The organism is Hoeflea sp. (assembly GCF_039975035.1).
Taxonomy (GTDB): domain Bacteria; phylum Pseudomonadota; class Alphaproteobacteria; order Rhizobiales; family Rhizobiaceae; genus Hoeflea.
The window spans coordinates 1-41,352 of record NZ_JBDWHW010000195.1; the positions used below are offsets into that span (position 1 = coordinate 1).

37 protein-coding genes and 1 pseudogene are annotated in these 41,352 nt (G+C 61.6%); 14 read left to right on the forward strand and 24 right to left on the reverse strand.

Features of this window, described 5'->3' with window-relative positions; all coding sequences use genetic code 11:
• Positions 1-326: 326 nt before the first annotated feature.
• The 14 genes from lipA to eno form a co-directional block, all read right to left on the reverse strand.
• Entirely contained in the window at positions 327-1,310 is a 984-nt protein-coding gene (gene lipA / locus ABJN75_RS17425; protein ID WP_348440852.1) for a lipoyl synthase, read from the reverse strand.
• 28 nt (positions 1,311-1,338) lie between these two features.
• Positions 1,339-1,617, reverse strand: a complete 279-nt coding sequence (locus ABJN75_RS17430) for a GlsB/YeaQ/YmgE family stress response membrane protein (RefSeq protein ID WP_339749658.1) — start codon at positions 1,615-1,617, stop codon at positions 1,339-1,341.
• Positions 1,617-1,868 carry a hypothetical protein gene (locus ABJN75_RS17435; RefSeq protein WP_348440854.1) on the reverse strand — a complete coding sequence of 84 codons (252 nt, stop codon included), beginning with the start codon at positions 1,866-1,868 and terminating at the stop codon, positions 1,617-1,619. Before ABJN75_RS17435 ends, ABJN75_RS17430 begins: the two co-directional genes overlap by 1 nt.
• A complete protein-coding gene (gene lpdA / locus ABJN75_RS17440) occupies positions 1,865-3,328 on the reverse strand; it encodes a dihydrolipoyl dehydrogenase (protein WP_348440855.1) in 1,464 nt (487 codons plus the stop codon). Before lpdA ends, ABJN75_RS17435 begins: the two co-directional genes overlap by 4 nt.
• A gap of 12 nt (positions 3,329-3,340) precedes the next feature.
• Complete coding sequence (locus tag ABJN75_RS17445; RefSeq protein WP_348440856.1) at positions 3,341-3,925, reverse strand: GNAT family N-acetyltransferase; 585 nt, start codon at positions 3,923-3,925, stop codon at positions 3,341-3,343.
• A 60-nt stretch (positions 3,926-3,985) separates the two neighbouring features.
• Positions 3,986-4,222 carry a YdcH family protein gene (locus ABJN75_RS17450; RefSeq protein WP_348440857.1) on the reverse strand — a complete coding sequence of 79 codons (237 nt, stop codon included), beginning with the start codon at positions 4,220-4,222 and terminating at the stop codon, positions 3,986-3,988.
• Between the two features lie 178 nt (positions 4,223-4,400).
• Positions 4,401-5,039, reverse strand: coding sequence for an SGNH/GDSL hydrolase family protein (locus tag ABJN75_RS17455; RefSeq protein ID WP_348440858.1), 639 nt, complete (start codon positions 5,037-5,039; stop codon positions 4,401-4,403).
• 58 nt (positions 5,040-5,097) lie between these two features.
• Positions 5,098-5,349 carry a hypothetical protein gene (locus ABJN75_RS17460; protein ID WP_348440859.1) on the reverse strand — a complete coding sequence of 84 codons (252 nt, stop codon included), beginning with the start codon at positions 5,347-5,349 and terminating at the stop codon, positions 5,098-5,100.
• Positions 5,350-5,419: 70 nt separating this feature from the next.
• Positions 5,420-5,971, reverse strand: a complete 552-nt coding sequence (locus ABJN75_RS17465) for a DUF308 domain-containing protein (protein WP_348440860.1) — start codon at positions 5,969-5,971, stop codon at positions 5,420-5,422.
• A gap of 34 nt (positions 5,972-6,005) precedes the next feature.
• Complete coding sequence (locus ABJN75_RS17470) at positions 6,006-7,388, reverse strand: pyruvate dehydrogenase complex dihydrolipoamide acetyltransferase (RefSeq protein ID WP_348440861.1); 1,383 nt, start codon at positions 7,386-7,388, stop codon at positions 6,006-6,008.
• Positions 7,389-7,403: 15 nt separating this feature from the next.
• The gene (locus tag ABJN75_RS17475) at positions 7,404-8,792 is read right to left on the reverse strand and encodes a pyruvate dehydrogenase complex E1 component subunit beta (RefSeq protein WP_348440862.1); all 1,389 of its coding nucleotides are present in this window, start codon (positions 8,790-8,792) and stop codon (positions 7,404-7,406) included.
• A gap of 14 nt (positions 8,793-8,806) precedes the next feature.
• The gene (pdhA, locus tag ABJN75_RS17480) at positions 8,807-9,844 is read right to left on the reverse strand and encodes a pyruvate dehydrogenase (acetyl-transferring) E1 component subunit alpha (RefSeq protein WP_348440863.1); all 1,038 of its coding nucleotides are present in this window, start codon (positions 9,842-9,844) and stop codon (positions 8,807-8,809) included.
• A gap of 147 nt (positions 9,845-9,991) precedes the next feature.
• Positions 9,992-10,300 (reverse strand): septum formation initiator family protein, encoded by a 309-nt coding sequence (locus tag ABJN75_RS17485; protein WP_348440864.1) that lies wholly within the window; start codon positions 10,298-10,300, stop codon positions 9,992-9,994.
• A gap of 172 nt (positions 10,301-10,472) precedes the next feature.
• Positions 10,473-11,747 (reverse strand): phosphopyruvate hydratase, encoded by a 1,275-nt coding sequence (gene eno, locus ABJN75_RS17490; RefSeq protein ID WP_348440865.1) that lies wholly within the window; start codon positions 11,745-11,747, stop codon positions 10,473-10,475.
• Positions 11,748-12,204: 457 nt separating this feature from the next.
• On the opposite strand from eno, the gene ABJN75_RS17495 reads away from it, so the two are divergent.
• Positions 12,205-14,148, forward strand: a complete 1,944-nt coding sequence (locus tag ABJN75_RS17495; protein ID WP_348440866.1) for a methyl-accepting chemotaxis protein — start codon at positions 12,205-12,207, stop codon at positions 14,146-14,148.
• A gap of 93 nt (positions 14,149-14,241) precedes the next feature.
• Here the strand turns inward: ABJN75_RS17495 and kdsA are convergent, their stop codons facing one another.
• Positions 14,242-15,087 (reverse strand): 3-deoxy-8-phosphooctulonate synthase, encoded by an 846-nt coding sequence (gene kdsA, locus ABJN75_RS17500; RefSeq protein WP_348440867.1) that lies wholly within the window; start codon positions 15,085-15,087, stop codon positions 14,242-14,244.
• Positions 15,084-15,977 carry a VOC family protein gene (locus tag ABJN75_RS17505; RefSeq protein WP_348440868.1) on the reverse strand — a complete coding sequence of 298 codons (894 nt, stop codon included), beginning with the start codon at positions 15,975-15,977 and terminating at the stop codon, positions 15,084-15,086. The genes kdsA and ABJN75_RS17505 overlap by 4 nt, the downstream gene beginning before the upstream one ends.
• 181 nt (positions 15,978-16,158) lie before the next feature.
• On the opposite strand from ABJN75_RS17505, the gene ABJN75_RS17510 reads away from it, so the two are divergent.
• Positions 16,159-17,028 carry a D-alanyl-D-alanine carboxypeptidase family protein gene (locus ABJN75_RS17510; protein WP_348440869.1) on the forward strand — a complete coding sequence of 290 codons (870 nt, stop codon included), beginning with the start codon at positions 16,159-16,161 and terminating at the stop codon, positions 17,026-17,028.
• A gap of 69 nt (positions 17,029-17,097) precedes the next feature.
• Here ABJN75_RS17510 and ABJN75_RS17515 read toward each other — a convergent pair whose 3' ends face one another.
• Together ABJN75_RS17515 and ABJN75_RS17520 are read right to left on the reverse strand one after the other, a co-directional pair.
• The gene (locus ABJN75_RS17515) at positions 17,098-17,508 is read right to left on the reverse strand and encodes a hypothetical protein (RefSeq protein WP_348440870.1); all 411 of its coding nucleotides are present in this window, start codon (positions 17,506-17,508) and stop codon (positions 17,098-17,100) included.
• Positions 17,509-18,540: 1,032 nt separating this feature from the next.
• Complete coding sequence (locus ABJN75_RS17520) at positions 18,541-20,046, reverse strand: mechanosensitive ion channel family protein (RefSeq protein WP_348440871.1); 1,506 nt, start codon at positions 20,044-20,046, stop codon at positions 18,541-18,543.
• Positions 20,047-20,230: 184 nt separating this feature from the next.
• On the opposite strand from ABJN75_RS17520, the gene ABJN75_RS17525 reads away from it, so the two are divergent.
• From ABJN75_RS17525 to ABJN75_RS17535, 3 genes are all read left to right on the forward strand, one after another.
• Positions 20,231-20,905: a hypothetical protein gene (locus tag ABJN75_RS17525; RefSeq protein ID WP_348440872.1), complete on the forward strand. Its 675-nt coding sequence runs from the start codon at positions 20,231-20,233 to the stop codon at positions 20,903-20,905.
• Between the two features lie 177 nt (positions 20,906-21,082).
• The gene (locus tag ABJN75_RS17530) at positions 21,083-21,460 is read left to right on the forward strand and encodes a hypothetical protein (protein ID WP_348440873.1); all 378 of its coding nucleotides are present in this window, start codon (positions 21,083-21,085) and stop codon (positions 21,458-21,460) included.
• Positions 21,461-21,750: 290 nt separating this feature from the next.
• On the forward strand, positions 21,751-22,059 hold the full coding sequence (locus ABJN75_RS17535) for a YdeI/OmpD-associated family protein (RefSeq protein ID WP_348440874.1): 309 nt from the start codon (positions 21,751-21,753) through the stop codon (positions 22,057-22,059).
• 88 nt (positions 22,060-22,147) lie between these two features.
• On the opposite strand, the gene ABJN75_RS17540 is transcribed toward ABJN75_RS17535, so the two are convergent.
• The 4 genes from ABJN75_RS17540 to ABJN75_RS17555 form a co-directional block, all read right to left on the reverse strand.
• Entirely contained in the window at positions 22,148-23,785 is a 1,638-nt protein-coding gene (locus ABJN75_RS17540; RefSeq protein ID WP_348440875.1) for a CTP synthase, read from the reverse strand.
• Positions 23,786-23,940: 155 nt separating this feature from the next.
• A complete protein-coding gene (gene secG / locus ABJN75_RS17545; protein WP_348440876.1) occupies positions 23,941-24,348 on the reverse strand; it encodes a preprotein translocase subunit SecG in 408 nt (135 codons plus the stop codon).
• A 130-nt stretch (positions 24,349-24,478) separates the two neighbouring features.
• Positions 24,479-25,249 (reverse strand): triose-phosphate isomerase, encoded by a 771-nt coding sequence (gene tpiA, locus ABJN75_RS17550; RefSeq protein WP_348440877.1) that lies wholly within the window; start codon positions 25,247-25,249, stop codon positions 24,479-24,481.
• Between the two features lie 97 nt (positions 25,250-25,346).
• Positions 25,347-25,811, reverse strand: a complete 465-nt coding sequence (locus ABJN75_RS17555) for a PilZ domain-containing protein (RefSeq protein WP_348440878.1) — start codon at positions 25,809-25,811, stop codon at positions 25,347-25,349.
• Positions 25,812-26,184: 373 nt separating this feature from the next.
• On the opposite strand from ABJN75_RS17555, the gene ABJN75_RS17560 reads away from it, so the two are divergent.
• The 8 genes from ABJN75_RS17560 to lexA all read left to right on the forward strand — a co-directional run bounded on the left by ABJN75_RS17560 (position 26,185) and on the right by lexA (position 36,072).
• The gene (locus ABJN75_RS17560; protein ID WP_348440879.1) at positions 26,185-27,165 is read left to right on the forward strand and encodes a GAF domain-containing protein; all 981 of its coding nucleotides are present in this window, start codon (positions 26,185-26,187) and stop codon (positions 27,163-27,165) included.
• Positions 27,166-27,271: 106 nt separating this feature from the next.
• On the forward strand, positions 27,272-28,792 hold the full coding sequence (locus tag ABJN75_RS17565; protein ID WP_348440880.1) for an aldehyde dehydrogenase family protein: 1,521 nt from the start codon (positions 27,272-27,274) through the stop codon (positions 28,790-28,792).
• A 336-nt stretch (positions 28,793-29,128) separates the two neighbouring features.
• A complete protein-coding gene (locus ABJN75_RS17570) occupies positions 29,129-31,018 on the forward strand; it encodes a SurA N-terminal domain-containing protein (RefSeq protein WP_348440881.1) in 1,890 nt (629 codons plus the stop codon).
• A gap of 24 nt (positions 31,019-31,042) precedes the next feature.
• A complete protein-coding gene (gene trpD / locus ABJN75_RS17575; RefSeq protein ID WP_348440882.1) occupies positions 31,043-32,077 on the forward strand; it encodes an anthranilate phosphoribosyltransferase in 1,035 nt (344 codons plus the stop codon).
• A 4-nt stretch (positions 32,078-32,081) separates the two neighbouring features.
• The gene (trpC, locus tag ABJN75_RS17580) at positions 32,082-32,897 is read left to right on the forward strand and encodes an indole-3-glycerol phosphate synthase TrpC (RefSeq protein ID WP_348440883.1); all 816 of its coding nucleotides are present in this window, start codon (positions 32,082-32,084) and stop codon (positions 32,895-32,897) included.
• Positions 32,898-33,398 carry a cyclic pyranopterin monophosphate synthase MoaC gene (gene moaC / locus ABJN75_RS17585; protein WP_348440884.1) on the forward strand — a complete coding sequence of 167 codons (501 nt, stop codon included), beginning with the start codon at positions 32,898-32,900 and terminating at the stop codon, positions 33,396-33,398.
• A gap of 5 nt (positions 33,399-33,403) precedes the next feature.
• Positions 33,404-34,615, forward strand: a complete 1,212-nt coding sequence (glp, locus tag ABJN75_RS17590) for a gephyrin-like molybdotransferase Glp (RefSeq protein ID WP_348440885.1) — start codon at positions 33,404-33,406, stop codon at positions 34,613-34,615.
• 740 nt (positions 34,616-35,355) lie between these two features.
• Positions 35,356-36,072 (forward strand): transcriptional repressor LexA, encoded by a 717-nt coding sequence (gene lexA / locus ABJN75_RS17595; RefSeq protein WP_348440886.1) that lies wholly within the window; start codon positions 35,356-35,358, stop codon positions 36,070-36,072.
• A gap of 301 nt (positions 36,073-36,373) precedes the next feature.
• Here lexA and ABJN75_RS17600 read toward each other — a convergent pair whose 3' ends face one another.
• Entirely contained in the window at positions 36,374-38,836 is a 2,463-nt protein-coding gene (locus ABJN75_RS17600) for a ComEC/Rec2 family competence protein (protein ID WP_348440887.1), read from the reverse strand.
• Between the two features lie 316 nt (positions 38,837-39,152).
• Here ABJN75_RS17600 and gltA point away from each other — a divergent pair, with 316 nt between their 5' ends.
• Positions 39,153-40,442, forward strand: coding sequence for a citrate synthase (gltA, locus tag ABJN75_RS17605; protein WP_348440889.1), 1,290 nt, complete (start codon positions 39,153-39,155; stop codon positions 40,440-40,442).
• A gap of 211 nt (positions 40,443-40,653) precedes the next feature.
• On the opposite strand, the pseudogene ABJN75_RS17610 reads toward gltA, so the two are convergent.
• A pseudogene (locus tag ABJN75_RS17610) lies at positions 40,654-41,352 on the reverse strand (lipid-A-disaccharide synthase); the annotation flags it as partial.

The window sequence follows — 41,352 nt, forward strand, 5'->3', positions numbered from 1 at the left end:
CCCAGGCCACTGGTCGCTCAAGGGCGCGATGTCGCCCTTGGCCCACCGCGCCAAATCGTCTCGAGGCACGGCACGAAGAAGTTTTAACGATACCCCATTGGTTTCGACCTTGCCCTCGAACCTATGACGGGACTGAAGACCCAGCACCCCCGATCGTGTTGGCCTCAGTGTCGTGGCGTTGATTGTCATCCAGATTTGAGCCCTACAGTCTCTCTATGGAAACACAAGTATCACCGGCGGCATTCCCTATGTTGATGATGGGCAACTGAAGATCGGCAATCAGCCCAGAGCCGATTCGGTATATTGGACGCGGCCGGCCGCAAGCCTTACGCTGTGGCCAGTTGCTTCTTTTCGCGGTTGGCCTTGAGGCGGGCGAAATCATCGCCGGCGTGGTGCGATGAGCGGGTGAGCGGGCTCGACGCCACCATCAGGAACCCCTTGGTGTAGGCGATCTTCTCATAGCTCTTGAACTCGTCGGGCGTGACGAAACTGATCACCTCGTGGTGCTTGCGGGTCGGCTGCAGATACTGGCCGATGGTGATGAAATCGACGTCGGCGGTCCTCAGGTCATCCATCAGTTGCAGCACTTCGTTGCGCTCTTCGCCAAGGCCGACCATGATGCCGGACTTGGTGAACATGGTCGGATCAAGTTCCTTGACCCGCTGCAACAGCCTGAGCGAGTGGAAATAGCGCGCGCCCGGACGCACGGTGAGATAATTGCCCGGCACGGTCTCGAGATTGTGGTTGAAGACGTCGGGTTTGGCGGCCACGACGCGTTCGAGCGCGCCGGGCTTGCGCAGAAAGTCAGGCGTCAGGATCTCGATGGTGGTCTGCGGAGAAACCGCGCGGATGGCCCAGATCACCTTCTCGAAATGCTCGGCGCCGCCATCGGCGAGATCATCGCGGTCGACCGAGGTGATGACGACGTGGTTGAGCCCCATTTCGCGCACGGCGCGGGCGACGTTGTCGGGTTCGTTGGGATCAAGCGCGTTGGGCATTCCGGTTATGACGTTGCAGAAGGCGCAGGCACGGGTGCAGATTTCACCCATGATCATGAAGGTGGCGTGCTTCTTGTCCCAGCATTCACCGATATTCGGGCAGCCGGCCTCTTCACAGACCGTGACGAGGTTGTTGTCCTTCACGATGGCGCGGGTTTCCTGATAGCCCTTGGAAGTGGGCGCCTTGACCCGGATCCAGTCCGGCTTGCGCTTGACCTCGGTATCGGGACGCTTCTGTTTCTCGGGATGCCGGACGCGCCGGGTTTCAGGCTTTTCGGCATCGGGTTTGGTGACATCGAGGATCGTGACCATCAGGAGGTCCTTTTACAGGCGTTGTGGATCAGCGGCTTTTGGAGCGGCCGAAGAGCCAGAGGATCAGGATCGCGCCGATGATGGCGACGACCAGATTTCCGGCAAATCCGTAATAGTTGATGTTGAGCACGCCTGCCAGAGCGCTGCCGACGAAAGAGCCGGCGATGCCGACCAGCATGTTGGTCAACAGCCCGTGGTCGCGGTTCATGGCGCGCTCGGCGACATAGCCGGCGATCAGGCCGACCAGCAGAAGGCCGAAGAAGCCGAGACCGGGCATGGCCAGGAATCCCATCTGATATTCCAGCATTATCGTCTGTCTCCCTTTGCCGCTGCGTGAAGCGCGCGCATGATCAGCCACAATGTAAGTCCGAGCAGCAACCCCATCAATGCCAGGATGACCGAGACCGCCACTATACCCGTGATGCCTTCAATGCGAAGCGATCCCAGTTCGACCGCGCCGCGACCGTTGATCGCAGCAAGGCCGGCAAGAGCGCCCAGGCCCGCGCCGCCAACCACCGGCAGCACCACAGCCCTGGGCAGGCGGACACTGCCGCTCACGCGTTGAGTGCCCGTCCGTAGGCGTCGAGCACGCTTTCCTTCAGCGTTTCCGAGATGGTCGGATGCGGGAAGATGGTGTGGATCAGCTCTTCCTCGGTGGTCTCAAGGTTCATCGCCACGACAAAACCCTGGATCAGTTCGGTGACTTCGGCGCCAACCAGATGGGCGCCGAGAAGCTCACCGGTCGTCTTGTCGAAGATGGTCTTGACCATGCCCTGGTCCTCGCCCAGCGCAATGGCCTTGCCGTTGGCCACAAACGGGAAGCGGCCGACGCGGATGTCGCGGCCCAGTTCCTTGGCCTTGGCTTCAGTGAGGCCGACGGAGGCGACCTGCGGATTGCAATAGGTGCAGCCGGGGATCTTGAGCTTGTCCATCGGGTGAACATCGGGCAGGCCGGCGATCTTCTCGACGCAAATGACGGCTTCGTGCTCGGCCTTGTGGGCCAGCATCGGCGGTCCGGCGACATCGCCGATGGCATAGAGGCCCGCCACATTGGTCTTGCCATAGCCGTCGATGACGATGCAGCCGCGATCGGTTTTGACGCCGAGCGCCTCAAGGCCGATGTTCTCGATGTTGCCCTGCACGCCGACGGCCGAGATCATCCGGTCGGCAGTGATCTTTTCGACCTTGCCGTCTTTCAGTTCAACATGGGCGGTGATCGAATCGGCTGCCTTGTCGACCTTGGTGACCTTGGCTTCGAGCAGGATCTTCATGCCCTGCTTGTCGAACTGCTTCTTGGCGAAGGCGGAGATTTCCGCATCCTCGACCGGCATGACGGTTTTCATCACCTCGACCACGGTCACATCGACACCCATGGTGCGGTAGAACGAGGCGAATTCGATGCCGATGGCGCCGGAGCCCATGACCAGCAGCGATTTCGGCATTTTTTCGGGCTTCATCGCCTCGAAATAGGTCCAGATCAGCTTGCCGTCGGGCTCGATGCCGGGCAGCGCCCGGGGCCGCGCGCCGGTGGCGACGATGATGTGCTTGGCGGTGTAGGTGCCCTCGCCCAGCGTGTTCTTGGGGATCGGGCCCTGCGGCTCGACGATCTTCTTGGTGGTCTTGGAGACCTTGATCTCGCCCGGCTCACCCCCGGTAGCAGCCTTGGTCAGCTTGGCCTCGCCCCAGATCACATCGATCTTGTTCTTCTTCATCAGGAAGCCGACGCCGCCGTTCATCCGCTCGGCGATGCCGCGCGAGCGCTTGACGATGGCCTCGATATCCGGTGTTACGGAGCCTTCGAGCTTGAGCCCATAGTTCGTGGCGTGTTCGGACAGATGCAGCACTTCGGCCGAGCGCAGCAGCGCCTTGGTCGGGATGCAGCCCCAGTTGGAACAGATGCCGGCCAGATGTTCGCGTTCGACCACGGCTGTCTTGAGACCGAGCTGGGCTGCGCGGATGGCCGCGATGTAGCCGCCGGGGCCCGAACCGATGATGATCACGTCGTAATTATTGGCCATGGAACAATCTCCTCATTGGGCGGATGCCGGTGCGCCAGCGGGGCGTGTCAGAAGCACCCATTGCCTGGCGATATGGGTGTCGGAAAAGGCGATGAAGGGCGCGCGCGCCTGCTCTTCAAAACCAAGGCTTTGATAGAGCGAGAGAGCACGCGTGTTTGCATCATCGGTAATGATCGAGGACGGGCCGCTGGCGCGAGCCAGTTCGGCCTCGACCAGCGCGCGGCCAATGCCCTGGCCGCGAAAACGGGTGTAGACGGCGACACTGTCGATGAAGCGGCTGCCGATGACGCGGGATTTCAGCGCTTCGAGCGGTTCAAGCACCGCATCGTCCAATCCGGAGTCGCCGGGTCCGCCGGTCAACTCGAAGGACAGCGACATGCCGGCGACGCCGTCAGCCGTCTCGGCAATCAAAACGTTTTTCCAGGAAAACGGCCCGTCGATGAAGGCGTAGCCGTCGCGGCCGAATTCCAGCGGCCGGTCATACTTGCCGTCGCGGACACCGGCCTGGAGCACACGCGTTGCCAGTCCCGATGATGCAATGTCATCGAGAATGACGATATCGGCGCTGTCAGCACGTGTGGCTGGACGGATATGCAAGGCCTGCTCCTGTCATGTCCGGCGTCAGGGCCGGTGTGGCGGGAGCAGGCCGGAAGCGGATTATCCCGCCAGCATCCCGTAGATTTCGTCCTTGAGCTTCAGGCGCTCCTTGCGCATCGATTCCATATTGAAATCGTCCGTCGGCTCGACATCTGTTTCAGCGCGGTGAACGGACCGGTTGACCTCGTGATATGCATCAAACAGTTTGGCGAAATGGGCATCGCTCTGTTTCAATTCGTGCATTTTCTCGACGTGCTCGGGAAATTCCTCCGCCAGTTCGTGGGGCGTGTTCGACATCAATCATCTCCTCGTTGAATTGGTGATAATTGCATTCTAGCCGACCGCGATCCGTTCCCTCCTTGACCCTTGTCAATTCTTTGTCGCAAAGCCCTTAAATCGCATGCGATTCACACAAAGGCTCATGCGCAGTTTCATTCCATTGCACCCACCGGTGCGCGCTTGTGGCGCGCAGCCTTCAATGCCCCAGCAGCAGGCGCGCCACCGGCGCCAGCCCGCGCCCGATGGCGTGGGTGTTTGCGGCGTTCAGATGCACGCCGTCGATGGACGAGCAACCGGCGACCGAACCCGCATCGAAAAAACCGGCGCCGGTCTCGTCGGCAAGATCGGCATAGAACGAGGCGAGCATCGCCGATTGCTCCACACCACCCTCGAACATCGCGGCAAAATCCGGATCCGCAGTCTCCACCAGCGGCGGCGGCGAGACCACCAGGATTTGCGGCAGTTCCTGCTCCATCGGCCAGCCATGCAATCGGACCAGGTCCAGCAATCGCCGCATGCCTTTGGCCGCGGCGTGCGCCGAACCGGCGACAACCGGCTTCATGTCGTTCGACCCCAGCATGATGATCACCAGATCAAGCGGGGCATGGGCATGCAGCGCGGTCGGCAGCGTGCGCGCGCCATTGCGGTCGCAATCGGCGGTATGATCGTCAAAGGCGGTGGTGCGACCATTGAGCCCGTCGGCCACCACATGCACACCCTCCCCCAGCGCCTGCGTCAGCGCTGACGGCCAGCGGTTGGCGAGCGCGTGCCGCGCGCGGCTTTCCGGATCGTAGCCCCAGGTCAGGCTGTCGCCGTAGCACAGGACGGTTTTCATGGCTTCACGCAAGCACTTGCAGCGTGGACCTTTTTTGCGGCGGGATCGCCAAGCATCTTCAGTTACCCTTGATCAATTGGTCGACATTCTTCTCCAGTGCGCCAATCCGCTCTTCGAAGTCGCCGGTCACAAATTTTGCCATCATCGTGTCAGCCGTCAGAGTGCTGTCGAAACTTTTCTGCCGGCCTTCAATGGTTTCGAGGCGCTTATGTACCGCAGAGAAGTCATCCTTCATTTCAGTCCGGAATTCTCGTACTTCAGAACGGATTTCCTTGAGCATCGGAACAATCATGTCCTTCGGTTCTGTCATGACAGTCTCCCCAGGACAAAGGTTACAGTTCCAATATGGTGCGCGCCCTTGTCAAAGTCACCTGCCCGCTTCAACCATGACCCAGCTTGCGCAAGCCCAGCGCGACGAACAGGAACAGCACGCCGTTGGAAATCAGTTCGATGCCCAGCAGCAATCCCAGAATGGTGGTTGCGGTGGCAGGCAGGCCGGCCAGGATCATCACGCCGAGAGCGACGGACACAAGGCCGGACGCCAGCACCCAGACCCAGCCGGAAGCCGGCTTGAGCGACAGCGCGAACATGGTCTTGGCCACGCCGGTCATCAGGAACAGCACTGCCACCAGCAGCGTCAGCGAGACGCTGCCCGCCAGTGGATCGGCAACCAGCACGAAGCCGACAAGCAGCGAGAGTATTCCCAGACCCAGCGACCAGATGAAACCGGACCAGTCGCGCACCTGGAATGCGTGCACCACCTGGATCAACCCCTGAAGCAGAAACAGCCAGCCGGCCAGCGTCACCGCAAAGATGGTTGCACCGAACGGATTGATCAGCGCCATGAAGCCGCCGATGATGCAGATCACCGCCAGCGCCGCCATCCAGACCCAGGTTCTTGCGAAGTTCCCGTTCACACCAGTGTCAGCCATTTTGCGCGTCCTTCAGTGTTGAATGTCAAAGGGATCAGACAAGCATCCCCATCGGGCTTTCGATGTAGCCTTTGAAGGCCGCCAGAAGTTCGGCGCCGAGAGCGCCATCGACAGCGCGGTGGTCGGTCGACAGCGTCACGCTCATCACGGTGGCAATGGCCAATGCGCCATCCTTGACCACGGCGCGCTGTTCGCCCGCGCCGACGGCCAGAATGGTGGCATGCGGCGGGTTGATGACGGCGGCAAAATCCTTGACGCCCATCATGCCCATGTTGGAGACAGAGCTGGTGCCGCCCTGATATTCCTCGGGCTTGAGCTTGCGGTCCTTGGCGCGACGGCCCAGGTCCTTCATCTCGTTGGAGATCGCCGACAAGGTTTTCTGCTCGGCGGAACGGATGATCGGGGTGATCAGCCCGCCGGGGATCGAGACGGCGACGCCGACATCGGAATGCTTGTGCATCACCATGTTCTCGTCGGTCCAGGAGACGTTGGCGTCGGGCACATCGCGCAGTGCAAGTGCCAGGGCCTTGATCACCATGTCGTTGACCGAGAGCTTGTAGGCCGGCTTGTCATCCTTGAGCGGAGCCGCCTTGTTGAGCTGCGAGCGCAGGGCCAGCAGCGCATCGAGTTCGCAATCGACGGTAACGTAGAAATGCGGAATGGTCTGTTTGGATTCCTGCAGCCGACGGGCGATGGTCTTGCGCATGCCGTCATGCTTGACCAGTTCGTAGGAGCCTTCCTCAAACAGTTTGAGCACGGCATCCTGCGACATGGCCTTGGGCGCTGCGGCAGGTGCTGCGGCGGCGGCAGCCTGAGGTGCGGCGGCGGCCTGAGCCTTACCGGTGCCCGAAGCAATGGCTGCCTCGACATCCAACTTGATCACGCGGCCATGCGGGCCGGAGCCTGAAATCTGTGCCACATCGATGCCTGCATCCTTGGCGATGCGGCGGGCCAGCGGCGAGGAAAACACGCGGTCACCCGATTGCGTGGTCGGCGCCGGAGCCGGTGCTGCGGGATTCTGGTCGCGGATCGGCTTGTCGAGTTTGGCGGCCGGATCGGACGTCGTCTCAGGTTTTTCGGCTTCCTGCTTGGGGGCCTCGGCTTTAGGTGTTTCTGCGGCTGCGGGAGCCGGTGCGGCATCGCCGCCACCCTTGGCGGCGTCCTCGACGCTTTCGCCTTCGGCTGCGAGAATGGCGATCACCGCATTGACCTTGACGCCTTCGGTGCCGGCAGCAACCACGATTTTCGCGACCGTGCCTTCATCGACGGCTTCGACTTCCATCGTCGCCTTGTCGGTCTCGATTTCGCAGAGAACGTCACCCGAGGAGATCTTGTCGCCCTCCTTGACCAGCCATTTGGCGAGGTTGCCCTCCTCCATGGTTGGCGAAAGAGCAGGCATTGTGATGTTGATAGGCATCTTCCGTTCCTCCCCTTACGCCGTGTAGGTGACGGCTTTGACCGCGTCGACAATCTCGGCGACATTTGGCAGCGCGAGCTTTTCGAGATTTGCGGCGTAGGGCATGGGAACATCCTTGCCCGCGATGGTGATGATCGGCGCGTCGAGATAATCGAATGCCTGCTGCTGCACGCGCGTGGCGATCTCGGTGCCGACGGAGGACTGCGGATAGCCTTCCTCGACGGTGACCAGACGGCCGGTCTTCTTGACGCTCTCGATCACGGTCGGCAGATCCATCGGACGGATGGTGCGCAGATCGATCAGTTCGACATCGATGCCGAGCGAGGACAGCTCTTCCACTGCCTTGACCGCATAGCTCATGCCGATGCCGAAGGAGACGATGGTGACGTCCTTGCCCTGCTTGTGGATGCGGGCCTTGCCGATCGGCAGCACGAAATCATCCATCTTCGGCACATCGAAGGTGTGACCGTACATGATCTCGTTTTCAAGGAAGATCACCGGGTTGGGATCACGGATGGCGGCCTTGAGCAGACCCTTGGCGTCGGCTGCCGTGTAAGGCATGACCACCTTGAGGCCCGGAATATGGCTGTACCAGGCGGCGTAGCACTGCGAGTGCTGGGCGCCGACGCGGGCTGCCGCGCCATTGGCGCCGCGGAACACGATCGGCGCGCCCATCTGGCCGCCGGACATGTAGAGCGTCTTGGCGGCGGAGTTGATGATCTGGTCGATCGCCTGCATGGCGAAGTTGAAGGTCATGAACTCGACGATTGGCCGGAGACCGGCCATGGCCGCACCGACACCGATACCGGTGAAGCCGTGCTCTGTGATCGGAGTGTCGACCACCCGCCTGGCGCCGAATTCGGCCAGCAACCCTTGCGAGATCTTGTAGGCGCCCTGGTACTCGGCCACCTCTTCGCCCATCAGGAAGACATCTTCATTGGCGCGCATTTCCTCGGCCATGGCATCGCGCAGCGCTTCGCGCACAGTGGTCGACACCATTTCGGTGCCTTCGGGGATGTCCGGATCGGAGGCTGCGGCATTTTCAACCGGTGCGGCGGGAACAGAGGCCGCTTTTGCAGGCTCGGCGGCAGCAGGCGCTTCCGCAGCGGGCGCGGGCGCCGGTTCTTCAGCTTTCGCGGAGCCAATGTCGGAGGCGCTCTCGCCCTCTTCCAGGATTACCGCAATGACGGCATTGACCTTGACGTTCTCGGTGCCGGCGGGAACGACGATCTTACCGAGCACGCCCTCATCGATGGCTTCCACTTCCATGGTTGCCTTGTCGGTTTCAATTTCAGCCAGCACATCACCGGAAGCGACCTTGTCGCCCTCGTTTTTCAGCCACTTGGACAGCGTGCCTTCTTCCATGGTCGGGGAAAGCGCAGGCATCAGGATATCAATCGGCATGGTTTTCCCTCCCCTTACAACAAAATGTCGGTGTAGAGCTCGGATGCATCCGGCTCCGGATTGTTCTGGGCGAAATCGGCCGCGTCCGCCACAACATCGCGCACCTTCTTGTCGATGGCCTTGAGGTCATCCTCGCTTGCATGCTTGAGATCGAGCATGCGAGCCTTGACCTGCTCGATCGGGTCATGCTCGGAGCGCATTTTCTGCACTTCATCCTTGGTCCGGTACTTCGCCGGGTCGGACATGGAATGGCCGCGGTAGCGGTATGTCAGCATTTCCAGAATGATCGGACCCTTGCCCGAGCGGCAATGGGCGACCGCCTCGACCGCGGCGGCGTGGACCGCGCGCACATCCATGCCGTCGACCTGATGACCGGGGATGCCGAAGGAATTGCCGCGCAGCGAGAAATTCGATTGCGCCGACGACCGGGCCGTCGAAGTGCCCATGGCGTATCGGTTGTTTTCGACAATATAGATGATCGGCAGCTTCCACAGTGCCGCCATGTTGAAGCTTTCGTAGACCTGACCCTGGTTGGCCGCGCCATCACCGAAATAGGCGACGGCGACATTGTCGGTGCCGCGATACTTGTTGGAAAACGCCAGACCGGTGCCAAGCGAGACCTGGGCGCCGACGATGCCGTGGCCGCCGTAGAAGTTCTTTTCCTTGGAGAACATGTGCATCGAGCCGCCCTTGCCGTGGGAATATCCATCCCGCCGGCCGGTCAGCTCCGCCATCACGCCACGCGCTTCCATGCCGGTGGCCAGCATGTGGCCGTGGTCTCGGTAGCCGGTAATGACCTGATCGCCATCCTTGAGCGCCATCTGCATGCCGACGACAACAGCTTCCTGCCCGATATAAAGATGGCAGAAGCCGCCGATGAAGCCCATACCGTAGAGCTGACCGGCCTTTTCCTCGAAGCGGCGGATAAGCAGCATCTCGCGATAGGCTTCAAGTTCGGTGGTTTTGTCGAAGTCGGTAATTCCGCCATTCAGCCCGCTTTTTTCAGCAGGTTTCTTGCGGGATGCGGCTGTGGCAGATTTGCGTGGCGCCATGTCATCCTCCCAGTGGTCATGTTATGCAGACCATAGGGAAATTGCAGGATGTCAGCAAGCCTATTTACGCATAGCTGATATTCATCATATGTTACTGTTTACGTTGAATTTTTTCAATGTTAACCGAAAACAGGTTAACTCTGGAATTCACTGGAAATAGACGACCTCGTCCTCGCGGGCGACGTTGAGAAACAGCCGCGCCCGCTCATCGAGCATGTCCGCCTCAACCGCACCGTCGCTCATCAGCATGACCTTGCGTTCAAGATGTTGCCTGCGTTCGGTCAGGCTTGCAAGCCGTTCCGTCAATTCGACGCGACGCAACTCCAGCGCTTCGGCCGAATTGAGACCGTAAGCACCATGCCATGAATGAAACCCGAAATATGCAAAGCAGGCGACCGATAACGCCGGAACAACCCAACGGATCCAGGATCGCTGCTTTCTAAATTGTGTCCGCATTCGAAAAACGCCTTACCCCTGCGAGTGGGAGAGGATGGCAGGCCATGCTTAAAATAGCGTTAGCCGTTTACTCGAGATGCTGCATAGCGACAAAAAAACCCGCATCGACGATACGGGCTTTTTCAGACAACAGGTTCAGCCGGAACCGGCCGGCGTGTTCGGACCTGACCGATCAGCCCCGCAGCACGGAAGTGCCGGCGTATTGCGCTTCCACGCCCAGCTCTTCCTCGATGCGGATCAGCTGATTGTACTTGGCCAGCCGGTCGGAACGCGACAACGATCCGGTCTTGATCTGGCCGCAGTTGGTGGCGACCGCCAGATCGGCGATGGTTGAATCCTCGGTCTCGCCGGAGCGGTGGCTCATTACAGCGGTGTAACCGGCCTTGTGCGCGGTTTCTACCGCATCGAGGGTTTCCGACAGCGTGCCGATCTGGTTGACCTTGACCAGGATAGAGTTGGCGACGCCCATCTTGATGCCGTCGCGAAGCCGCGAGGAATTGGTGACGAACAGATCGTCGCCGACCAGCTGGCACTTGTCGCCGATCATGTCGGTCAGAGTTTTCCAGCCGTCCCAGTCATCTTCGGCCATGCCGTCTTCAATCGAGATGATCGGGTATTTGGCAGCGAGTTCCGCGTAATAGGCAGCCATTTCCGCGCTATCGAGCACACGCCCCTCGCCTGCCAGATCGTATTTGCCATCCTTGAAAAACTCGGTCGAGGCCGGATCGAGCGCGAGATGGATATCTTCGCCCGGACGATAACCGGCCTTTTCAATCGACTTCATGATGAAGTCGAGCGCTTCCGGGGCGCTCTTCAGGTTGGGCGCGAAACCGCCCTCGTCACCGACATTGGTGTTGTGACCGCCCGCGGCAAGTTCCTTTTTCAGGGTGTGGAAGACTTCCGACCCCATCCGCACGGCATCGCTGAAGGTTTCCGCGCCAACCGGCATGATCATGAATTCCTGAAAATCGATCGGATTGTCGGCATGCGCGCCACCATTGATGATGTTCATCATCGGCACCGGCAGCAGCCGCGCATTGGCGCCGCCGACATAGCGGTAAAGCGGCAGGCCGGACGATTGTGCCGCGGCGCGGGCGGCTGCGAGCGAGACGCCGAGAATGGCGTTGGCGCCGAGCTTGCTCTTGTTGGCGGTGCCGTCCAGCGCGATCATTGCCTTGTCGAGGGCAATCTGGCCTTCCGCATCCATGCCGCAGATATTGTCGCACAGCGCGCCGTTGACCGCTGCGACGGCGTTTCGCACGCCCTTGCCATGATAACGGCTGCCGCCATCGCGCAGCTCAACCGCTTCATGCGCACCGGTCGAGGCGCCCGAGGGAACCATTGCGCGGCCCATGGAGCCATCTTCAAGATGGACATCGACTTCAACCGTCGGATTTCCGCGGCTGTCGAGGACTTCCCGTCCGACAATATCGATAATGGCGGTCATGGTCTGGTTCCTTTTGATTTGTGGCAATGAGCCTGGTCAGTTGAGCGCCGTCTTAGCGTACCGCGCCGAAAAATCAATTGCCGAGCATGCCTGAGCCTACTCGACGCCTCGTTGCGGACAGGCGCAGGCAGATAACTGAAGAGATGTTGCCTCACTGCTCAACACAGGTGAAGCTCCGCCCGGCAGGATTGCTGCGTCTGCATGCCCGAGAGCCCACTTCGGCATTGCAAATTAACGACTCTTGCAACGCATTAAGACTCAAATAACCATCCTATTATACACCCTTAAGTAATCGGCCCCTGAAAGTATGCGGTGCCCGCAGAAATCGAACCAGGTGCGCTGGCATGAGCCGGTTTCCGATAGCGGAATGAGTTCGCAAACCCAGTCAACGGATGACTTTTTCGGTGGTGGATAAGTCCATCTCAATTTGCGCCTTCTCACTCTTTATGGTGGACCAATGAACATCAATATCTCCCGAAGCCTGTTGCTTTTGGCAATCACAGTGACCCTTGGACTGATCGGCGCTTTTGGGTTGCAGAAATACGTCTATGAAAAGCAGAAGGTTACGGGGCCGACTTACACCGTCATTGTCGAGAGCAAGGACCTGCTTGCCGATATCCTGCCGCCGCCGCTTTATGTGGTGGAATCCTACATGCTGGCCAATGAAGCGGTGGTTCATCCGACAATCGCGGCGTCCAACGCTGCACGGATCGCCGAACTGCAGGGGGAGTTCGACGCCCGGAAGAACTACTGGCTCGAGTCCAACTATGAGAAATCGCTGATCGACCATTTCGGGACCGGCATTCTCGCAGAAAGCGACAGCTACTGGAAAACCATGAATGACAAGTTTCTTCCTGCCATTCAGGCTGCGGATACCTTGGCAGCCACTATCGCACTGGGAGACCTGCGAACGGCGTTTCTTGCCAGTGACGCAGCGGTCAAACTGCTGGTCAGTGAAGTTTCGAGTTTCGATGAAAAGGTTCGCGCCGACGCGGCGTCGGAAGACTCGATCTTCTCAATGGTCACAATCAGCGCAAGCCTCGTGTCGATTGGCATCTTCCTGGCTGGCCTTTACATGTTCCGCCAGCGCGCCGTGGCACCTTTGACCGAAATGAAGAACTACATGCAGGTGCTTTCAGACGGTGATTTCACCCGCGACGTCCCCTATGCGGAACGCCAGGACGAAATCGGCGAGATGGCACAATCCGTCGCCTATTTCCGCGATGCAGCGATGGAGCGCGATTCTGCGCGCTCGCAGAGCGAGAAGGCGCGCCAGGAAAAAGAAGAACTCGACGCTGCAACGGCTGAACGCAAGGCGGCGGAAGATGCCGAACGGGTACGCGTCATTGACGCCTTGACCATGGGGCTTGAAAACCTTTCGGCCGGCAACCTGACCTACCGGATCAGCGATCCCTTTGTCTCGGACTACGAGAAACTGCGCAGTGAATTCAACGCCTCGATCGAGAAGCTGAATTCCACGCTCGAGGAAATCTCGACCACCACCGATTCGGTTCGTCTCGCCTCCGGCGAAATCGGATCGGCGGCAGATGATCTGTCGCGCCGCACCGAGCAGCAGGCAGCTTCGCTTGAAGAAACTGCAGCGGCACTCGACGAGATCACTTCGACGGTGAAGAGCTCGTCGCAGCGTGCCGAAGAAGCCAGCGATTTGGTAGGCACCACCAAGGTCAGCGCTGAAACCTCCGGCAAGGTGGTCAAGAATGCAATCTCCGCGATGGAGAGGATCGAGGACTCCTCCAAGCAGATCAGCCAGATCATCTCGGTGATCGATGACATTGCTTTCCAGACCAACCTGCTGGCGCTCAATGCCGGCGTCGAGGCGGCGCGCGCAGGTGAAGCGGGCAAGGGCTTTGCCGTCGTCGCCCAGGAAGTGCGCGAACTGGCGCAACGCTCGGCCAATGCGGCCAAGGAAATCAAGACGCTGATCGAGACATCCTCGAGCCAAGTTGGCGCTGGTGTCTCGCTGGTCAACGAAACCGGCACCGCGCTTGGCCAGATCGAAGGCCAGGTCAGCAAGATCAATGATCTGATCCAGTCGATTGTGACCGGTGCGCGCGAACAGGCGACAGCACTTGCGGAAATCAACTCCGCGGTCAACCAGATGGACCAGATGACCCAGCAGAACGCCGCGATGGTGGAACAAACCAACGCCGCGACGCAGGGCCTGTCGAGCGAGGCCGTGCTGCTCGAAAGCCTGGTCGGCCGTTTCACCACCGGCGGTTCCAGATCTGGACATCAAAGCGGCACCACACCGGTTGCGGCGAATGCTTCCTCCCGACCGGCACACTCGCCTGCCCGCGCACTCGGCGCCAAGGTCGCCTCGGCCTTCGGTCTGGGCAAAACAGCAACCGCCGCAAAGGACGAAAGCTGGAGCGAGTTCTGATTCTCACCCGACCAGAATGATACAACGCCAAAGACCGCCGGGGATAATCGGCGGTCTTTTTGTAGTCATGATATTTTGGCGCGGAGTGACGGCTCAGACCGCAGGGCGCTTGGCCACCGCATCAAACGCCATCAGGGTTTCGAGCAGCCGCGGCAGCTGCTTGAGCGGGATCATGTTGGGACCATCCGACGAGGTGGAATTGTCGGGGTCCTGATGGGTCTCGATGAACACGCCGGCGATACCGACGGCGACGGCAGCGCGGGCCAGGGTTTCGACGAACCGGCGCTCGCCGCCCGAGGTGGTCCCCTGCCCGCCCGGCTGCTGCACCGAATGGGTGGCGTCGAAAATCACCGGAGCGCCCATGTCAGCCATGATCGGCAGCGCCCGCATGTCGGAGACCAGCGTGTTGTAGCCGAAGGACGCGCCACGCTCGGTCAGAAGCACATTGGGATTGCCGGAACCGGTAAGCTTGCCCAGCACATTCTTCATGTCCCAGGGCGCCAGGAACTGACCCTTCTTGACGTTGATGACCTTGCCGGTCTTCGCCGCGGCAACCAGCAGGTCGGTCTGGCGGCACAGGAAGGCCGGGATCTGCAGCACATCGACATGGGGGGCGACGATGGCGCAGTGTTCTTCGGTGTGGATGTCGGTGAGTACCGGCAGACCGAGTTTTGCGCGCAACTCGTCGAACACCGGCAGCGCCGCGTCCATGCCGGCACCGCGGGTGCTGGAGAGCGAAGTGCGGTTGGCCTTGTCGTAGCTCGATTTGTAGACCAGTCCGATGCCGAGCCCGGCACACAATTCCTGGAGCGCGCCGGCCATGTCGAAAGCGTGATCGCGGGATTCGAACTGGCACGGGCCGGCGATCAGGGTCAGCGGCAGATCATTGCCAAACAGGGTGTTGCCAACCGTGACATTGGCGTTGGGCGCAGCGCTCATCGGATTTCCTCGAAGCAATAGAAGGCGCCCTGACCCGGCGCGGGATCGACAACCAGCCGTCCGGCGACCTGACGGGCGGTCACCGCATTGGCATGCAGCAGCGCGGCAACCGCGGCCAGATCCTCGACGTGATAGACAATTGCTCGGCCGATCAGACCACGCTCACGCGACGCATCGATGATGCCGAGATGGGTCTCCATGCCTGCCTTGTTGTAGACGGTGACGGTTGAGCCATCGAGCTCGATCGACATGCCGAAGGAATTGGCGTCAACTTCGCGATTGCAGGCAAGTTCCTGGATGAAATACTGGAAATCGGTCGGATTGGGCTCGGACAGGATGATCTCCGAGATGCCGGTGACGCCGTTGTCATGCCTGGTCAGCGCCGACCGGTCGGCGGCGGGAACATTGATGCGCTCGACGGCGAAGCCGAAGAAATCCGGCGCGCGCAGATCGGCGGCGAAGGCCAGCTTGAAGCTTGCGGTCAGATCCGAGCCATCGGGCAGCTTCATCGGCCTTGAGAACGACAGCAGGTCGCCGCCCGACATCCCAAGCTTGAGGAACCGGTCGCGGTCCTCCTCGGCGTTCTTCGAACCGACCACGAACGCACTGAACCCGGTATCGCTCCTGCGGAAGCGATAGGCCTGGTCGCGGGCAACGAAGACATTGCCCTCGCGTGCGGCCTGCTCGCACTCCTCGCGCGAGGCGATGGCCAGCGGCTCGAGATAGGTGCCGTCTTTGAAAAAGACGCAGGCGTTCTCGGTGCCGAAGGGATGTCGGGCCTCGGCGGCGATTGTGAAACCGAGGCTGATATGCCGGGCGCGGGTCGTCTCGAGATCTTCGACCGGCAGCACAAGATGATCGAGGGGGCGTGGGGATCGCGGTGAGGCCATCGATTGTTTCTCCGTTTGGCACTCCCCTTATCAGCAAGCTTGGAAGGCGTGCAACCGCGCGGGAGAGCCTGATCTTGCCGGACAGGGGGATGCAGCCCCGAAACCGCCGCTGCGAGGGCGCACCCTTGCGTGAATCACGCCCGGACGGTAAGCAGTTGACTGGATTTAACAGGAGCTGTCCTTGACCGGTCTGATTGCTGGCGCGTTGCACCGCTGCCGCTTGTCGTTGACGATGATTGTGGTGATGGCCGTGGTATCGGCCTGCGCCTCGTCGGGTGGATCCATTGAGGATACCATGGCGCCGGTGGCGCCGGTAACAGAGAAGTATGCGGCTATCGTGGTGGACGCCAAAAGCGGCAAGATGCTGTACGGCGCCAATGTCAACGAGGTGCGCTACCCGGCCTCGCTGACCAAGATGATGACGCTGTATCTCATGTTCGAAGCCATGGATGAGGGCCGCGTCAGCCGCACGGACCTGATCCCGATCTCGCGCAACGCCGCCGCACGCCCGCCCTCCAAGCTGGACCTGAAGGCCGGACAGTCGATCCCGGTCGACACCGCCATCCGGGTGCTGGTGGTCAAGTCCGCCAATGATGTGGCCACCGCGGTGGGCGAATTCCTGGGCGGCGGATCGGAAGCCCGCTTTGCCCAGATGATGACGGCGAAAGCCCGCACGCTGGGGATGAGCCGCACCACATTCAAGAACGCCTCGGGCCTGCCTGATCCGGAACAGGTAACGACGGCGACCGACATGGCCCGGCTGTCGATCGCGCTCAGGCGCCAGTTTCCGCATTATTACAGCTATTTCGGCCAGAAAGAGGTCACCGTCGCCGGCCGCACGATCAAGGGCCATAACAAGGCGATGGACATGATCCCCGGCGCCGACGGGCTGAAGACCGGCTACACCCGGGCCTCGGGCTTCAACCTCGCCACCTCGGTGCGCAGCGGCGGCAAATCCGTGGTCGGCGTGGTGATGGGCGAGGATTCAGCCGCGATCCGCAACGCCCGCATGGCGCGGCTGATGTCGACATATGTGAGCAAGGCGAAATAGGGTTTTTCCGGTCACGCCCGCTTCGCGAAGGGCTGCATCATGGCCGGGCCGGACGCCCGGAATTCGCGGTCAGGGCCCTTCGCAGGAAATGCCCACCGGCGGCTCCTGCTCGATCTGCACGAAACCGATCCGCAACGGATTGTCGTCATGATCACCGTAAAGCAGCCGGATCGCCGCGATCCGCGTTGTCGCCTGCGGATCGACCAGATCGATGCGCAAGACCTCGCCATCATCGAAAGCCTGGGCGATGTCGACCGGGTCTCCGGGATGGCCCGGCCCGGTGGTGAACTCACGCCCGCCAACGGAGAGTGCGACCGAAAACACATTGGGCACCGGCCCGGCGCCAAGCACGATTTCGAGACTGGAGTCGAACTTCATGTCGCTGCAGGAAATCGACACGGTGGCGTGGGCCGGAGTTGAAAACCCAAGCGCCGCCAGCGCCAGCGCGCCGGCACCGAGAAGCTTGTTTCGAACGCTCATGGTCAAGGCTCCCATCTGACAATTTGTGCCGCACCGACAGAATGTTTCAGGTTTTCTGTTTCGCGACAAGAGCGCAACGGCCAATGCCCCGCGCGGGCATCCGCCGGGGTGATGAAGAGAGAAAACCAATCCGGAGGGCCGCACGCGGGCTTTGCCTTACGGAAATTTCTATAAAACGCTGGCGCAACCACGCGCGCGGCCCGAACTTTGCCGGATGATGTCCGCATCCGACAGGCGGCTCCTTGCTCGCTGCTTCAGCCCGGACAAGGCCAGGCAGCAAAGCGTGAAACGCGGTCCGGCACGAACCTCATCGCCAACCCGACGATCAGATCCGCCACAGGCCCGTCTCGCCGTCCATCCGCTTGTCCCGCCAGATGACGGAACCCGGATGCGAGGACGATCCGGTGGCTGGCTTGGCCGCACCGCTCCCGAAGGAGGGTCCGGCTGCCAGCGGAGCCGCGTCAGCGTCCGCCTCCCCACGGTGCCCACCGCACGTTACGGCAAGCCCTGAAGGGCATTCCTCCCGCCTGAACCGAAGCGTTCGCGATCCATCCGGCAGCAAGAGCAAGCCAAGTGTGGCACGGGGTTTGGGGGTGGGGAAAATATTGGGGTAAATTTGGCCCAAGGTATTGAACTTCAACATTTCAGGCAGAAATTCTTGCACCGCGCCAGTGCGTGTTGCGGGCCATGGGGCAGCCCTATCGCTTGAGACAGGGATGCAAAACCAGCTTAACCTCGCTACCGGTGCGAATGAAACCCGAAGCCGGCCTGGCTGACATGTGGCGTTCGCCTGCTTGTGCCGAAAAGCTGTAAACCACCTATCCGGTCCATTCTGTAAACAACCCTACCGGTCTGGACTGTTCCCCACTCCTTCGCGTCACCACTCTGGACGAAGCCCGGCACATCTGCCACAAGCCATCCGGGACGCGACCGCCGTTATCTATAGAACGGGGTCGGGCTGTAGATTGACGTCACGCAGCTGCCGCGAGGACACGCTGGCCGTCCTGTTTTATCCTCGCATACCTATTCGTCTCACACCACCGGACGGGTGCCAAGCTCGTCCTTTCCGTCGTCTGACAACAGGTCGGAACCGGGTTGCTGCTGGCGTTCGTCATCCACCTTTTTCAACACCGCCTCATCAACGCCGGTGTCGGTGACCTGATCGTCAGCCGCAAACGCCGCTGGTGCAGGTGGCGCCGACGCGGGCTTCCTGCGTGTCGGGGGTTTGTGGACGGCAGCATCGGCCACTGTAGCGCCCGGGTCTATACGCAGCCGATAGCCCGGTTCGGGCAACGCGAAGCCGGCGGTTTCCAGCGCGTTCTTGACCGTGCGGATCGCCTCCGACCTTGCCTTGACGAAATCGGTCTCCGACTGGTTGATCCAGCCCGAGACGCCGATGACGACGTTGGATTCGCCCACCTTTTCGATCCATGCGCCGGGTTCGGGATTTCCCAGCACGAAACCCAGACGTTTGAGCGTTTCATGACAGACCGACAGCGCCTCGTGCAGTTCGCTGCCGGCATCGATGCCCAGTTCGAAGGAGAACCGGCGCTCGGGATTGCGGGTGTAATTGACGATATTGGCCTTGAACACCGTGGCATTGGGGATGCGGATGTGGTTGCCGTCGACATCCATCAGGATGGTGGCGCGCGAGGTGAGCCGGACGACAAACCCCTCAATTCCCTCAATGGCGATGAAATCGCGCGGCTGGAACGGCTGGCGAACCGACAGCAGGATCGAGGCGATGTAGTTTTCCACCGTGTCCTTGACCGCAAAACCGATGGCGAGGCCGATGATGCCGACCGCACCTAAAATGGTGCCGAGCACGGCGGTCGCTCCCAGGATATCGAGCGCCATCAGGGCGCCGAACATGAGGAAGCCGAGCCAGACGGTCTGGCGCAGGAGATCGGCGATGAAGGCGTTGGGGGTGAGCCAGCCCCAGGGCTGATTGCGGGTGGTAACAAACCAGCCCAGCAGGCCGATCAGCAGCCAGACCAGAGCGGCGACAAGCATCAGCGGCAGATAATCGAGCGTCTGCTGCAGCCTGGTCTCGAAGCGGCCGATGACCGGCTTGAGGCGTTCGGTGACCGCGGTCTGTTCGGTGAGCTGGTTCTCGATGGCGACAACGCCCGAGACACGGCTGACAAGGTCCTCGGCCTTCTGGGCAAGCACCGCCTCCTCAACCTGGCCGTCAAGCGTGACCACGCCGGACCTGACCGAAACCCGGATGCCGCCAAGCCCGTCGAGTTCGCGGAAAATGGTCTGGATGCGGGCGCGGATCTCGCTATCGGCGATGACGCCCTCGCCAATCTCGATGGTGGGGCCTGCAGGTTCGACAGTTTGCTGGGCGGTGGCGGCATTGCCCGAGAGGGCGAGAGCGAGGATGAGCACGGCTACACGCGCAAGGATGCGTGGTAAAATGCTGAGATGCCGCATGGCGTGTTCCTGATCCTGGGCGTTGATCGTGTGATGCGCGATGTCGAGAATGACCGGACGTGACGGGAAAGCAAGGTAGACCGAACCGGTAGCGGCAGACAACGACTTGTCGGGTCTCTGTGGCGCACGGCTGTGGAGGATCGCTACAGCCGTGTGGTGCGGGCGGCAACAGGCGGGCGGAGTATTTCCGTTCGACCTGGCAGATGGAGTTTGTGATAAGATCGGGTGCAATGCCCTGAGATGATGCGGGGACAAGGCGCGCGCGGCGCAAGAGATTGAAGGCTGAATGCAAGACACCCCCAGCGACAGCCGGACCCGGCGATGGACAAGGATAGCCCTGCTGCTGGCGTTTTACGGCTGCCTGATCCTTGCAGGCCGCTGGCTGGGGATGGCGATCGAGGCGCATTTGCAGGTCTCGTCGATCACCCAGGCGGGTATGCCCTATCTCGGCGTCGTGGCGGCCATTCTGGTGGCCTATATCGTGCTCACCGCGATTCCGTTCGTGCCGGGCACCGAGATAGGGGTGGCGCTGCTGATGGTGTTCGGGGCGCCGATTGCGGCGATTGTCTATCTGTCGACGATTGCAGCGCTGACGCTGTCATTCACGCTGGGGCGCCTGGTTCCCGAACACCGGCTGGCGGCATGGTTGGCCCGTCACGGTTTTGTCCGCGCCTCCCGACTGGTCGCGGCGTTTGAACGGCTCGGGCCGGAGGGGCGCGACCGCTACCTCACCCAGACCGCACCTCGCTGGCTCAAGCCTTGGCTGGTCGATCACCGGATTATCACGCTGGTGATGCTGATCAACCTTCCCGGCAACACGCTTCTGGGCGGCGGGGGCGGCATTGCGCTGATGACAGGGTTGAGCAAGCTGATGAGCGTGCCGCAGTTTATGCTGTGCATTTCCCTGGCGGTGGCGCCGGTGCCGATTGCGGTGTTGCTGGCAAGCTGGTGGGCCGGCTGAGCGCATAGGCGAATTGAGAACGATTCTGCAACCGGAAGATCTGGCGGTCAGCCGAGGACAACTGCCGCGCCCTTTTCAAAATCCTGCAGCAGGAGCAAAATTCTGCGCGCCGGAAATGTTGGTTGAGATCGGGAGATGGCCACCGCGCCCGGCACACCACAAAAACGGGGGGAGACCATGCGTGGAATCGGATTTTACTTCTTTCTGGCGGCAGTGCTGTGCGTGACACTTGGCATGGTGTGGGGGATACACATGGCAATTTCCGGTGATCATCTGATGGCCGGCGCCCATGCCCACCTCAATCTGGTCGGCTGGGTCACCATGGGGCTGTTTGGCGTCTATTATACATTGACCCCGGCGGCGGCGGCTTCAAGCCTTGCCAAAATTCATCTGGCGGTGGCGCTTGCCGGTGTCGTGGTGATGGTGCCGGGAATAGCCATTGCGCTCAAGCACGGTGGCGAGGCGGCCGCAGCAGCAGGATCCATGCTGACAGCGGCTTCGATGCTGATTTTTCTCTATACTGTCTTCAAGAACGGACTGGGCAATCCGGTCTGATATCATGGCGCGCCGGGCCCGGTCGGACCTGGCGCGCGTTTGTCAACGCACGTGATCCGCAGGCGCAAACCACTCGCGAAGGCCAGCGGACGTGTCCTGGTCCGTTCCGGGCGGGGAGAGTGCACCTGCTGCCCAATGCACCGGGCAGGTTTCGGACAATTCCACACTGTCGATGTCTGTCGCGACACACGCAGAAATTCAAGTATTCAATCATGCGCCTTTGCCTGCTATTTTGGCTCGCACAACAGCTCGTGATTTAGAGCTTCACCGGATTCTGGCAGGCAGACTGCATGAAAAGCAAAATATCAGGTGGCCTTGTCCACGAATTGCCCACCGACTTGATTGATGCGCTGACCGAAACAACAGAAGTGACCAACCTCTGGGAGGAATTGACTCCGATAGCCCGCAACGAATTTATCTGCTGGGTCGAAGATGCAAAACAGGACAAGACCAGGACAAGGCGGATCAAACGAACGGTCGAGGAGCTTCTCGAAGGTCAAAAACGTCCATGCTGTTGGGCAGGCTGTATTCATCGGACCGACAAGAAGCCCGGCAAATGGCAGCAAGCTGTGTTGATCGACAAAAAATCCAAAAATTGAGAACCAAGCCGCATCGTTGCGGGAAAATGAGGGCTGTCACAGCCCCCCCGTTCCCTGGACGGCTTCGCTCAGCCTGTCAGGCCTGACCCTAAACCAGCCGCGATTGCTCCAGTGCGGCCTCGATGAAGCTGGCGAACAGCGGGTGTGGTTCAAGCGGCCGCGACTTGAGTTCGGGGTGGTATTGCACGCCGATGAACCAGGGGTGGACATCCTGGGGATACTCGATGGTTTCAGGCAACAGGCCGTCGGGCGAGATGCCGGAAAACACCAGGCCGGCGGCTTCGAGCTGGTCCCTGAAGGCGATGTTGACCTCGTAGCGGTGACGATGCCGCTCGGAAACCTCGTTGGAGCCGTAAATGCCGGCAATCAGCGAGCCGGATTTCAGCGGATGCGGATAGGCGCCGAGCCGCATGGTGCCGCCGAGATCGCCATTCTCGGCGCGCTTTTCAAGCTGGTTGCCCTTGAGCCATTCGGTCATGATGCCGACGACGTGGGTGCCGTTCTTGCGGTCGAACTCGGACGACATGGCGTCCTTGATGTCGGCCAGATTGCGCGCTGCATCGAGCACCGCCATCTGCATGCCGTAACAAATGCCGAAATAGGGAACTTTTCGCTCACGCGCGAATTTGGCCGCGGCAATCTTGCCTTCGGCGCCGCGCTCGCCAAAACCGCCGGGTACCAGGATGCCATTGACCTTTTCAAGCCAGGGCGACGGGTCTTCCTTCTCGAAGATCTCGCTCTCGATCCATTCCAGCTTGACCTTGACCCGGTTGGCGATGCCACCATGGTACAACGCCTCGATCAGCGATTTGTAGGCGTCCTTGAGGCCGGTATACTTGCCGACGATGGCGATGGTGACTTCGCCCTCGGGATTGTGAATCCGCTCGGAGACCGTTTCCCAGGCCTTCATGCGAGGTTTTGGCGCCGGATCGATGCCGAAGGCTGCCAGCACTTCAGTGTCGAGGCCTTCCTTGTGATAGGCAATCGGCACATCATAGATCGACGGCACGTCGAGTGCCTGGATGACGGCGGAGGCGCGCACATTGCAGAACTGCGAAAGCTTGCGGCGTTCCTCGGCGGGAATCTGGCGGTCGGCGCGCACCAGCAGGATATCGGGCGCGATGCCCATGGCCTGAAGTTCCTTGACCGAATGCTGGGTCGGCTTGGTCTTGAGCTCGCCGGCAGCGGCGATCCACGGCATCAAGGTGAGATGGACATAGACGGCATTGCCGCGCGGCAGATCGTTGCCGAGCTGGCGGATCGCCTCGATGAACGGCATCGCCTCGATGTCGCCGACGGTGCCGCCGATCTCGCAGAGCACGAAATCATAGTCTTCATTGCCCTCGAGCACGAAGTTCTTGATCTCGTTGGTAACGTGCGGAATTACCTGGACGGTGGCGCCGAGATAATCGCCGCGGCGTTCCTTGTCGATGATGTCCTTGTAGATCCGGCCGGTGGTGATGTTGTCGGACTTGACCGCCGAGCGCCCGGTGAAGCGCTCGTAATGGCCCAGATCCAGATCGGTCTCGGCACCGTCGTCGGTGACAAACACCTCGCCGTGCTGGGTCGGACTCATCGTGCCCGGATCGACATTGAGATAGGGGTCGAGCTTGCGCAGCCGCACCCGGTAACCACGGGCCTGCAGCAACGCACCAAGGGCGGCCGAGGCAATGCCTTTTCCAAGCGAGGAGACCACGCCGCCGGTTATGAATACATATCGCGCCATGGGATCAAACCGATACCTTCAGAAGACTGATTCCGCCACCCAAAAAATCCGATGGCGCATTTTAGCGGTGCATAACAATTCAATTGCTATGAAAACCACACGAAAAAACCGGCGGAGGCTTTGACGCCAACCGCCGGTCAAGGGGACTTCCAGGCTTACTGACCGGAAGGAACGTCCGAGGCAGGCACCTCGGGAGCAGCGGGAATGTCGGAGGCCGTGCCAGCCGCCGGCGTTTCGGCCGGAGCGGTCGCGGGTGCCGCGGCGCCGCCAAGCTGGTCGAGAACACCGGTGCCCGAGCCGTCGGTCTGGGTAGGGATCCGGTCGAGAATATCGGTGGGGCTGCTGCCGTAGCGGGCGAGGATGCCGAGCGCCAGCGAGGTGACAAAGAAGGCGGCTGCGAGAATGCCGGTGGTCCGCGTCAGCGCGTTGGCCGCGCCCCGCGCCGACATGAAGCCGGAGCCGCCGCCGATACCCAGGCCGCCGCCCTCGGAGCGCTGGATCAGCACAATGCCGACAAGCGCCAGCACGATCATGAGATGAATGACAATCAATACGGTTTGCATCAGGGTTCTTTCCTGCCCTTTGCGGGCGCAATCATGGTCCGGTTTGCGGCTCTTTACACGAGGCCCGCCGGCTTTCCAAGTCCCGTCCGGCCCAATGGCCGCCGAATGGAGGTTCAATTCAGGCGCGATGTCAGCTCAAAAGGCCGCGGCACGCCTTACAGATGGCAAGGAAGTCGGCCGCTTTCAAGCTGGCGCCGCCAATCAGGGCTCCATCAACATGGGCGATGCCGAGAAGCTCGGCCGCATTGTCCGGCTTGACCGACCCGCCATAGAGCAGCCGCATCGAGGCCCCCTCGCCCGCAAAGCGCTTTGTCATCTCGCTGCGGATGAAGGCATGGGCTTCGGCGACATCGTCGACGGTGGGGGTCAGCCCGGTGCCGATGGCCCACACCGGCTCATAGGCAATGACGGTGTCGCTGGCCGTTGCTCCATCGGGCACTGAGCCCGAGAGCTGATGGCCCAGCACATCGAGCGTCGCGCCGGCGTTGCGTTCGGCTTCGGTCTCGCCGATGCAGATGACGCGGACGAGACCGGCTGCCTTCGCGGCTTCCGCCTTGGCGCGGACCGTCTCGTTGCTCTCGCCATGCAGGGTGCGGCGTTCGGAATGGCCGACCAGCACATGGCTCGCCAGGCAATCGGCGATCATGGCGGCGGAAATGTCGCCGGTATAGGCGCCGCTTTGCTTGTCATGGCAATCCTGCGCGCCGATGGCGAGCGGGGTCTGTTCGGCGATTGCGGTGGCGACATAGAGCAGCGTGGCGGGCGGGCAGATCAACGCGTCGATGGCGTCCGCCAGGTCTTCTCCGAGACCTTCCGCGATGGCCTTGATCTGGTCAAGATTATCACGCGTGCCGTTCATCTTCCAGTTGCCTGCCACAAGCGGGCGAATGTCAGGTGTCATCGGTTTTCCCCGTTCGGATTGTCATGGACGGGGCTTAGCAGACGGGGCGCGATTTGCAAACGGCGGCCGCGGCCGGCTTTGCGGGCGGCGGCAACACCTATTTGTGACCGAAGGGAATAATGCGGTTGTACTTGCGGGCGTCCGTGGGCTTGAAATGACGTCCCGAACCGGGCTCCAGCCCGGCAATGTGTCTGGCCAGGTCCTCCGGGATCGGCTTGGTGAACTGCACACCGATAATATACGCGCCGACACGCCGGACCTTGCCGCGACGGTGGATATTGGCCCAGGGGATGTAGATATGGCAGTCCTCGTCGATCAGATCGAACGCCGATTCCCCGGCCTTGCCCAGGTCGATGGTGCTCCATGGCGTCTTCTGGTTTGAAAACAGACATCCGGACGCCGAAATGTTCACGATGGCGCCGGTGAGCGCGATGTAGAGCTTCCTGTTGACGAAGGTCAGTTCAACGACGCCGGGACAATTGGCGCTGTAGCGGACGCCGGATTTGCGATTGTAGGATTCATCATCCTGTTGTTCAGCCACATTTGCGGATTTCGAAGCCATGCGTCATTTCCATGCTGCCTTGCCGGAAGGCGGCCTTATATAGTCGGGCAAGTGCATGAAAAAAATGTAAACCGGTCAGACGAATTCCGGTGACCGTGTTGGCGATGATTGAGAAAAATCTCGCGATTTGCCGTCCGGTCCCTATCACGGCAAGCCGAAGCCATCCATCTGCCTTCTGGCAGACCTTGCTGATAACGTCCGCTGCGCAGCGTCGCGCCAACGGCTTTGGTTGAATTAACGTCTGCCGGTTTTCTGATATGGTTGCTGCCCTGTCCGCTCTGCCCCGGGCTTGCTTCGTGAGCCGGGATACCGTTCAATCGAAGAGGGGTTGATAAAGGGGCTGGGTGAACGGGTGAATATCCGGGCGAGGAAAATGAAACCGATCAATGACCATATCGACAAGGTGCTTTCAGCGTCGGAATCCGCGTCCGCTTCCGCTCGCTCACGACTGGTCGCCTCCTGGCGACGTTCGATCACGGTTCACGGGCTGGATCCGGGCCGGCATGCACCCATCGACCGGATTGACCAAACAGCGCTGTCGCACCGGCGCCAGGCAATGGAACAGTTCCTGCAGGTTGCCGCGCCGAAGCTCGATCAACTCTTCGGGCTGGTCGGGCAATCCGGATGCGCGGTTCTGCTTTGCGATTTCGAGGGTGTGGTACTCGACCAGCGATGCCGGGACGCGGATCGCGACATATTCCAGAGCTGGGGGCTCGCAGAGGGAGCAAACTGGTCGGAGGCGGCGGAAGGAACCAACGGTATCGGCACCTGTCTGGCCGAAAACCGGCGAATCATCATTCATCAGGGCGACCACTTTCTGGCGCGCAACACCGCGATGAGCTGCATGGATGCGCCGATCTATGGCCCGGACGGACAACTGGTCGGCGCGCTTGATGTGTCTTCGGCACGATCCGAGCAGACAGAGGCCTTCAATCGCCTGATCGCCGCCATGGTCACCCAAACCGCCAGACAGATCGAGGCCGACACATTTCGCGCAGCCTTTCCCGATGCCCGCATCCTGCACGCCGACGCCGACGACACAGAGGCCGCCACCCTGCTGGCAATCGATGCCGACGATATCGTCATCGGGGCAACCCGCGGAGCGCGCAGAGCTTTCGGCATGATGGCCACCGGCCAGATCAATCCGATCCCGGCAACGGATCTTTTCGGGCGCAGTGACGGTCTGCGCGGATTCGAAAAAGCCGAGCGCGCCGCGGTCATTCGCGCCCTGACCCGGACCGGCGGCAATGTCTCGCAGGCAGCGCGCGACCTCGGCATTGGCCGGGCGACCCTGTATCGCCGGATGAAACGGCTGGGTATCGGCGAATCCACGGATGACCTGTCTCAAGTCTGAGACAGTTTGCCTTCACGGCGGTTTTGAAGGGGCTGACAGAGCGCCCTGACCACATCACCCTCGCATCATTCCCTGGCGGAGGGCCCGGGTGCATGTGGAGGATATGATGAACGAAATGATTCAGAACGCGTCCCTGTTGGGTTCGCCATTCAAGACCAGCTACGACAATTTCATCGGTGGGAAATTCGTACCGCCGGTCAATGGGCGCTATATGGACAACATCACGCCGATCACCGGCGCGGTTGTCTGCAAGGTCGCCAAATCGGATGCCGCCGACATCGATCTGGCTCTCGACGCGGCCCATGGCGCGAAAGAGGACTGGGGCAAGACCTCCGCCGCTGAGCGCTCGAACCTGCTGCTCAAGATCGCCGACCGGATCGAAGCCAATCTGGAACTGATCGCCACCGCGGAAACCTGGGACAACGGCAAACCGATTCGCGAAACGGTGAATGCCGACATTCCGCTGGCTGTAGACCATTTCCGCTATTTTGCCGGGGTCCTGCGTGCGCAGGAAGGATCGATGTCGGAGATCGACAACGACACTGTCGCCTATCATTTCCAGGAACCACTGGGTGTGGTCGGTCAGATCATTCCGTGGAACTTTTCCATCCTGATGGCAGCCTGGAAGCTGGCCCCGGCGCTGGCGGCGGGCAATTGCATTGTTCTCAAGCCCGCCGAACAGACACCGGCTGCGATCATGGTTGTCATCGAACTGATTGCCGACCTGCTGCCTGATGGCGTGCTCAACATCGTCAACGGCCTGGGCGCCGAAGCCGGCGACGCGCTGGCGCGATCCAGCCGCATTGCCAAGATCGCCTTTACCGGATCAACCGCAACCGGGCGCAAGATCATGGAGGCCGCGACGGTCAACCTGATCCCGGTGACGCTGGAACTGGGCGGCAAATCCCCCAACATCTTCTTCTCCGACGTGATGGCCCAGGACGACGCGTTTCTCGACAAGGCGGTGGAAGGCTTTGTTCTGTTTGCCTTCAACCAGGGTGAAGTCTGCACCTCGCCGTCGCGGGCACTGATCCAGGAGGACATCTACGAGGAATTCATCGCGCGCTGCATCGCACGGGTGAAGGCGATCCAGCAAGGCGATCCGCGCGAGATGACCACCATGGTTGGCGCACAGGCCAGCAAGCAGCAGCATGAGAAAATCATGTCCTATTTCACCATCGGCGCCGAGGAAGGCGCCGAGGTGCTGGTGGGCGGCGATTCAGCGCGGTTCAACGGCGATCTGGCCGGTGGTTATTACATCCAGCCGACGATCCTCAAGGGCCACAACAAGATGCGGGTGTTCCAGGAGGAAATCTTCGGACCCGTGGTCAGTGTCACCACCTTCAAGGACGAAGCCGAGGCGCTGGCGATTGCCAACGACACGATGTACGGCCTTGGCGCCGGCGTGTGGACCCGCGACGGCACCCGCGCCTACCGCTTTGGCCGCAACATCGAAGCCGGCAGGGTGTGGGTGAATAATTACCACGCCTACCCGGCCCATGCGGCCTTTGGCGGCTACAAGCAGTCGGGCATCGGTCGCGAGAACCACCGGATGATGCTCGATCACTACCAGCAGACCAAGAACATGCTGGTCAGCTACAACCCCAACAAACTCGGCTTCTTCTGATCTCCCAAGACAAAAGCCGGAAGGAGCCCGCCCTTGTGCGGGCTCCTTTGTATTCGGACCGCCTTGCGTCATGGCGAACACCGGCCAGGCACAAGGCGGTCCGCCCGCTGTCGCCGGCAGTTTGCCGCGCGCACCGCGTCCTCAGGTCCCCCTGCCCTATGCCGGACCTTTGCCGCATCGATTGCATCCGCGTCAGCATCTTTCCGCCACCCGCTCCATTCTCTCTTGCTGCTCTTCATTTCACCGCCGGTTTGGTCTAAAGGGACGCATGGAAGGTTTGCGGGGGCGGTGTTGCGCCTGCCCGCGACCGATGTTGTTGATGCCGCAGGAGCTTTGATGCTTGATACTTTGCGCAGGGGCGCCCGGAGCTGGGTTGCCAAATTTCTTCTGATAATGCTTGTCGCCTCGTTCGGCGTATGGGGGATTTCAGGTTCGATCCTGACAGCGGGCAGCAATGCTGTTGTCAGCGTGGGCGACACCGTGGTCACACCCAACGAGTTCCGTCTCGCCTATGATCGCCAGATGGCGGTTGTCGGACGCCAGATCGGTCAACGGCTGACCAGCGAACAGGCCCGCGCCTTCGGCATCGAAAGCCAGGTCTATTCGCAACTGATCGCCGGCGCGGCTCTCGACGAGCAGGCGCGCGAGATGAACCTGGGGCTGTCGGAAGATCGGCTGGCCGCGTTGATCGCCGAAGATCCGACGTTTCATGATTTCAACGGCAGGTTTGACAGAGGCAATTTCCAGCGCGTGCTGAGTTCGGTCGGCATGAGCGAGGAAGATTACCTCAAGAGCCGCAGCCAGGTGGCCGTGAGAACCCAGATCGTCGAGGCGATCGCGGACGGGTTCGAGGCGCCTGACGCCATGATCCAGACGCTGGCGCGCTATGAAGCGGAGACCCGCGATGTGGATTACCTGCTGTTGACCAAGTCCAATATCGACCCGGTGGCGGCTGCCGACGAGACAACGCTTTCGGCCTGGTTTGAGGACAACAAGGCAAGATATGCAGCGCCCGAATACCGCAAGATCACCTATGTGAAGCTGCAGAATGAAGACATCGCCGATCCCGCGGCGATCACCGCAGAGGCTGCGCGCGCCGATTACGAGTCCCGCAAGGACCGGTATACTACGGCCGAAACCCGCACGGTCGACCAGTTGGTGTTTGCCGACCGGGCGGCGGCGGATGCGGCGGCTGCGGCGCTTGCCGGCGGCAAGAGCTTTGATGAACTGGCCACGGATCAGGGCCGCAGTGCGGTGGATGTGCGGATCGGGTCGTTCACCAAGTCTTCGATGCCGGACCAGTCGCTGGCCGATGCCGCATTCGCGGTCACGCAGGCAGGCGGCACCACACCGGTGGTTGACGGCCAGTTCGGCCCGGTGATCCTGCGGGTTTCCGAGATCAAGCCGGAAACCTCCCGGAGCTTTGCCGAAGTCGAACCTGAAATCCGCAAGGAACTGGCGCTGGCGGAAGCAGCTCAGGTGCTGCTTGACGTGCATGACGCCTATGAGGATGCCCGCGCCGGCGGCATGACGCTGGCCGAGGCGGCGGCAGAGCAGAAACTGACCCCGGTCACGGTGGAAGCCGTTGACCGCGCCGGCCGGGCGCCGGATGGCACAGTGCTGCGCGATCTTCCCGAATCGCAGCAATTGCTGCGCGATGCCTTCGAGGCCGAAATCGGCGTGGAAACCCCGCCGCTCAGCATCGGCAGCGACGGCTTCCTGTGGTTTGAAGTGGAGGATGTGACGCCGGCGCGCGACCGCACGCTCGACGAGGTGCGGGAGCAGGTGGTGGCGGACTGGACCGCGATGAAAACAGTGGAAGCGCTGGGCACCAAGGCGACCGAGTTGAAGGAGCGCATGGACAAAGGCGCCGACCTGGCCACGATTGCGGAGGAGCTTTCTCTCGCCGTCGAGACCAAGTTCTCGCTCAATCGCGCCGGCGCGGATGCGGTGTTTGGCGAGGCAGCAATTGCCTCCGCCTTCTCCGGGGCTTCCGGTCTTGTTGCGGTGGCCGATGACGCATCGGGCGACAACAAGATCCTGCTCAAGGTCAAATCGGTCAATGACGCCGCGTCGGTCACGGCGGACTCGGTGGCGCCCGAACAGCGCGCGCAGGTGTCGCAGCAAATCGCTGACGACATTCTCGATCAGATGGTGGCGCGACTGCAGGCCGAGTACGGGGTGTCGGTCAACCAGACGCTGGGCGAGCGCGCCCTGGCGTTCTAGAAAAGAGTACGGGAGCCGATCAACATGGCCGATCTCAAGTCATTCATCGCAAAGGTGGCCAATGGCGACCCGTTGAACCGGGACGAAGCCCGCAGCGCGTTCAATGTGATGATGTCGGGCGATGCGACACCCTCGCAGATCGGCGGTCTGCTGATGGCGCTGAGGGTGCGCGGCGAAAGCGTTGACGAGATCTATGGCGCGGTCAGCGTGATGCGCGAAAAGATGCTGCCGGTCAAAGCGCCGGCTGACGCGATCGACATTGTCGGCACCGGCGGCGACGCCTCGGGCACCTACAATGTCTCGACGGCTGCAGCCTTCATCACGGCCGGCGCCGGGGTCAAGGTGGCCAAACACGGCAACCGGGCGCTGTCGTCGAAATCGGGTGCGGCGGATTCGCTTGCCGCGCTGGGTGTGTCGCTGGAACTCGACCCCAGGGGCATTTCGGCCTGTATCGATCAGGCAGGCGTGGGCTTCATGTTCGCGCCCGCGCATCATTCGGCGATGCGCCATGTCGGCCCGAGCCGGGTGGAACTGGGCACGCGGACAATCTTCAACCTGCTCGGACCGCTGTCCAATCCGGCCGGGGTGAAACGGCAATTGCTCGGCGTGTTCTCGGCCCATTGGCTCAAGCCGCTGGCGCAGGTGTTGCGGGATCTGGGATCGGAAACGGTCTGGGTGGTGCATGGCGACGGGCTGGACGAGATGACCACGACCGGGGCGACGCAAATTGTGGCGCTGGAGAACGGCGAGATTCGCGAATTTGACACGACGCCGGAAGATCTGGGCCTTTCAAGGGTGACACTGGATCAACTCAAGGGCGGTGACGGGGTTTACAATGCCGCGGCGCTGAAACGGGTGCTGGAAGGCGAAAAGAACGCCTACCGCGACATTGCCGTGCTCAACGCGGCAGGTGCGCTGGTGATCGCCGGACAGGCCGAAACCCTGCGCGAGGCCATCGGCGTGGCAAGCGCGTCGATTGACAGCGGCGCAGCACTTGGCGCGCTGGAAAAGCTGGTCAGCGTCTCCCGGGCGCATGCGCCGGCGCCGAAGGCGGGGTGAGAGCATGAGCGACATCCTGACCCGGATCGAGGCCTACAAGCGCGACGAGATCGCCGCCGCCAAGGCCGCCGTGCCGATGAACGAGATCAAGGCGCGGGCGCGAACTGCCGAACCGCCGCGTGATTTCATTGCCGCCATCGAAGCCAAGCACCAGGCCGGCGGTTACGGGCTGATTGCCGAAATCAAGAAGGCCAGCCCGTCGAAGGGCCTGATCCGCGCCGACTTCGATCCGCCCTCGCTGGCCAGGGCCTATGAGGCCGGAGGAGCGGCTTGTCTGTCGGTGCTGACCGACGCGCCATCGTTTCAGGGTGCGCCGGCGTTTTTGACAGCCGCACGGAACGCCTGCGCCCTGCCCGCGCTGCGCAAGGATTTCATGTTCGAGCCGTATCAGGTGCTGGAAGCCCGCGCCTGGGGAGCCGACGCGATCCTGATCATCATGGCCTCGCTTAATGATGATGACGCCAGGCGGCTCGAGGACGAGGCCCACGGGCTTGGCATGGCGGCGCTGATCGAGGTGCATGACGAGGCCGAGATGGAGCGCGCGCTGCGGCTCGAGAGCCGGCTGATCGGGGTCAACAATCGCAACCTGCGCACCTTCGAGGTGTCGCTTGCGGTGTCGGAGCGGCTGGCGGCGATGGTGCCGGACGACCGCATTCTGGTCGGCGAGAGCGGCATCGGTTCTTTTGCCGATTGCGAACGGCTGTCGGGATGCGGCATCCAGACATTTCTGGTGGGGGAAAGCCTGATGCGCCAGTCCGACGTCACGGCAGCGACGCGGGCGCTGCTGACCGGGTGCGTAACAAGCACGGCGGCGCAATGAATGGCTGACGAAAAAGAACCCCGGCTGACCCATCTTGCCGCCGACGGATCGGCGGTGATGGTCGATGTCGGCGACAAGGCCGATACGGTGCGCGTTGCCGAAGCCGAAGGCCATGTGCGGATGCAGCCCGAAACCCTGAAGCTGATTCTGGCGGGCAACATGAAAAAAGGCGACGTGATCGGGGCTGCGCGGATTGCCGGCATCATGGCCGCCAAGCAGACGGCCAACCTGATCCCGCTGTGCCACCCGCTGGCGCTGACCAAGGTGAGCGTCGAAATCGAGTCCGACGACGCCCTGCCCGGCCTGCGCGTGCGGACACTGGCCAAGCTCACCGGCAAGACCGGTGTCGAGATGGAAGCGCTGACCGCGGCGTCGGTGACCTGCCTGACGATTTACGACATGGCCAAGGCGGTGGACCGGGGCATGGAAATCGGCGGCATCCGGGTGCTGGCCAAATCCGGCGGCAAATCCGGCGACTGGGCTCTCAACGCAAAAGGATAAAGCTGATGGCCTTGATGCCGGTTGATGAAGCGCTGATGCGAATTCTGGACGGTGCGGCGCCAGGCGGCGAGCCGGAGATGCTGCCGCTGGCGGACAGTTTCGAACGGGTGCTGGCGCGCGATCTTCCCGCACTTCGCACCCATCCGCCCTTCGAAGCCTCGGCCATGGACGGATACGCGGTGCGCGCGGCCGAAGCGGTCGCCGGCGCGACATTGAAGCTGCAGGGCGAATCCGCCGCCGGACACGGCTTTGACGGCTCGCTTGAAGCCGGCGCGGCCATCAGGATCTTTACCGGCGCGCCGGTACCTGATGGCGCGGACGCCGTCGTCATTCAGGAAATGACCGAGCGGCTTGATGACGGCACTGTGCGGCTCAATGAAGCGGCGATCCTTGGCCGGCACATCCGCCGCGCCGGCGTTGATTTCGAGGAAGGCAAGATCGGGCTTGCGGCCGGACGCCTGCTTGACGCGGGCGCCATCACCTTTGCCGCGGCGATGAACCACGCCGCCCTGCCCGTCGAGCGCCGGCCGATTGTCGCGGTTCTGGCCACCGGCGACGAATTGCGCCTGCCCGGCCAGAGCCTCGGGCCGGGACAGATCATCGCGTCCAACACCTTCGGCGTGGCGGCCTTGGCGCGCGGCGCCGGCGCGGATGTCGTCGATCTGGGGATTGCGGCCGACCGGATGGAGGCGCTTGACGAGGCGCTTGATACGGCGATCGCCCATGAGGCCGATGTTCTGGTGACCATCGGCGGCGCCTCGGTGGGCGACCATGACCTGGTGCAAAAGGCGATGATTGCGCGGGGCATGACGCTGGATTTCTGGAAGATCGCGATGCGCCCGGGCAAGCCGCTGATGTCGGGAAGACTGGGTGGAATGCACGTCATCGGGCTGCCCGGAAACCCGGCTTCGAGCCTGGTGTGCGCGCATCTGTTCCTGGAACCGCTGGTGACCAGGCTGGCCGGAAGACCGGACCCTGACCGCATGCAAAAAGCCATACTGGCCAGTGACTTGCCGGAGAATGATCAACGTCAGGATTATCTGCGCGGCGAGCTTGCCACCGGCGCGGATGGCGGACTTGTCGCCACACCGATGGCGCGGCAGGATTCCTCGCTGATGAAAGTGTTTTCCGACGCCCGCTGCCTGATCGTCCGCCCGCCCTTCGCCCCACCGGCCAAGGCCGGTTCGGTTTGCGACGTGCTGGTTTTGCGCCGCTGACGGGGTTGCCTGTAAACCGCAATGCGCCCCTATCTCCGGCAATAGCCGGGACTTCATAGGGTTGGCTGGATTTTCTGAAGGTGGCCACCTCCGGAAACCTATAGTTATCATTGATTTTGTACCAGCGACGCTTTTGAACTCGGCAATTTGGTGACCGATCGATTTAGGCGCGAATGGGATCTTATTGCCCCTCAAAACTGCTGATGCCGGTCTCAAAGATGCGCAAATCGCTTCCAAATATTAGCGGCATTTCCCCCTCGTACCGCCGTCGAAATGTGGGCCAAATCCAGGGACCGGACGAGTGCGCGGCAACCGGGCGCCATGACGAAGGCGGCAGCAAGATAACACCCCGCCTTCCCCTCGACTTTGCAGGATGCTGCAATCAACTCTCTCTCCCGCTGCTCAACACTGCGATGAGGAAGAGGCTACCCAACAGGCCGGCCAATCGCAGCTCCCCAATTTCGCCTGGCTGCGGATTTTCCGGGCTGTCTCTTCATAACAATGACTCGCCATTTGCTCGGGAATGACTATTCCCGCAGGCGCGCCAACAAAACGAGTGTGCAGATTCGTCCGCTTCTCTCGATCGCGATTGCGGGTGTTCCGTGCCCGTTTATGGTTCGCGCCGCCAATGTTCCTTCATTGTTTCCTTACCCCCTTGCGGAACACATATGGAACATGATACCTAGGTTCTGGTTTTGTTTCATGCCGGCAATCGATCCGGCAGCAGGGGTGCCGTAACTATGCTGACGCGCAAGCAACACGAACTTCTTCTCTTCATCAATGAACGAATGAAGGAAAGCGGCATCCCTCCCTCTTTTGACGAAATGAAGGATGCGCTTGATCTTGCTTCCAAATCGGGGATTCACCGGCTGATCACAGCGCTGGAAGAACGCGGCTTCATTCGCCGGCTTCCCAACCGGGCGCGCGCGCTCGAAGTGATCAGGCTGCCCGACAGTTATCAAGCCAATCTGCAACCGCGGCGCGGCTTCTCGCCCAGCGTGATCGAAGGCAGCCTGGGCAAGCAGCCCGAACCGGTACGCCGCGCTGAACCCGCCAATGACGAGCCGTCGCAGGTGGCCGAAGTGCCGATGATGGGCCGCATCGCAGCCGGTGTGCCGATCTCGGCGATCCAGAACAACACCCACAACATTACCGTGCCGGTGGAAATGATCGGACCGGGCGAACATTACGCGCTCGAGGTCAAGGGCGATTCGATGATCGAAGCCGGGATCTTTGACGGCGACACCGTGGTGATCCGCAACGCCTCGACGGCAAGTCCGGGCGACATCATCGTGGCCCTGGTTGATGATGAGGAAGCAACGCTCAAGCGGTTCCGCCGCAAGGGGGCCTCAATCGCGCTCGAAGCGGCCAATCCGGCCTATGAAACCCGGATTTTCGGTCCGGACCGGGTCAAGGTTCAGGGCAAGCTCGTCGGGCTGATCCGCCGCTATCATTAGACCGGTTTCCTGCGACAGCCCGGGCGACGCCTGACCCTGCCGGCCGGACTGGAGCATGCTGGGGGCAGATGCGCAGTTGTGTGCATCGGTTGGGCGATGACTGTCTGCGATTTGCGGTTACGGTCTGCGAAACGCACATTCTCCATGCGCGTCAGCTCGATCTGGTTCGATGCCACGCCTGAGAGGCGCCGCTTCGCCGATGGATATTTGCCGGCACAGGATCGCGATTGAATGCCGGCATGGTGAGATTTTGGCTCCACGCCGAGCTGATGGCGCGCATGGAGTACCGGCGCGGCGTGGGCTATTGCGGCAGATCATAGCTTCGGCTGCGCCAGTCATAATAACGCTGGATCGTCCAGGGCCGGATGACGCCCTGCAGCGCGGCGACGATCCTGAAGTCAGGCCTGGCGCGAGGCTTGCCGGATGGATCCGGTGTCGTTGTTGAGTGCGACGGCGGCTGCCGGATACTGATCGCCAACGAACCACTGCGGCGCAGCCCGCGGGATGTGATGAGACTGGCGCCGGAACGGCAGGTGCGCATATAGACCGGGATCGCGACCACGACGAGATCCGCCCTGTCACAGGCGGCGCCGATCAGGGCCGCGTCGTTGATGGCGATGATTCTGGCTTGGCGATGAATGGCGGCGCAAATGCCGCGCCCGGCGCAGTGAAACCGCGATTGCGCGGTTACGGCCGAGGCCAGCAACTGATCGAGAATTTCGGCTTCTCCGACTGTTTGCGAAGTCGCGGATTTGTACGACACCGGCGTCACATGCTGGGGTTGGCGCAGTGCTGCCTGCCATTGCCTGAACACGAACTCGCCGGGTCTTGCCGCGTTGCTGGCCAAGCCGCCGGGTCCGGCGAGCGCCACCAGATTGCCGTCCTCGCTGATCAGGATGTCAGGCCCCACCCCCCTGACCGCCGGCAGCGCCAGCACCGCGCCCAATCCGATCAGAACGATCCCGCCAAGCCGCAGCCGGCTTCTTAAAAACATCACAACCACAAGGCCGCTTCCGGCCATCACGGTTGCCTGCAACGGGATCTGTCCGACGACGATATCGCCGCCGAGCCCCTCGACATAACGCGCCGCCGCGATCACGCCTTCCAAGCCCTTGCCCATCAGCCGGAGCGGCCAGGCGTCAAGGCCGAACGGCATCAGCAGCAATGCCAGCAGGCCGGCGGGCATCACCACAAAGGTGACCAGCGGCATGGCAAGCAGATTGGCCAGAAGGCCGTTACCGGCAACCCGGTGGAAATGATGGGCGGAAAACAGGCCTGTCGCCAGTCCCGCCACCAGCGAGGTGATTGCCAGGCCGAGAACCGCTTTGGCGACAAGAATGATGACGCGGCCCGGAGCCGAGCCCGCCAGCAGACCGGGGGGGCCGGACCGGCGCTCGCGCTTGCGGGTTGCCAGAACAGCATAAGCCGAGATCAGCGCGGCGGTGGCGGCAAACGACATTTGAAAGCCCGGCCCCGCCACCGCCGACGGTGTCAGCAGGATAATCAGCATTGCCGCCAGCGCCACGTTGCGCATGGTCAGGGCCGGACGGTCGGCCAGCACCGCGATCAGCATGATGACGAGCATCACCCAGGCGCGGCGAGTGGAGACGCTGCCGCCGGAAATCATCAGATAGGCGGTCGCGGCCAGCAATGCGCCGATGGCCGCTATCTTCTTGACCGGCCAGGCTTCCACAAGTGCGGGAACCGTGGCAAGGATCTTGCGAATGAGGATGTAGAGCGTGCCAGCGGCAAGGGCCATGTGGAGCCCGGAGATGGCCAGGATATGAGCCAGACCTGTTGCCCTGAGCGCGTCGACCGTTGCCGCGCTGATGCCGCGCCGGTCGTTGACCGCAAGGGCTGCGGCAATGCCGCCGGGATCGCCCGGAAGCACCGAACGGATCCGCGCCGAGATGTGCTCCCTGACCGCCCTCAAGCCAAGCCTGAACGCCTGCAAGCGCAACGGCGATGCCGGTTCGGCAAGCGGAGCCGCGGTTTCCGGCGCCTGGTAGAAAAATCCGTGCGCGCCGATGCCATCGATAAACGCCCTGAAAGCATAATCATAGCCGCCCGGCATCACCGGTCCGGATGGCGCCGACAGCCTGGCCCGTCCCGAAATCGCGGATCCGACCGGCAATGGATGGTGGGGGGCGCGCGCGACAAGCCGGATCCGTTCCGGTGGACGTCCGAGTTGGGGATCTGCGGTTGACTCCAGCCCGATCAGATACCGCACCCTGCCGCCTGCGTCGAATTCGCGCGCCTCGACGATTCCGGTAATCCGGGTTGTCACGTCCTGATCGAGCAACACCGCACCGGACTGCTGCTCGACGCCAGCCGCGATCGCACCGGCGAACAGCGCCGCGGCAAACCCGGCGGCGCGGGCGATGCCAATATGGCGCTCGCTGATAAAAATCGCCAACAGCAAGGTCGCGGCAAAACCGCAAACCAGTGCGGTCAGCCCCGGATCCGCTGCCGCCATGTAGAACAGCCCGGCGCCGGCGCCCATCGCCACCGGCAGAAACAGGAATGATACACCCCGGCCGGCTTCGCTCAGCACGGCGGCGGCGAGGAACCCGTGCAGCCGGGCCTGGACAGATCGCGGCTGCCCCGACCACGGCTTTACCGCAGCTTCCGTGGCGGTAAGGCGTTGGGGCCGTCGGTGCGCCAAGTCCGACGTTCCGGCCTCGACGCGCATCGGGTGCGAACCCAGTGACGCCTGATTCCCCGCGGTTTCAACAACCTCCCCGATGCGTTTCGCCTGCCTCATGCACGCCTCGCTTGAAGCCTGACAGACTACACCCGGATGGCGTCCCAATGCCACCGGTAATTGCATCGGGACGGAATGCGGGAAATTTGCAACCTCGCATCAAATCCCTGCAAGAATTGTGTTTTTAAGCACTTGCTGTTTGAATGACGGTGGCAACCATCTCAACCAAAGCCGCTCTGGCATATCCGTTCCGCGCCGCACAATTAGCCATCCGCATAGCTTGGCAGGGTGAGGGAAATCATATAGCTAACCCATGACGGTCATCCAAGGTCACCGGCTTGCATGCCGGAAACCTGCATTCGTGGAAGGACATGCCATGGCAGACAAAAAAGCAAAACTCCAAATGGACGGCAAGGAAATCGAATTTCCGGTCAAGACCGGAACCATCGGTCCCGATGTCGTCGACATCGCCTCACTGTACAAGCAGACAGGCACGTTCACGTATGATCCGGGCTTCACCTCCACGGCGTCCTGCGAATCCAAGATCACCTTCATCGATGGCGACGAAGGCATCCTGCTGCACCGCGGTTATCCGATCGACCAGCTGGCGGAGCACGGCGACTTCCTCGAAGTCTGCTACCTGCTGCTTTACGGCGAACTGCCGACGGCAAACCAGAAGATAGATTTTGACTACCGGGTCACGCGCCACACCATGGTGCATGAACAGATGAGCCGGTTTTTCACCGGCTTCCGTCGCGATGCCCACCCGATGGCGGTGATGTGCGGTTGCGTCGGCGCCTTGTCGGCGTTCTATCACGATTCAACCGACATCACCGATCCGCATCAGCGCATGGTTGCCTCGATGCGCATGATCGCCAAGATGCCGACGCTGGCAGCGATGGCCTACAAATATCATATCGGCCAGCCGTTCGTGTACCCGACAAACGACCTCGACTACGCGTCCAACTTCCTGCGCATGTGCTTTGCCGTGCCGTGTGAAGACTATGTGGTCAATCCAGTGCTGGCCCGCGCCATGGACCGCATCTTCATCCTGCATGCCGATCACGAACAAAACGCATCAACCTCCACCGTGCGTCTTGCAGGCTCTTCAGGCGCCAATCCGTTTGCCTGCATCGCCGCGGGCATTGCCTGCCTCTGGGGCCCGGCCCATGGCGGCGCCAACGAGGCGGCACTGAACATGCTGGCCGAAATCGGCACTGTCGACAAGATCCCGGAATTTGTGAACCGCGCCAAGGACAAGGACGACCCGTTCCGGCTGATGGGCTTTGGCCACAGGGTTTACAAGAACTACGACCCGCGCGCCAAGATCATGCAGCAGACCACTCACGAAGTGCTTGGCGAGCTCGGCATCAAGGACGATCCGATGCTCGAGGTTGCGATGGAACTGGAACGGATCGCGTTGACCGACAGTTACTTCATCGAGAAGAAACTGTACCCCAACATCGACTTTTATTCCGGCATCACGCTGAAGGCGCTGGGATTCCCGACCACGATGTTCACTGTGCTGTTCGCGCTTGCCCGCACGGTCGGCTGGATCGCCCAGTGGAGCGAGATGATCGAGGATCCGGGTCAGCGCATCGGCCGGCCACGTCAGCTTTATATCGGCGAGCCAAGCCGCGACTATGTGCCGGTATCAAAACGCTGAACCGGCAGGCAATTTGCCACGCGACATTGAAAGGCGCCCTCGGGCGCTTTTTTATTGCCCGACGACGACTGAGAGATAGCCGTTGCCGCATTTCAGGGAGTGACACGGACACGCATCGCGTCCACCCGGATTCGGGCGTCACCTGTCAGCTCGTGGTTTGTATATGTGGTTTTGGTGCGAAAGCACGCCGGCTTTTGCGGACCTTGTTTCGTCAGCGCCCCAGCACGGACAACAGCGTCTTGGCTGCACGTTCGGAGGCCGGTTCACCGGTTTGCATGCGCGACCAGACCAGCTCGCAATCGGCGAGTACTGCTGCGCGGTGACGCGGATCATGGACCAGTTGCCGGGCAAGGCGCGCCAACCGTTCGGGGCGAACATGATTGTCATAGAACTCGGCGATAGCCACCTGGCCGGCGATCATGTTGGGAAGTGCTGCGGTCCATGTGGTGATTCTGTTGAAAAACAGCCGGGCAACAGGATCGAGCTTGTAGCTGGACATGTGCGGGACACCGACGAGCGCCAGTTCAAGAAGAACGGTGCCCGAGGCGGCAATCGCGACATCGGCCCGGCCGAATGCTTCCCACTTGGCGGCGTCACCGGTGACGACCTGGCACGGGACATCCCAGCCTAAAACCTCGTCGCGCACCTGGCGTTCGACATGGCTTGCCGCGGGAAGCACGAAGGTCATCGCGGGATCGAGTTCGGACAACCATCTGGCGGCCTCGCCGAACACCGGCGCCAGACGCCTGACCTCGCTGCTGCGGGATCCGGGCAGGATAAGACACAATGGCGGATTGGCGGTATCGTCGCCGGTGCGGCGGGCAACTTGCGCCTCGCGCGCCGCAAGCAGGCCAGGATCGTCGATCAACCGATGCCCGACATAGCTCAGTGGCGGTCCGTTCAGGTCCTT

Coding starts and splice junctions, on each gene's coding strand:
- moaC (WP_348440884.1), top strand. CDS start 32,898: ATGGCTGACGAAAAAGAACCCCGGCTGACCCATCTTGCCGCCGACGGA.
- ABJN75_RS17565 (WP_348440880.1), top strand. CDS start 27,272: ATGAACGAAATGATTCAGAACGCGTCCCTGTTGGGTTCGCCATTCAAG.
- ABJN75_RS17600 (WP_348440887.1), bottom strand. CDS start 38,836: ATGAGGCAGGCGAAACGCATCGGGGAGGTTGTTGAAACCGCGGGGAAT.
- lipA (WP_348440852.1), bottom strand. CDS start 1,310: ATGGTCACGATCCTCGATGTCACCAAACCCGATGCCGAAAAGCCTGAA.
- ABJN75_RS17450 (WP_348440857.1), bottom strand. CDS start 4,222: ATGTCGAACACGCCCCACGAACTGGCGGAGGAATTTCCCGAGCACGTC.
- ABJN75_RS17475 (WP_348440862.1), bottom strand. CDS start 8,792: ATGCCGATTGATATCCTGATGCCTGCGCTTTCCCCGACCATGGAAGAA.
- lexA (WP_348440886.1), top strand. CDS start 35,356: ATGCTGACGCGCAAGCAACACGAACTTCTTCTCTTCATCAATGAACGA.
- ABJN75_RS17515 (WP_348440870.1), bottom strand. CDS start 17,508: ATGAGCGTTCGAAACAAGCTTCTCGGTGCCGGCGCGCTGGCGCTGGCG.
- ABJN75_RS17485 (WP_348440864.1), bottom strand. CDS start 10,300: ATGCGGACACAATTTAGAAAGCAGCGATCCTGGATCCGTTGGGTTGTT.
- kdsA (WP_348440867.1), bottom strand. CDS start 15,087: ATGAGCGCTGCGCCCAACGCCAATGTCACGGTTGGCAACACCCTGTTT.
- secG (WP_348440876.1), bottom strand. CDS start 24,348: ATGCAAACCGTATTGATTGTCATTCATCTCATGATCGTGCTGGCGCTT.
- lpdA (WP_348440855.1), bottom strand. CDS start 3,328: ATGGCCAATAATTACGACGTGATCATCATCGGTTCGGGCCCCGGCGGC.
- pdhA (WP_348440863.1), bottom strand. CDS start 9,844: ATGGCGCCACGCAAATCTGCCACAGCCGCATCCCGCAAGAAACCTGCT.
- ABJN75_RS17505 (WP_348440868.1), bottom strand. CDS start 15,977: ATGGCCTCACCGCGATCCCCACGCCCCCTCGATCATCTTGTGCTGCCG.
- trpD (WP_348440882.1), top strand. CDS start 31,043: ATGGCCGATCTCAAGTCATTCATCGCAAAGGTGGCCAATGGCGACCCG.
- ABJN75_RS17495 (WP_348440866.1), top strand. CDS start 12,205: ATGAACATCAATATCTCCCGAAGCCTGTTGCTTTTGGCAATCACAGTG.
- ABJN75_RS17555 (WP_348440878.1), bottom strand. CDS start 25,811: ATGGCTTCGAAATCCGCAAATGTGGCTGAACAACAGGATGATGAATCC.
- trpC (WP_348440883.1), top strand. CDS start 32,082: ATGAGCGACATCCTGACCCGGATCGAGGCCTACAAGCGCGACGAGATC.
- ABJN75_RS17535 (WP_348440874.1), top strand. CDS start 21,751: ATGAAAAGCAAAATATCAGGTGGCCTTGTCCACGAATTGCCCACCGAC.
- ABJN75_RS17455 (WP_348440858.1), bottom strand. CDS start 5,039: ATGAAAACCGTCCTGTGCTACGGCGACAGCCTGACCTGGGGCTACGAT.
- eno (WP_348440865.1), bottom strand. CDS start 11,747: ATGACCGCCATTATCGATATTGTCGGACGGGAAGTCCTCGACAGCCGC.
- ABJN75_RS17465 (WP_348440860.1), bottom strand. CDS start 5,971: ATGGCTGACACTGGTGTGAACGGGAACTTCGCAAGAACCTGGGTCTGG.
- ABJN75_RS17525 (WP_348440872.1), top strand. CDS start 20,231: ATGCAAGACACCCCCAGCGACAGCCGGACCCGGCGATGGACAAGGATA.
- ABJN75_RS17430 (WP_339749658.1), bottom strand. CDS start 1,617: ATGCTGGAATATCAGATGGGATTCCTGGCCATGCCCGGTCTCGGCTTC.
- tpiA (WP_348440877.1), bottom strand. CDS start 25,249: ATGACACCTGACATTCGCCCGCTTGTGGCAGGCAACTGGAAGATGAAC.
- ABJN75_RS17530 (WP_348440873.1), top strand. CDS start 21,083: ATGCGTGGAATCGGATTTTACTTCTTTCTGGCGGCAGTGCTGTGCGTG.
- ABJN75_RS17540 (WP_348440875.1), bottom strand. CDS start 23,785: ATGGCGCGATATGTATTCATAACCGGCGGCGTGGTCTCCTCGCTTGGA.
- ABJN75_RS17560 (WP_348440879.1), top strand. CDS start 26,185: ATGAAACCGATCAATGACCATATCGACAAGGTGCTTTCAGCGTCGGAA.
- ABJN75_RS17570 (WP_348440881.1), top strand. CDS start 29,129: ATGCTTGATACTTTGCGCAGGGGCGCCCGGAGCTGGGTTGCCAAATTT.
- glp (WP_348440885.1), top strand. CDS start 33,404: ATGGCCTTGATGCCGGTTGATGAAGCGCTGATGCGAATTCTGGACGGT.
- gltA (WP_348440889.1), top strand. CDS start 39,153: ATGGCAGACAAAAAAGCAAAACTCCAAATGGACGGCAAGGAAATCGAA.
- ABJN75_RS17460 (WP_348440859.1), bottom strand. CDS start 5,349: ATGACAGAACCGAAGGACATGATTGTTCCGATGCTCAAGGAAATCCGT.
- ABJN75_RS17470 (WP_348440861.1), bottom strand. CDS start 7,388: ATGCCTATCAACATCACAATGCCTGCTCTTTCGCCAACCATGGAGGAG.